Annotated in this window: 56 protein-coding genes (1 of these 56 cut by a window edge); 14 read left to right on the top strand and 42 right to left on the bottom strand. The window is 42.8% G+C overall.

Features of this window, described 5'->3' with window-relative positions; translation table 11 throughout:
* Nucleotides 1-279, bottom strand: partial view of an LPXTG cell wall anchor domain-containing protein gene (locus FFR60_RS03975; RefSeq protein ID WP_171004860.1) — the 5' portion only. Its footprint begins 1,218 nt before the window's first position; only the first 279 of its 1,497 coding nucleotides appear in the window; the start codon lies at nt 277-279; its stop codon lies off the left edge, out of view.
* Nucleotides 280-638: 359 nt separating this feature from the next.
* Nucleotides 639-1,418, bottom strand: a complete 780-nt coding sequence (locus FFR60_RS03970; protein ID WP_137663117.1) for an ABC transporter ATP-binding protein — start codon at nt 1,416-1,418, stop codon at nt 639-641.
* Between the two features lie 106 nt (nt 1,419-1,524).
* Here FFR60_RS03970 and FFR60_RS03965 point away from each other — a divergent pair, with 106 nt between their 5' ends.
* Both FFR60_RS03965 and FFR60_RS03960 read left to right on the top strand, forming a co-directional pair.
* Nucleotides 1,525-2,220: a TIGR00266 family protein gene (locus FFR60_RS03965; protein ID WP_137663116.1), complete on the top strand. Its 696-nt coding sequence runs from the start codon at nt 1,525-1,527 to the stop codon at nt 2,218-2,220.
* A gap of 77 nt (nt 2,221-2,297) precedes the next feature.
* The gene (locus FFR60_RS03960; protein WP_137663115.1) at nt 2,298-4,070 is read left to right on the top strand and encodes a putative polysaccharide biosynthesis protein; all 1,773 of its coding nucleotides are present in this window, start codon (nt 2,298-2,300) and stop codon (nt 4,068-4,070) included.
* Nucleotides 4,071-4,133: 63 nt separating this feature from the next.
* On the opposite strand, the gene FFR60_RS03955 is transcribed toward FFR60_RS03960, so the two are convergent.
* A complete protein-coding gene (locus FFR60_RS03955) occupies nt 4,134-4,640 on the bottom strand; it encodes a prolyl-tRNA synthetase associated domain-containing protein (RefSeq protein ID WP_137663114.1) in 507 nt (168 codons plus the stop codon).
* The gene (locus tag FFR60_RS03950) at nt 4,633-5,103 is read right to left on the bottom strand and encodes a hypothetical protein (protein ID WP_249354945.1); all 471 of its coding nucleotides are present in this window, start codon (nt 5,101-5,103) and stop codon (nt 4,633-4,635) included. The genes FFR60_RS03955 and FFR60_RS03950 overlap by 8 nt, the downstream gene beginning before the upstream one ends.
* Nucleotides 5,104-5,291: 188 nt before the next feature.
* Between FFR60_RS03950 and FFR60_RS03945 the strand changes: the two genes are divergently transcribed.
* The 3 genes from FFR60_RS03945 (at nt 5,292) to FFR60_RS03935 (ending at nt 8,559) form a co-directional block, all read left to right on the top strand.
* The gene (locus tag FFR60_RS03945; protein WP_088935176.1) at nt 5,292-6,038 is read left to right on the top strand and encodes a GntR family transcriptional regulator; all 747 of its coding nucleotides are present in this window, start codon (nt 5,292-5,294) and stop codon (nt 6,036-6,038) included.
* Between the two features lie 171 nt (nt 6,039-6,209).
* Nucleotides 6,210-7,160 carry a nucleoside hydrolase gene (locus FFR60_RS03940; RefSeq protein WP_137663112.1) on the top strand — a complete coding sequence of 317 codons (951 nt, stop codon included), beginning with the start codon at nt 6,210-6,212 and terminating at the stop codon, nt 7,158-7,160.
* Nucleotides 7,161-7,173: 13 nt separating this feature from the next.
* A complete protein-coding gene (locus FFR60_RS03935) occupies nt 7,174-8,559 on the top strand; it encodes an MFS transporter (RefSeq protein WP_249354944.1) in 1,386 nt (461 codons plus the stop codon).
* Between the two features lie 122 nt (nt 8,560-8,681).
* On the opposite strand, the gene FFR60_RS03930 is transcribed toward FFR60_RS03935, so the two are convergent.
* The 13 genes from FFR60_RS03930 to FFR60_RS03870 all read right to left on the bottom strand — a co-directional run bounded on the left by FFR60_RS03930 (nt 8,682) and on the right by FFR60_RS03870 (nt 23,845).
* Entirely contained in the window at nt 8,682-9,836 is a 1,155-nt protein-coding gene (locus tag FFR60_RS03930) for a trans-sulfuration enzyme family protein (protein ID WP_137663111.1), read from the bottom strand.
* Nucleotides 9,837-9,956: 120 nt separating this feature from the next.
* Nucleotides 9,957-11,057, bottom strand: coding sequence for an SLC13 family permease (locus FFR60_RS03925; RefSeq protein WP_137663110.1), 1,101 nt, complete (start codon nt 11,055-11,057; stop codon nt 9,957-9,959).
* A 103-nt stretch (nt 11,058-11,160) separates the two neighbouring features.
* A complete protein-coding gene (locus tag FFR60_RS03920; protein ID WP_137663109.1) occupies nt 11,161-11,673 on the bottom strand; it encodes a hypothetical protein in 513 nt (170 codons plus the stop codon).
* 187 nt (nt 11,674-11,860) lie between these two features.
* Complete coding sequence (locus FFR60_RS03915) at nt 11,861-12,496, bottom strand: hypothetical protein (protein WP_137663108.1); 636 nt, start codon at nt 12,494-12,496, stop codon at nt 11,861-11,863.
* A gap of 279 nt (nt 12,497-12,775) precedes the next feature.
* Entirely contained in the window at nt 12,776-14,002 is a 1,227-nt protein-coding gene (locus tag FFR60_RS03910) for a DUF1015 domain-containing protein (RefSeq protein WP_137663107.1), read from the bottom strand.
* Nucleotides 14,002-15,189, bottom strand: a complete 1,188-nt coding sequence (locus tag FFR60_RS03905; RefSeq protein ID WP_137663106.1) for a 3-phosphoglycerate dehydrogenase family protein — start codon at nt 15,187-15,189, stop codon at nt 14,002-14,004. Before FFR60_RS03905 ends, FFR60_RS03910 begins: the two co-directional genes overlap by 1 nt.
* Nucleotides 15,190-16,272 carry a 3-phosphoserine/phosphohydroxythreonine transaminase gene (serC, locus tag FFR60_RS03900; RefSeq protein WP_137663105.1) on the bottom strand — a complete coding sequence of 361 codons (1,083 nt, stop codon included), beginning with the start codon at nt 16,270-16,272 and terminating at the stop codon, nt 15,190-15,192.
* A gap of 654 nt (nt 16,273-16,926) precedes the next feature.
* On the bottom strand, nt 16,927-17,424 hold the full coding sequence (locus FFR60_RS03895) for an FIVAR domain-containing protein (RefSeq protein ID WP_137663104.1): 498 nt from the start codon (nt 17,422-17,424) through the stop codon (nt 16,927-16,929).
* A gap of 12 nt (nt 17,425-17,436) precedes the next feature.
* Complete coding sequence (locus tag FFR60_RS03890; protein ID WP_137663103.1) at nt 17,437-17,883, bottom strand: hypothetical protein; 447 nt, start codon at nt 17,881-17,883, stop codon at nt 17,437-17,439.
* A gap of 13 nt (nt 17,884-17,896) precedes the next feature.
* Nucleotides 17,897-18,385, bottom strand: coding sequence for a hypothetical protein (locus FFR60_RS03885; RefSeq protein WP_137663102.1), 489 nt, complete (start codon nt 18,383-18,385; stop codon nt 17,897-17,899).
* Nucleotides 18,386-18,400: 15 nt separating this feature from the next.
* The gene (locus FFR60_RS03880) at nt 18,401-18,868 is read right to left on the bottom strand and encodes a tRNA (uracil-5-)-methyltransferase (RefSeq protein ID WP_137663101.1); all 468 of its coding nucleotides are present in this window, start codon (nt 18,866-18,868) and stop codon (nt 18,401-18,403) included.
* Complete coding sequence (locus tag FFR60_RS03875) at nt 18,865-22,998, bottom strand: hypothetical protein (protein WP_137663100.1); 4,134 nt, start codon at nt 22,996-22,998, stop codon at nt 18,865-18,867. The genes FFR60_RS03880 and FFR60_RS03875 overlap by 4 nt, the downstream gene beginning before the upstream one ends.
* A gap of 424 nt (nt 22,999-23,422) precedes the next feature.
* Nucleotides 23,423-23,845: a MarR family winged helix-turn-helix transcriptional regulator gene (locus FFR60_RS03870; protein WP_137663099.1), complete on the bottom strand. Its 423-nt coding sequence runs from the start codon at nt 23,843-23,845 to the stop codon at nt 23,423-23,425.
* Nucleotides 23,846-23,971: 126 nt separating this feature from the next.
* On the opposite strand from FFR60_RS03870, the gene FFR60_RS03865 reads away from it, so the two are divergent.
* The gene (locus tag FFR60_RS03865; protein ID WP_137663098.1) at nt 23,972-24,271 is read left to right on the top strand and encodes a DUF2316 family protein; all 300 of its coding nucleotides are present in this window, start codon (nt 23,972-23,974) and stop codon (nt 24,269-24,271) included.
* A gap of 407 nt (nt 24,272-24,678) precedes the next feature.
* Here the strand turns inward: FFR60_RS03865 and FFR60_RS03860 are convergent, their stop codons facing one another.
* The 3 genes from FFR60_RS03860 to FFR60_RS03850 all read right to left on the bottom strand — a co-directional run bounded on the left by FFR60_RS03860 (nt 24,679) and on the right by FFR60_RS03850 (nt 27,039).
* On the bottom strand, nt 24,679-24,915 hold the full coding sequence (locus tag FFR60_RS03860; RefSeq protein ID WP_137663097.1) for a hypothetical protein: 237 nt from the start codon (nt 24,913-24,915) through the stop codon (nt 24,679-24,681).
* An 83-nt stretch (nt 24,916-24,998) separates the two neighbouring features.
* On the bottom strand, nt 24,999-25,733 hold the full coding sequence (locus tag FFR60_RS03855) for a LytR/AlgR family response regulator transcription factor (protein WP_137663096.1): 735 nt from the start codon (nt 25,731-25,733) through the stop codon (nt 24,999-25,001).
* A complete protein-coding gene (locus FFR60_RS03850) occupies nt 25,711-27,039 on the bottom strand; it encodes a sensor histidine kinase (RefSeq protein ID WP_137663095.1) in 1,329 nt (442 codons plus the stop codon). The genes FFR60_RS03855 and FFR60_RS03850 overlap by 23 nt, the downstream gene beginning before the upstream one ends.
* 183 nt (nt 27,040-27,222) lie before the next feature.
* On the opposite strand from FFR60_RS03850, the gene FFR60_RS22900 reads away from it, so the two are divergent.
* The 3 genes from FFR60_RS22900 to FFR60_RS03835 all read left to right on the top strand — a co-directional run bounded on the left by FFR60_RS22900 (nt 27,223) and on the right by FFR60_RS03835 (nt 29,873).
* Entirely contained in the window at nt 27,223-27,750 is a 528-nt protein-coding gene (locus tag FFR60_RS22900; protein WP_249354943.1) for a hypothetical protein, read from the top strand.
* Nucleotides 27,751-28,212: 462 nt separating this feature from the next.
* Entirely contained in the window at nt 28,213-28,998 is a 786-nt protein-coding gene (locus tag FFR60_RS03840; protein ID WP_137663094.1) for a PrsW family glutamic-type intramembrane protease, read from the top strand.
* A gap of 641 nt (nt 28,999-29,639) precedes the next feature.
* A complete protein-coding gene (locus FFR60_RS03835; protein WP_137663093.1) occupies nt 29,640-29,873 on the top strand; it encodes a hypothetical protein in 234 nt (77 codons plus the stop codon).
* Nucleotides 29,874-30,437: 564 nt separating this feature from the next.
* Here FFR60_RS03835 and FFR60_RS03830 read toward each other — a convergent pair.
* The 3 genes from FFR60_RS03830 to FFR60_RS03820 all read right to left on the bottom strand — a co-directional run bounded on the left by FFR60_RS03830 (nt 30,438) and on the right by FFR60_RS03820 (nt 32,977).
* Complete coding sequence (locus FFR60_RS03830; RefSeq protein WP_137663092.1) at nt 30,438-31,613, bottom strand: hypothetical protein; 1,176 nt, start codon at nt 31,611-31,613, stop codon at nt 30,438-30,440.
* Nucleotides 31,614-31,830: 217 nt separating this feature from the next.
* Entirely contained in the window at nt 31,831-32,403 is a 573-nt protein-coding gene (locus FFR60_RS03825; RefSeq protein ID WP_137663135.1) for a helix-turn-helix domain-containing protein, read from the bottom strand.
* Nucleotides 32,404-32,545: 142 nt separating this feature from the next.
* Nucleotides 32,546-32,977 carry a CPBP family intramembrane glutamic endopeptidase gene (locus FFR60_RS03820; RefSeq protein WP_212741895.1) on the bottom strand — a complete coding sequence of 144 codons (432 nt, stop codon included), beginning with the start codon at nt 32,975-32,977 and terminating at the stop codon, nt 32,546-32,548.
* Nucleotides 32,978-33,038: 61 nt separating this feature from the next.
* Between FFR60_RS03820 and FFR60_RS22805 the strand changes: the two genes are divergently transcribed.
* Nucleotides 33,039-33,203: a hypothetical protein gene (locus FFR60_RS22805; RefSeq protein ID WP_212741894.1), complete on the top strand. Its 165-nt coding sequence runs from the start codon at nt 33,039-33,041 to the stop codon at nt 33,201-33,203.
* Nucleotides 33,204-33,210: 7 nt separating this feature from the next.
* On the opposite strand, the gene FFR60_RS03815 is transcribed toward FFR60_RS22805, so the two are convergent.
* Complete coding sequence (locus FFR60_RS03815; protein WP_137663091.1) at nt 33,211-33,822, bottom strand: TetR/AcrR family transcriptional regulator; 612 nt, start codon at nt 33,820-33,822, stop codon at nt 33,211-33,213.
* 167 nt (nt 33,823-33,989) lie between these two features.
* Between FFR60_RS03815 and FFR60_RS03810 the strand changes: the two genes are divergently transcribed.
* Together FFR60_RS03810 and FFR60_RS03805 are read left to right on the top strand one after the other, a co-directional pair.
* Nucleotides 33,990-34,691 (top strand): ABC transporter ATP-binding protein, encoded by a 702-nt coding sequence (locus tag FFR60_RS03810; RefSeq protein WP_137663090.1) that lies wholly within the window; start codon nt 33,990-33,992, stop codon nt 34,689-34,691.
* A complete protein-coding gene (locus FFR60_RS03805) occupies nt 34,691-36,940 on the top strand; it encodes an ABC transporter permease (protein WP_137663089.1) in 2,250 nt (749 codons plus the stop codon). The genes FFR60_RS03810 and FFR60_RS03805 overlap by 1 nt, the downstream gene beginning before the upstream one ends.
* A 167-nt stretch (nt 36,941-37,107) precedes the next feature.
* Here the strand turns inward: FFR60_RS03805 and FFR60_RS03800 are convergent, their stop codons facing one another.
* From FFR60_RS03800 to FFR60_RS03735, 14 genes are all read right to left on the bottom strand, one after another.
* Nucleotides 37,108-37,449, bottom strand: coding sequence for a type II toxin-antitoxin system PemK/MazF family toxin (locus tag FFR60_RS03800; protein ID WP_137663088.1), 342 nt, complete (start codon nt 37,447-37,449; stop codon nt 37,108-37,110).
* Nucleotides 37,449-37,697, bottom strand: coding sequence for an AbrB/MazE/SpoVT family DNA-binding domain-containing protein (locus FFR60_RS03795; protein ID WP_249354942.1), 249 nt, complete (start codon nt 37,695-37,697; stop codon nt 37,449-37,451). The genes FFR60_RS03800 and FFR60_RS03795 overlap by 1 nt, the downstream gene beginning before the upstream one ends.
* A gap of 125 nt (nt 37,698-37,822) precedes the next feature.
* Nucleotides 37,823-39,310 (bottom strand): glutamate/gamma-aminobutyrate family transporter YjeM, encoded by a 1,488-nt coding sequence (yjeM, locus tag FFR60_RS03790; RefSeq protein WP_137663087.1) that lies wholly within the window; start codon nt 39,308-39,310, stop codon nt 37,823-37,825.
* Between the two features lie 622 nt (nt 39,311-39,932).
* Complete coding sequence (locus FFR60_RS03785) at nt 39,933-41,528, bottom strand: ABC transporter (RefSeq protein WP_137663086.1); 1,596 nt, start codon at nt 41,526-41,528, stop codon at nt 39,933-39,935.
* Nucleotides 41,521-42,279, bottom strand: a complete 759-nt coding sequence (locus tag FFR60_RS03780) for an ABC transporter ATP-binding protein (RefSeq protein ID WP_088935204.1) — start codon at nt 42,277-42,279, stop codon at nt 41,521-41,523. Before FFR60_RS03780 ends, FFR60_RS03785 begins: the two co-directional genes overlap by 8 nt.
* 83 nt (nt 42,280-42,362) lie before the next feature.
* On the bottom strand, nt 42,363-42,836 hold the full coding sequence (locus FFR60_RS03775; protein WP_137663085.1) for a GyrI-like domain-containing protein: 474 nt from the start codon (nt 42,834-42,836) through the stop codon (nt 42,363-42,365).
* A gap of 89 nt (nt 42,837-42,925) precedes the next feature.
* On the bottom strand, nt 42,926-43,135 hold the full coding sequence (locus FFR60_RS03770) for a hypothetical protein (protein ID WP_137663084.1): 210 nt from the start codon (nt 43,133-43,135) through the stop codon (nt 42,926-42,928).
* Nucleotides 43,136-43,246: 111 nt separating this feature from the next.
* Nucleotides 43,247-43,636 carry a prenylated flavin chaperone LpdD gene (gene lpdD, locus FFR60_RS03765; RefSeq protein WP_137663083.1) on the bottom strand — a complete coding sequence of 130 codons (390 nt, stop codon included), beginning with the start codon at nt 43,634-43,636 and terminating at the stop codon, nt 43,247-43,249.
* Entirely contained in the window at nt 43,629-44,198 is a 570-nt protein-coding gene (locus tag FFR60_RS03760; protein ID WP_088935208.1) for a UbiX family flavin prenyltransferase, read from the bottom strand. Before FFR60_RS03760 ends, lpdD begins: the two co-directional genes overlap by 8 nt.
* 9 nt (nt 44,199-44,207) lie before the next feature.
* Complete coding sequence (locus FFR60_RS03755; protein WP_137663082.1) at nt 44,208-45,671, bottom strand: UbiD family decarboxylase; 1,464 nt, start codon at nt 45,669-45,671, stop codon at nt 44,208-44,210.
* Between the two features lie 92 nt (nt 45,672-45,763).
* On the bottom strand, nt 45,764-46,639 hold the full coding sequence (locus tag FFR60_RS03750) for a LysR family transcriptional regulator (protein WP_137663081.1): 876 nt from the start codon (nt 46,637-46,639) through the stop codon (nt 45,764-45,766).
* 67 nt (nt 46,640-46,706) lie between these two features.
* On the bottom strand, nt 46,707-47,279 hold the full coding sequence (locus FFR60_RS03745; protein ID WP_137663080.1) for an NUDIX hydrolase: 573 nt from the start codon (nt 47,277-47,279) through the stop codon (nt 46,707-46,709).
* Between the two features lie 109 nt (nt 47,280-47,388).
* Complete coding sequence (locus FFR60_RS03740; RefSeq protein ID WP_137663079.1) at nt 47,389-48,084, bottom strand: response regulator; 696 nt, start codon at nt 48,082-48,084, stop codon at nt 47,389-47,391.
* 45 nt (nt 48,085-48,129) lie between these two features.
* Nucleotides 48,130-49,578: a sensor histidine kinase gene (locus tag FFR60_RS03735; RefSeq protein ID WP_137663078.1), complete on the bottom strand. Its 1,449-nt coding sequence runs from the start codon at nt 49,576-49,578 to the stop codon at nt 48,130-48,132.
* A gap of 193 nt (nt 49,579-49,771) precedes the next feature.
* Here FFR60_RS03735 and FFR60_RS03730 point away from each other — a divergent pair, with 193 nt between their 5' ends.
* Nucleotides 49,772-52,078, top strand: coding sequence for an HAD-IC family P-type ATPase (locus FFR60_RS03730; protein WP_137663077.1), 2,307 nt, complete (start codon nt 49,772-49,774; stop codon nt 52,076-52,078).
* A 49-nt stretch (nt 52,079-52,127) separates the two neighbouring features.
* Here the strand turns inward: FFR60_RS03730 and FFR60_RS03725 are convergent, their stop codons facing one another.
* The 4 genes from FFR60_RS03725 to FFR60_RS03710 form a co-directional block, all read right to left on the bottom strand.
* The gene (locus FFR60_RS03725; RefSeq protein WP_137663076.1) at nt 52,128-52,979 is read right to left on the bottom strand and encodes an AraC family transcriptional regulator; all 852 of its coding nucleotides are present in this window, start codon (nt 52,977-52,979) and stop codon (nt 52,128-52,130) included.
* Between the two features lie 73 nt (nt 52,980-53,052).
* Nucleotides 53,053-54,204 carry a pyridoxal phosphate-dependent aminotransferase gene (locus FFR60_RS03720; protein WP_137663075.1) on the bottom strand — a complete coding sequence of 384 codons (1,152 nt, stop codon included), beginning with the start codon at nt 54,202-54,204 and terminating at the stop codon, nt 53,053-53,055.
* 20 nt (nt 54,205-54,224) lie between these two features.
* Nucleotides 54,225-54,947 (bottom strand): amino acid ABC transporter ATP-binding protein, encoded by a 723-nt coding sequence (locus tag FFR60_RS03715; RefSeq protein WP_137663074.1) that lies wholly within the window; start codon nt 54,945-54,947, stop codon nt 54,225-54,227.
* Entirely contained in the window at nt 54,940-56,391 is a 1,452-nt protein-coding gene (locus FFR60_RS03710; protein ID WP_137663073.1) for an ABC transporter substrate-binding protein/permease, read from the bottom strand. Before FFR60_RS03710 ends, FFR60_RS03715 begins: the two co-directional genes overlap by 8 nt.
* 152 nt (nt 56,392-56,543) lie before the next feature.
* Between FFR60_RS03710 and FFR60_RS03705 the strand changes: the two genes are divergently transcribed.
* Complete coding sequence (locus tag FFR60_RS03705) at nt 56,544-57,623, top strand: iron-containing alcohol dehydrogenase family protein (RefSeq protein ID WP_137663072.1); 1,080 nt, start codon at nt 56,544-56,546, stop codon at nt 57,621-57,623.
* Nucleotides 57,624-57,671: the final 48 nt, after the last annotated feature.

Raw genomic sequence — 57,671 nt, 5'->3', positions numbered from 1 at the left:
TGTTGCTTCGACAGTCGCTTCAGAGACCGTCTCGGGGATTGCTTCATTACTGGACTCAGTCGGATCGTTATCGTTAGCTGCTTGACTGACTGATTCTTCGGGCAAGTTGACTGGCTGATCCGGTTCGACTCCTTCACTCACCTGATCGGCAGAACCTTCTATAAATTCAGCAGTTACCTCGGGAGCCGCAACATCAACTGCTTCCTTCGCAAAAACCGAACTCGGACAAAGAGAAACACCCAATAGTGCTACTGAAAACAAATAGACACCTTTCTTCACGTTAAAATCCTCCTCCTCTTGCATAGTCACCTTTATTATAACACCTGTTCAAATAGTTTCAGATTCTAAAAGGCAATAAAAATTCGGAAAAATGAACACAAATCGTTCATTTAGCAACACTTAATTTCTGTTTTAGATTCTATAAAAATATAAATATACAGGGTATAAATAACTCGATTACCAAAAAAAGGAAAGGCTGGCAGCTATTTTCGAGTTAAAATCTTGCTAAATATATTCTTGCCATCGCTCTACCAACTTAATTGCTGAACTACAGTAAAGACCACTTATTTCTTTTGCGATATTTTTATCAACCACTTCCAGACAAAAAAAAAGCTCCTCAAATTGAGGAACTTATTCTATTATTTAGGAATGACCATCATTCGATCGTCCTTCATCTCGTGGATCGCGATCGGTCGTTGATAAAAGTCATTCAATACTGTTTCATTGAGTAATTCTGCTCTTTTCCCTTGTTTAAAAATTTTGCCATCGCGGATCATCAGTACGTGATTCAGCAGCGGCAGGATCTCCTCTGTGTGGTGTGTCACGTATAACAAGCTGGGCGCGTCCGCTGCCTGCTTCATCTTTTTGATGCGGGACAATAGGTCTTCTCGCGCAAATAAATCCAATCCGTTACAAGGTTCGTCTAAAATCAAAAGCTCCGGCTTAGCCATCAAAGCCCGCGCGATCAAAACGATCTGCTTCTCCCCTTGAGAAAGTACCTGATAGACTTTTCCAACCAGCTTTTTGGCCCCCAGCGAGATTAAGAGCTGCTTCGCCTCAGCCATGTCGGCTTCCGAATAATTCTGATAAATCCCGATGCTGGCAAATTTCCCTGATAATACGATGTATTCCGCCTGCTCTTCGCGGTGAATCCGCTCCTGCAGCGATTGGCTTACCCAGCCGATTCTTTTAGTCAGATCAGGGATCGACGTTTCGCCGAAAACCTCACCTAAAACGGTTAATTTTCCGCTGGATGGCCATAAATTACCTGAGATCATGTTCAGCATCAGGCTTTTTCCTGCGCCGTTCAGACCTAATACGGCCCAGTCCTCCCCAGCTTCGATCCGCCAATTGATGTCCTGCAATAGCGCGTTCTGTTGGCGAATAAACTGAACCTGCTCAAAAGTTAGAATCTCCATACCTTCTCCTCCATTTTCTTCCCTTTTTACAATCTTATCAAAATCTCACAGAAAAGATACGTAAAATGCTATAATTTTAGCAAATGTCTTTGAAGGGAGTTTTACGATGAATTACGAATTATCAGACAGCACCTTTGCGCCGATCGCGAAGGTGCACTTACAGCAAGGCGAAAAATTACGGATCGAACCAGGCGCGATGGTCTACGAGCTGGGAGATATCGAGCTGGAAGGACAAATGAACACCAATGGCAAGAAAGGACTTGGCGGTGCCTTGAGTGCTTTAGGCCGCTCAGTTACCAGTGGCGAAAGCTTCTTTATCAGTACCGCTACCGCTCATTCCAACGGAGCGATGATCGCAGTGGCACCTGCTGTACCGGGAAAAATCTTTGCTTTAGATGTTGGCGCAGAGCATTGGCGCTTGAATACCGGCGCGTTTCTTGCCAGTGAGGAAAACGTGAACTACCAAATGAAGCGGCAAAAACTTTCGGGTGCTCTGTTAGGCGGCACCGGCGGACTTTTCGTCATGGAAACCACCGGCAGCGGGCAAATTCTCGTTTCGGCCTTTGGTGATATTGAAAAAATTGAGCTGGATGGCCGCGAGCCGGCAATCATCGATAACCAGCACGTGATCGCTTGGACCAGTTCACTGGATTACAACATTCGTGTGGCATCAGGAACCTTTGGCTTTAAGACCGGCGAAGGCGTCGTAAATGAATTTCATGGCCGCGGATCAGTCTATATTCAGACACGTAACCTTGAAAGCTTTGCGAATCATATCAACACCTTTATTCCGAAATCTTAAAGATTACGACACAGGATTGTAACTAGAGGAGAGAACAGGTAAAATATGGAGGACACTGTTGCAGAAAGCTGGTTTATATGACTGATAAAAATAAACACGATAACGAACTGAACCCTTCGCGGTCACGGGTCGCTCGTTATCATAATGACGCGGTTCCGCCGCAAAAAAAAGAACCCGAAGAAAGTGCGCCGCAGACACCTGAAATAGAACCGACAGAAACAGTTGCCGAAAAACCGAAAAAACAAGCCACTGCCCAAGAAAAAATGGTGCAAAGCACGGCTTGGCTGACGGTCGGCAATATCTTCTCACGGTTATTAGGCGCGGTTTACGTGATTCCATGGATCGCTTGGATGCAGCCTCATGGTTTAGAGGCCAATTATTTATATACTAAGGGCTACAATGTTTACGCCCTCTTTTTAATGATCTCGACTGCCGGGATTCCAGCGGCGGTGGCGAAACAGACCGCCCGCTACAATTCAATGAACGAATACGGCTTGAGTAAAAAACTACTATTCTATACGATGCGGCTGATGACCATCGGCGGTGTGATTTGTGCCGCCATCATGTTCTTAGGCGCCCCTTACCTGTCCCAAGGAAACGCCGATTTGGTTCCGGTGATGCGCTCATTGAGTGTCGTGCTGCTGATCTTCCCTGCCATGAGTGTGATTCGCGGCTTTTTCCAAGGGAACAACAACATGAAGCCTTATGCGATCTCTCAGATCGTCGAACAAATCGCTCGGGTCTGCTACATGCTGGCTTCGGCTTTCATTATTATGCAGATCAACAACGGCAGCTACAAAACAGCGGTAGTCCATTCGACCTTCGCTGCCTTTATCGGTGTGGCCTTCGCGATGGGGGTTCTATTGTTCTCGCTGCTCAAGGAACGGACAGCCTTTCGTGAGTTAATCAAAGAAAGCAATAATCAGATTACCTTCTCTGGCCGTCAATTGATTTTACAGATGATCCAGCAGGCGATCCCTTTTATTATCGTCGGCAGTGCCATCAGTATTTTCAAATTAATCGATCAGTATTCCTTTGAAAAAATCATGTCGATCGTGACGGATTATTCTGCCGCGAAAAACGCCGATCTCTTTGCGCTGATCTCTGCCAATCCGGACAAATTGACGATGGTCGTGATCGCTCTTGGGACTGCGATGGCAACGGCTGGTCTGCCGTTAATCACGGAACGCTACACGAAAAAAGACCACGAAGGCTTAGCAAAATTGGTAACGAATAATATTCAATTACTCTTCTTTGTCATGATGCCGGCGACTATCGGGATGTTTGTCTTGGCTTATCCGTTGAATACTTTGTTCTACTGGCCTAATCTGCTTGGTTCCCAATTATTAGCCGCCTCCTGTGTGGTGGGAATCATGATGGGACTGTTCATGGTCTGTTCAACGATGCTGCAAGGCTTGGACGGCAATATGCAGGCAGTCTGGTTTTTATGTATCGGGATTTTTGTCAAAATCGTGACGCAATTCCCATTGACTTATATGTTCGAAGCTTATGGTCCGCTGATTGCGACATTCGTTGGATTCTTAGTTGCAAATATGTTCTTGTTGGACCGAATCCATGTCATCACGCAATTTCCATTTAGAGAAACCATGACAGCTATCGCTAAAGTCACAGTGATGTCGCTGATTATGGGTGTTGTTGCTTTTGTTGTGAAATTTGGTTGCGAAATGATCTTGAGCTCGGATTCGAAGATGCAATCCATGATCATTATTTTAGTCGTCGCAGCCTTTGGCGGATTCACCTATATGATCCTAGCCCTGAAAACACGAATGGCTGATAAATTATTAGGCCCGCGTGTAGATGGGATTCGCCGTCGATTGAAGATGCGGTAAAAAATATTAAAGCCTCGCAGGTTCGCTGCGAGGCTTTTTTGCTGCAAAAAAGCAGCTCGAAGTTTAAACTTCGGGCTGCTTTGCTGGGACAGCTGCATATTGAGGTTCGATCGCCAGCTTTTTTAAGAATCGTTGGAAATCACGAAAGGCGATCACTAAGGTTGCCGTATTGGTGTTGGGATGAAAGCCGATTTTTTCTGTTTGATCGATCGCTTCATCGATAACCAGCGTGATCTGATGTTCTGTATCATGGGGCAAGGCTAACGGTGTCACAGACCCCCGCTCTAAACCAAGCAGCTCAAAAAGCTCTGCTTCTGAAGCGAAGGATAATTGACTTTCCCCTAATACTTTAGCAAGGGCCTTGATGTCCAGTCGTTTTTGCCCCGGACAAATCACGAAGTAATACTTTTTAGTCTTCTTGCTCTTCATCAATAAATTTTTTACATCACTGCCGTCGATTGAAAAATCGATTTCCGCTACTGTATAAACGGCCTTGTGATCGATGCGATCATAAGGAATCTGCCACTCTTTCAGCAGTTGGTAAACTTCGGTATCCGTCGCTTTAGCCATTGCTTTCACCAACTTCTCTCAAATAAGTCCGCCACGTGATGATGGTTTTATTGACATGATTCAACACTTCCAGCTCCAGCTTTTTCTTATCCGTTATCGAGGCTTGCTGGAAATTCGCCAAACCGTGATAATTTTCCTGCAACAGATCAAAAATCTGCTGGTTCGCCTTCGTTTCAATCACCAAACTATCCGCTTCTGCTCTTAGCTGCTGCAAAACAAACGGCGTGGTTTCTTGAAAATAAGGATAGCCGTATTTATTTAGATTGCTCTTATAAGATTGCAATATGCTCAGCGAAGCCGCCATGACCGTCGGGCCATCTTCAGTCCGCTCAGGTTTGCGCAGCGTCTCCGTTTCCGTCTTAACTTGTTGCCGACGCTTCATTATCCGAAATAGAACAAAAAAGACGATCAGAATCGCTAATAAAATTGCGATAATTATTTCAGGACGAAAAAAATTTCCCATCAATGCTCACTTCCTCCAAGAGATGATACCATTATATCGAATTAGTTCATATTAAGGTATTCATTTTTCTGAAAAATAAAAGAGTCTTTTTGATTTCAGTATGCAGCGGATTTCTTATTCAGATAAATCGGACCATCGCTTCTTAATTTGTTGTATAATAACAATAACAAAAGCAAGGAGGTTTAGACATGTATAATGATGAGCGGCTTGAAATTGACCGCAAAAGAAAATTGCGTTACGTAACCGTTTATGAAAACTTGTATGAGTTGATTAAAAATGGGACGTATCCTCTTGATTCACAACTTCCGCCCGAAAATACTTTAGCCAAGCAAATGGGCGTTTCGAGAATGACGCTTAGACAAGCGCTACAGTTTTTACAAGATGATGGCGTTATCAAAATAATCAAAGGAAAAGGAAACTTTGTTATCAGCAACTCTTCTAAATGGACTTCAGGCTTAGAGACTATCGCAAATCCGATCTACACTTGTCTCGATGCAGAGGTAGATGAAGTGGAAATTGACTTTCATATCGAACCTTCTACCGAGTATACAAATGAGATCCTGCAAAGAAAAGTAGCCGTAGTTGTCTTCATTGATCGTTGGTATAAGTCTAAGGGAACACCGGTCGCATTTACTTTTTCGACGATGCCTGTAGAGGTTTTAACCGAAAAAGAGATCGACCTCAAAGATATTGAGTCCTTTAAGGCTTTCCTCAACGAACAAATTTATCGCGATGCTAAGCATACAAAGCTCCAAGTTCAATATTCGACTGTTGGAAATATTTCTGCGATAAGGTATAAAATCTCTGAAAAAGACCAATTCTACTTAGTTCAAGAAGAAATCTATTTAGACGATAAGCTTCCTTCTCTGCATAATAAACACTATCTCCCAATCGATAAAAGTCATATCGAAATCAATGGCGTTAAAAATTCTTAGACAATCTGAAAAAGATTGTCTTTTTTTTATTGACAAACCAGTGTAACCGCTTTACTATACATGTATAGATACTTTATACATGTATATTTTATTTGTGACATATGCTGAAAACTACAAACCGGTTGATAGTCTAAGCAGTATCAAAATTTATTCAATAAAGGAGTATGGAAAATGAAGAAAGTGATTTTGGATATTGACACTGGGATTGATGATGCCATGGCTCTAGCCTACGCTGTTGGATCAGAAGAATTAGAGGTTATTGGTGTCGTTGGGACTTATGGCAATGTTTATACTAAACAAGGTGTAGAAAATGTTCTAAACCTGTTGGAAATACTAAACAGAACAGATATTCCAGTTTTTATGGGCGAAGAACATGCCTTAAACAAGACGAAATTTGATCGTTTAGACATCAGTGCAAAGATTCATGGACAAAACGGTGTGGGAGAAATTGGCCTTCACTCTGCTAAACGTACCTTCGAACCGCAAAGCGGCGTAAATTTCATTATTGACTCAGTGAAGAAGTACAAGAATGAACTATCAATCATCGCAACGGGTCCTATGACCAATCTAGGCAAAGCGCTCAAATTGTACCCAGACTTATCTAAAGAAATTGGAAAAGTAGTTATCATGGGCGGCGCGCTAACAGTTCCAGGAAATGTCAGTCCATTTGCGGAAGCAAATATCTCACAAGATCCTGAAGCGGCAAAACTGCTTTTTGAAAGCGGTACACCGATAATTATGGTCGGATTAGATGTGACAATGCGGTCTGTCCTCCACTATTCTGATACCGAGCGTTGGAGAAAAACGGCTAGTCAAGCAGGAGAAAAATATGCAGATATTGTCGACCACTATATCCATGTCCATGAAGAAATAGCTCCTTATCTAAATGGTTGCTGTCTCCATGATCCGTCGGCCGTGGCAGCAGCGATCCACCCAGAATATTTCACGATGCTGCCCTTATTTATGACAGTCGAAACACAAGGCGCTTCTATTGGAAGAACGATTGGCGTTACTGAAAAATTGCGCGATGATGCCCCAAATGTTCAGGTCTGTATTGATGTCGATTCGACAAAGGTAGTCACAGGTCTCTGTCATACGTTAGAGACGCTGTTTCAGAATTAGCAAAGGAGAGGACATGATGGACGAGAAAATGTTGTCTAACGAACAAACAAATGGTGATGTTAAAAAATTAATGCCCGGCCTGCTGATTTTATTTGTTTTGTCGAATTTGATGGTCCAAGCATTTGTTACTGTCTCACCTTTAATTGCCGCAAATTTCAGTATTTCTGCTAGTACAGCAAGTATTCAAGCAACGATCACGACGATCACACTTGGGGTTTGCAGTGTGATTTATGGCACCCTTTCGGATTATATTCCCGTCAAAAAGCTGCTGATTTTTGGTATTTCGATGTTGAGCTTAGGTTCTGTTTGGGGTTTTGTTTTTCAAGGAAACTACGGCATGATTGTTGTAGCCAGAGCGACTCAAACAATGGGTCAAGCTGCGATCAGTTCGCTTTATTTAGTTATCGCGTCTCGCTATCTTGAGGGAAATACCAAGATTAAATATTTTGCGTATTTCACCGCTTGCTTTCAGGTTGCACAAGCGGCTGGTGTGCTAGTAGGAGGAATCATTACGACCTACGTTCCTTGGCAGGTTCTACTATTGATTCCTTTGTGCTCGATGCTGTTCATACCGCTTGTAATGAAATATGCCCCCGTTGAGCAGCAAGGAAAAAAGAAAAAGGTCGATTTTATTGGTTTGATTCTATTTAGCGGGATGATCGTCTTTCTGACACTGTTTGTAGATGGGTTAAGGCTTCCTTTCTTGTTAGTGATGATTGGTTTAACCTTCATCTTCCTATTTTATATCAGCCGGAATGACCAAGCCTTTATTACTCCTCAATTTTTCAAAGAAAACAAACGCTATATTCGTGCTTTAACAGTAGTAGTCAGTATTTATCTTGTTCAGTTCGCCTTTTCCTTTGTGAGTACTTTTGTTGTAACCGATGGATTGAAGGAGCCACTTTCACTTGTTTCCTATATCCTCCTTCCGGCTTATATTGCCGCGGCGATCGTTGGCGGTGTAGGTGACAAAATCACCAAAAAAATCGGACGTGAGAACACGATTCTTTTAGGGATTCTATTAATTACAGTGGGATTAGTATTAGCGGGATTATTCATTGGTCAGGGCACAATCATTTTAGGTATCAGTGGTATTTTCTTTTTCGTGGGATTTAACACACTATACTCGCCCCTCTTGGATACCGTAACAAGTACTTTGCCGTCAAATGAAATTGGCCGCGGCATCGGATTGAATGATTTATCAATCAATATCAGTGGCTCACTAGGGATTGCAGTCTGCGGAAAATTGATTGCCAGCCGTGCAACAGATAAATTAAACCTATTCTCCACTGCCGCAAATTTGAGCACTTACCAAAATATTTTCTTTCTATTAAGTATTGTTAGTTTATTTGCACTTTTGATCTTCCAAACAAGCAAGAAAAAACTGAATAATGTCTGATGCTAATTACGATTAGCTAATACACAAAAAAAAAGGCGATTTTGTATTCCAAAGAAAATACAAAATCGCCTTTTTGATGAATCAAGACCGATAATTAAATTTTCTAGACCTTTTCTACGTGTCTATTTCACCGTTACTCGAACTTTAGCTAAGGCTTGTTCTAGGTCTGCGATCAAATCTTCTGTGTCTTCGATGCCGACTGACAGTCGCAGCAGCCCTTCTGTTACGCCCTGTTTGTCGCGTTCTTCCTTTGGTACACAGGCATGGCTCATAGTAACCGGATAGGATAGAATCGATTCTACTCCGCCGAGACTTACGGCCGCGATCGGGATCTGCAAAGCATCTGCAAAGGTATATACGGCTTCTTGACTTGCAAGCTCAAAGGATAGGACCGCGCCGCCAGAGGTTGCCTGTTTTTGATGGAGTTCATAACCGGGATGGCTCGGCAAACCTGGGTAATGGACTTTTTTTACGACTGGATGAGCTTCCAGCATTCGGCTGATTTTTTCTGCGCTGCGGGCGCTTTGTTCCATCCGCAAGCCCATCGTTTTCAATCCCCGCATCGTCAACCAGCAATCCTCGACGCCTAAGATGCCGCCTAAAACTTTTTGCTGCATCTTGATCTGATCGTGCCATTCTTCATCATTGGTAACGACTAAGCCCGCCACCACATCGCTGTGTCCGTTGATAAATTTAGTCGCGCTGTGGATCACCACATCGACACCTAACGCTAATGGCTTTTGAAATTGCGGTGTCATAAAGGTATTATCGATCATGGTCACCAAGTGATGTTCTTTAGCGATCGCAACCACTCCCGCGATATCCGTCACCGACAGCAGCGGATTCGACGGTGTTTCTAAATAGAGTCCTCGGGTATTCGGCCGAATCGCATGCTCCCATTCGTCGAGCTTGGTTTCATCAACAAAGGTCACTTCGATACCGAAACGGTTCATGACCTCATTGACCAACTGGAAGGTCCCGCCGTAAATACTCTTGCACATCACTAGATGGTCGCCTTGATTAAAGCTCAGCAGCACGGCCGAGATCGCGCCCATTCCTGAGGCGAAGGCAGTCGCGTATTTGCCATCTTCTAAAGCAGCGACCGCTTCTTCTAAAGCCGTTCTGGTAGGATTGCCAAAACGGGAATACGTATAAGCTTGTCCATCCTTGATGGATGCTTGTTTAAAGGTCGAACATTGATAAATCGGAATCGATGAAGCGCCGGTTTCATCGTCAAAGGCATGGTAGCCATGAATTAATTTTGTCTTATCTTTCATCCCAAATCCCCCTCAATCATTTCTTACAGAATCAGCTTAACATGATTTAAAGCGGTTTCATGGTTTTTGGATGAATTCCCATAAGAAACTTAGCTGATTTTTAGGAATTCTTGGCGCTTTCTAATGGATGAAGAAATAAAAGATCATCCCCAAAAACAGCAGCAGACCAAAATTGACGGCACTAAACAAACCAAAAAATTTTTTGGTTTCAGCAGGATAGTAAGCCCGGAACAAATTGTAGCCGATCAGATTCGCTAGCGATGCCAGCAACGTCCCTAACCCGCCGATATTCACCCCTAAAATGACCGCCTGCTGATTGGTAGTAAACGGTGCGATCAGAAATGCTGCCGGTACATTCGAGATGACTTGGCTCAATCCTAAGCCTGCCAAGTAGATTTGTTTGCCGCTTAAAGCTTGTAAAAAGCTTTTGATAAACTGGGCTTCGCCGATATTTCCCACGATAATAAAGAAACAAACAAAGGTCAGCAGCAAGCCATAGTCCACTGTCTTGAACAATTCACGACGATAAAATACCACGATTAGCGCGACGATGGGAATGACCCATTGATAAGGCAAAACGTCCAGCACCACCAAGATCATCACCAGCATCAAGCCCGCCAGCAAGGCCGTTTCCTTGCGATCAATCCGCCGTTCATCAAGGTCGATCTCCGCTAATGAATCCTTTGCCACTAACAGGGTCAATGCTCCTAATGAAATGACACTGACCAGCAGCACCAAGGACATCCAGCTCAAAAACTGCCCCAACGGCACATGATAATAATCGTACAAATACAGATTTTGCGGATTGCCAAAGGGAAAGACGCTGCTCCCTAGATTCGCCGCCACGATAATCAAGACACTGCCTAACAAGCGTCCTTTGAATTTCGGTAAAACCGACAACAGCTTGAAATAGATCGGCAGCAGCGTCAAGATCGCCACATCATTCGTCAAAAACATCGAACCGACCAACGACAAAAGGAGCATCAGCTGAACCAGTTGCCGGCTATTTTTCGAATAATGCAATAATTTCTGGGCAACGAACCGCAAGAGTCCTACCTGCTCAAAGCCTTGGATCAAAAGCATTAAGCCAAATAAGCTGAAAATCACCTTATAATCAATAAAATCAGCCGAAAAACAACCGACTAAACAGCTGATGATCGCTAACAGTAATGAGATACTGAGTAATTTGTTTTCACTAAAATAATTCGCTGCTTTCTTCATGTGTCACGCCTCCGATATTAGAATACCTCAGAGACGAAAATTTGGACAAAAAAAGGCTCTAGACACAGCCGCTATTGCGAAAAATGCCTAGAGTGTTATCTTTTTACTCATCCTTTGACTCGCTGCTATTTATAACCAGGAACCAGTCAAAATCATAATTATCTCCTTTGAGGGATCTTCCCGATAAGCCATTTTCTGTTACGACGCTAGTAGGAAATCCCTTCATGTCTTGCTTTTCTGTCAAGCTTAGATGATAGCCAATGATTGGGACCGCTAAGTTCTGTGCATTATTGATTATTTTTCGTCTCTGCTTGAATGATCGAAAGACGGCAAAAGGCTCAGTGACGGTTATTTTTACTTTGAGATCTTTTTCAAGGATCATTTCTTCAATAAATTTTAGGTCGCTATTTGGCTTTTTAGCCTTACTAAACGCTAAAACTCGTGCTAATTCGTCATTTATATTCTTTACGTCCTCAGGCACTTCTGTTTTGTCGTCTACCTTTATTTGTGTGCTGGCATCAGTCCCTTTTACTTCCTGACTGCCGCAACCGCTGAGAATAAAAAGGAAAGAAATGGGGATGACTGCGACCAAAAAAGCGCAGCCGTATTTTACCACCGCTGCACTTTTTGATCCTTATTGATTGAGTTTTTAGTTTTCGTGGATAGCTTCTAACTTAATATCGGCTCAATAATATTTTTTCTTCCCTTAACTGATATTCTAATTTATCTGACAAAAAAATAATCTCGCTCACAGATCAATAATACGTCCTTCATGGCCATACAATTTTTGCAAAAGAGTCTCATTATTTAGGCTTTTCTGGCTGATACGTACCAGCCAGTAGATAATATATATTAGCATCCATTGTACTGCCATTGACTTCTGCATTATCGCCCATAAGAAGAAAGACGACATAATCCTCACCTTTAGGAATAACGATAACGCTTGCTCCATCTGGCGTCTTACCACCAAGTTTTGGAAGTTCAGATAGAAAGCTGCTATTGAGTTGAACTTCTAGATCGTTCACTTCAAACTCTTTTCCAAAAGGATAACTTGCCGCATACGAAAAATCGCTATCGTATCCAGTAATGACTTGTTGAGCAAGAGGTCGCACTCTGTCTTTCTGACTTTCTTTAGCTACTTCTTCTTTGGAAACGAATTGAGCGATAAGTTTAAAATGATTTTTTGCACCAACGACGTTTAAAATCGTTCCTTCTTCACCTAACCAAATCCCAAAAATTTGTGCATCTCCGTAATCTTCTTCAGCCATTTTGATTGCAGATACTTTTTCTGAAATTACCTGCTTATTCTCACCAAGCTTGCTCTTTGAAGATTCATCCGCGGTGCTTCCCTTTTCACTACATGCTGTCAGGCTGAACGTTGCCACCAACAGCACAACTATAGTTTTTAAAACATTCCACTTGTTCAATTCTCGTTTCATAATTTCTCCTTTTTTGAATTTGACTTCGATTCAAACATCGCCTGATACTCCGCCAAAAACGTATAATTAAATGTACCTGTTTCAGTTAAGTTACTGTTAGGATAACCCAACTTCGGAACAAGAAACCAAAGTTCGTCGTATACGGTAAAAAGTTGCTTATACGACGAATGAAATGAGTTTAATAGTAAAAAAGATTCTTCTTTTTTTGATTTCGCTTAAATTATGCGTTGAACGCATTAAAAAAGCCCCTCGAAATTTCTTCGAGGGGCTTCCAACGTTCTATTTTGTTTCTAAATCGTGCAGGAATAGTCCGCTTAGTAATTTTGGTTCAAACCAGGTGGACTTGGGCGGCATGATTTTTTTGGCATCGGCTACGTCTAATAAATCGGTCATTTGAGTTGGATACATCGAGAAGGCTAGTTTCCACTCGCCGGAATCGACTAATTTTTCCAGCTCCTCGGTGCCTCGAATCCCGCCGACAAAATCGATCCGTTTATCGGTGCGAATATCGTCGATGCCGAAGATGTCCTCCAGCACGTATTTTTGCAAGAGTGCCACATCTAGTTTTTCTACCGGATCATTCGGTACCTTATCTGGTTTGATGGTCAAGGTATACCAAGCAGTACCGTCGTATAACTGGCAGTCGCCGGCTTTTTCAGGCTTTTTGATGCCGCTTTTTACTACTTGATAGTTCTCGCTTAAACGATCCATGAAATCGGCTGGCGGCGCTGTTTTCAGCACGCGGTTGTATTCCCAGATCGCCAGCTCATCTTCCGGGAAGATGATTGACAGGAATTGTTCTGTTTCCGGATTTTGTTCGCCGGACTCACGTTTTTCCAAGCCGATCTTCACCGCTGATTCGGTCCGATGATGGCCGTCTGCGATATATAAGGCGTCCACTTCGGTAAATAGTGTCGTCAATTTTTCGATCGCTTCTGATTGATCGATCACCCAAACACGATGAGTCACCTCATGATAGCTGGTGAAATCATAAACCGGCGCATGGGTCGTTTGCCAATCCTTAATGATCGTCTGGATCGCGGCTTGTGGTCGGTAGCTCAGAAAGATCGGGCTAGTATTAGCGTCGCAAGTACGGATATGGTTCATCCGATCGATTTCTTTTTCATGACGGGTAAATTCGTGCTTCTTGATTTTTTCATCGATATAATCGCTGATCGCGGTACAAGCCACGATCCCCGTTTGGCTACGGCCGTCCATCACCAATTCGTAGAGATAGAAGTAGGCAGCGTCCTCTTTGAACAGCCAGCCCTTTTCCAAAAACATCGCTAGATTATCCGCCGCTTTTTGGTAGACCTGTTCATCATAGGGTGAAAGGTCCGCTGGCAGATCGATCTCTGCTTTGTCGATATGAAAATAGCTGTAAGGATTATCCGCCGCGAAGTCTTTGGCTTCCTGCGAATTCACAACGTCGTAAGGTAAAGCAGCTACTTTGTCCGCCAATTCTTTAGCTGGGCGAATGCCTTTAAATGGATGAACTTGAACCATTAGAATTCACTCTCCTCATCCCGCTTGATGGCGCGAACACGGACGATGCCGTCATTTTTGCTTAATTGCTCCACGATCGCATCGATCTTAGCTGGATCGGTCTCAGAAACATCCACCAGCGTATAAGCGTGGTCGTCTTTCCCGCGATTGACCATGTTGTCGATATTGACGTCTAAAGAAGCGATCTCTGATGCGATCAATCCCAACATATTCGGCACGTTGCGGTTGATGATGGTGATGCGGTAAGGTGAATCGAAGGCCATTTCCACATTTGGGAAATTAACCGAACGTTTAATGACACCTGTTTCCAAGAAACGTTTCAAGCCGCGAGCCGCCATCTTCGCGCAGTTCACTTCTGCTTCTTCTGTTGAGGCGCCTAAATGCGGCAGCACAGTGATTTTATCGTTATGGAGTAGCTTTTCCTCCGCAAAGTCAGTCGTAAACCCAGCGATTCGCTCTTCGTTTACAGCCTTCACGACCGCATCGGTATCCACGATCTCGCCGCGGGCAAAATTGAATAAATGCGCAGTTTTCTTCATTTGCATCAATTCTTCGGTACCGATCAAATGATGTGTGCTGTCAGTTAACGGTACGTGGATCGTCACGAAATCACAGTTAGTCAAGACTTCCTTCAAGTCCTTCGCCCGTTTCACCCGACGAGAAATGCTCCAAGCCGTATCGACAGAAACGTATGGGTCGTAGCCGGTAACTTCCATTCCTAAACGGTACGCGTCGTTGGCTACCATCGCGCCAATCGAACCTAAGCCGATGACACCCAGCTTTTTGCCTTCTAATTCTGTTCCGGCAAATTGCGCCTTTTGCGCTTCGGCCTGTTCATCGACATTTTCGCCTTCTAAGGTTTGCACCCAGCTGATTCCTTGAACCATCGGGCGAACAGATAGTAGCAGGCTCGCTACCACTAATTCTTTTACCGCGTTGGCATTGGCACCCGGCGTGTTGAAGACGACGATGCCTTTTTCTGTGCATTCTTTGACTGGAATATTGTTAGTCCCAGCACCTGCCCGCGCAACGCCTAAGACGGTTTTAGGAAAATCGTAATCATGCAGCTTTTGGCTGCGCAAAATAATGCCGTCTGGTTCTTCACTTTCATTGATGCGGTAATTTTCTTTATCGAAACGCTCCATCCCTTCAGGGGCGATCGCGTTGAATGTTTTGATCTGAAACATTTAATTACCTCCATTTTCCTTTTCAAACTGCGCCATGAATGCTACCAGCGCTTCGACACCTTCGACGGGAAAAGCATTGTAAAGACTTGCCCGCATTCCGCCAACGGAACGGTGACCCTTCAAATTCTCAAAGCCTTGCGCTAAAGCCGCTTGGTTGAAGGCTTTGTCTAACGCTTCATCGCCTGTGACAAACGGAATATTGGTAATTGAACGACTGCCCTTTTCTACTGGGCTGGTAAATAAGCTAGATTTTTCGATCGCGTCATATAATAGCTGCGCTTTTTGCTGATCCTTTTGCGTAATACCCGCAACGCCGCCTTGAGCCTTCACCCATTCAAAGACTAATTTCGCGATATAGATGCTGTAAGTCGGCGGTGTGTTGTACAGCGAGTTGTTTTTCGCCTGTAACGCATAATCCATCATCGGCGCAAAGATAGCTTCTTGATTGAGCAAATCTTCACGAATGATCACGACAGTCAATCCAGCCGGGCCGATATTTTTCTGTGCCCCAGCATAGATCACGCCAAAGTCTTCTACTTTATAGTCATTGGCTAAAATGTTCGATGACATATCCGCCACAACAGGCACCTTGCCAAAGTTCGGAATCTTGGCAAACGCCGTTCCTTCGATCGTGTTATTCGTTGTAATATGCACGTAGGCTGCGTCTTGATCAACAGCTGACGGCATTTCTGGAATGTAAGTAAAATTCTTATCTTCACTAGAGGCGATCACTTCCACCTCGACATTATCCAGCGCTTTGGCTGCACTGATGGCTTTTTTCGACCAAGAACCCGTGTTGACATACAAGGCTTTTTTGCCCTGCGCCAAGTTCAAAGGCACCATCGTAAATTGCAAGCTCGCACCGCCCTGTAAAAATAAGACCTTGTAATTGTCTGGGATCGCCATCAATTCTCTCAGCAAGCTTTCAGCTGATTGAATGATTTCTTCAAACAAGGAGGAACGATGACTCAGCTCCATCACCGACATGCCGCTATTTTTGTAATCAAGCATCTCGGACTGTGCGATCTCCAACACAGCTTTCGGTAGTACTGCGGGACCTGCAGAAAAATTATAAATCGTCATACTTATTCTCTCCTTTTTCTTTATATAGTAGAAATTTTTCTGTTAGAAAAATTTGAACTCATTTTCAAGCCGTATACCATTCCTCTAGTTTTCTGAACGTTTCTTTCGTTCTACAGATAATTAGCATTTCTCTAAAAGCAAACTGCTAAGAGAGGAACTGGCATCCTTTTTCATATTTATAGAATTAATTTTTCTTAAAAGAAAAATTCAAACCCATTTTCAAGCCGTATACCATTCCTCTAGTTTTCTGAACATTTATTCCGTTCTACAGATAATTAGCGGTTCGTTAAAAGCAAACTGCTAAGAGAGGAACTGGCATCCTTTTTCTTTATATAGTAGAAATTTTCATGTTGAAACCACGTCTCGATATTGCTAAAACGCCTTGCATTAAATCAGCTATCCTGCATCAAGATGTGATGACAATTATAACAGATGTCTTTAAATGATAAAAGGCTAATTCTAAATTAATTTCACTGTAATTTAGAATTTTCTCAGAAATTTTCATTCTCTCTTACATAAAATGGAATTTAGCACCCTCTTTATAAGAAAGAAGTTTTCATTTCCCACCCAAAACTGCTTTTGTGAAAAGCTGAATTTGCAGTTTTCACTATCTTTAGACAAAAAAACTGAAGCATATTAGCGGTTTGCTATGCTTCAGTCTTTGTTTCTTCGATTTATCAGCTGCCAAGTAATGCCGGCTCCGGCCATTAGCAGTAGTCCAAGCATACTCAACCCTTGTCCGGTGATCATACCTGTCGGAGGATACTTTTTAGGCGCTGAATCTTTTTTAGCGGTTGGGCTGTTTCTCGCAGCCAACACAGTGGACGTCCTACCACCCGAAGATTTCCCTTTCAAACCAGTAATAGCCCGTTGCAGCTCAGCCAAGGCTGCATTGACCTTTTCTTCATCATAGGGAGTATTTTTTAAGATCTCCTCTGCATTTTTCAAAGCTGCCGCGTATTTCTTCCAGCTTTCTGGGGAATACTCGCCTTGCTGGCGCCCCTTTTCTTTATTAATCAGCTCCTCCAGCTCGCCAGCTTTCTCGGCATTAACCGTGGTGTGGATCGTGGTCGTCTGCTCACTGGTAGCCAGCGTATGGAGCGGGGCTGCGCCAAGGCAGAAAAGCAGCCCGAAAATCAATAGCTTCCTCATCTTCTCTGCCTCCTATTCAATTGAAGTCGTGAACACGATCTTTCCTTCGTATCTTCCGGGCTTGGCTTGTTCCCAAGCATCTTTATCAATCGCTAAAAATAATGCGACCGCCTTTTCGTCCTCGGCATCCTGAGCGTTCCACGTACCACTGCTCCATGGCATCTCCGTCTTATCCGTCAATGAAAATGACAAACTGGGCGCTTTTGAGTTGTCTTTGTTTTTCATCGCTTCCTTTCGGATCGCAACCTTGACCGTTTGATTCGGTGCCAAGGAACCAGAAACTTTGATAGGCGGAAGCGCGGTTTTCCCTGCATTGACCGCCACATCTTGCTTACTAGGAATCGTCAGCGCATAATCTGCGGGGATCGTCGTCGTGAGTGTGGTCTCCTGCGACTCCGCAAAAACGGGTATTGGCAAGAAAACGAGCACCAGCCATAGCAGCATACTTCTCTTTTTCATGAGCATATCCCTCCTATTCATCTTCAACAGAAGCTGTGAAAGTGATGGCTGCATTATAAGTTCCTGCTGGTTTTTCGCCCTCTATCTCCGCGAACGTCAGCTCTGTCGTAGCACCTGTACCGTTTGCTCCTTTTGCTTCAAAAAATGGAATGCCTTTTTTTAAAGGATTTTGCTGATCCTCCGACACAAACATTTGAGTCGTCAGTTTTTGGGCGGTCGTCTTTTCATTTTGTCTGGTCAAGGTGATGGTTCCGTGATCATCAATCGCCGAATTAGCTGAACCTAGTTGAATTTTCAAAACTTGCTTTGGCTTAATGTTATGAGCAGCCGTACCAATGATTGGCGAGTCAAGATTTTGCAGATCGATCTTCGCAGGAATTTTCAATGTATAGCTGTTCTCCACTTCATAGGTGACATCCGTTTGCTGGTCGTCTGCTTGAACAGTTCCAGCAAACGAAACTGCCAATGCGCCCAGTATGAGCGTTCCAATAAGTTTTTTCATTTTGCTTCACTCCTTCTATTGAACATTTAGGGTTAAGTTTATTTCGGAACCATTTAAGGGTTCTTGCTTGTCTAAGGTAAAACATTCATATTTGAGCATCGCTTGGTCATATTTACCAGCCGCCACCGCTTGATTCAAGGTCAAGTCATAGATAGCTTTGCCGGGCTCTAGTAGTTTGGATTCCCAAAGCTTGGTATCAGGATCGCGCCACAGGGACAGTTTGAAGTAACAGGTATTGCTTTTCGGGTTGTGGAAATTGACCTGTTGCTGGGTGCTGTCCGCCTTCAAGGGAATACTGTCAAAGCCGGGAATCTCAATCGTTGGCGACGGCTCGCGGGAAACCTGCCGCTCCCCAGTCCATTCTTCGGCAGATTCTACATCCGCCAAGAGCTTTTCTTCCTGCTGAAGATACTGAAAAAGGAAATAGCCGCACACTAGAACGATGACGAGTACGATAGCAGAAATTATGGTTTTCTTTTTCATGGATTGCCCTCCTCGGTTGCCAGAGTCGTTTGGAAAGTCAGTTGCCCTTGATAATTCCCCGCTTGAATAGGCGTTTCATCAAGTGCCGCTGGTGGGCTTAGTTTCAAAATACCTGCCTCATTCTCGAAATTATGTGGCAGTACAACTGGCTGGTAAGTAATTACGGACTGCACCTGTTTCTTATTATCCATCTGATTTTTTAAAAACAAAGTTGAGTTGTTTAATAAGCTTGTTGTGACCCGCTTGTTATAGCCGGGTACTCCGTAGAATTCATTGGTTAATTGAACGTCTGCTTTTTTTCCTTCATCCGTCAATTCGACTTTAGCCGGGATCATCAGCGAATACGTCGGCACTGGAGCGAAAGCCTCGTTCTGCCAGCCAATGAAGTTCTCCTGCTCTCCGACGGTTACGACGTGTTTTTCCTTTGGCAAATAAAGATATAAGGAATCATCCTCCGCATGCTTGCCAGCTATCGGCCAATCCGTCGTTCCAACCATCAATGGCTGACCCGTGGAATAACCTGAAGCATTCGCTCGATATAATTCGATCGGAGTATTCCCGTCACTGGTTGGTCTAGGGTTGATGCTGTCAGGAGTTTCGTTGCTGCCTAATGCTTTGACAGAGCCGCCGGTGATGGACACGTATTGCTCGTTGGCAGACGTGCCAGATGATACTCTCCCCTCACCAATCCCATCAGCATTATCTCCTGCAATCGCTGTGATTGTGCCGCCACTAATTGTTACTTTGGGACCGCTCGAATATCCTCCACCTATACCAGCAGCCCCGTTTCCTCCTTTTGCAAAAATCTGGCCGCCATTAATTGTTACCTTGCAGTCTGCTCCAGGTCCACCCTGATATCCGTATCCAGATTGTCCTCCGATACCCGCTCCACCTTCTCCACCTTTCGCAGAAATCTGGCCATCACTAATTATTACCTCACCATCTACTCCACCCATACCTGGGCCGTCTTTTCCTCCTATTGCAGAAATTTGACCGCTATTGATTGTTACTCCGCCGCCACTATATACCACCGTATCAGCAGTACCGATGCCTGATCCTCTCTCTCCTCCTACCGCAATCAATTTACCGGCGTATCCTTGATACTTCCCTTCTTCACTAGTAATAACTAAAGAATCCCCCCTACGATTATCATTCTGCAAACCTGCACATAGCTTCCCACTCTTCAGTTCATTTTCTCCTACCAGATCAATCGTGGCAGAAGCACCATTATCAATTAGTAGTGCTGCTTGCTCTCGCCTTGACGACACATCGATCTTCACATGGCTCAAAATAACTTTGACATTCTTCCCAGTGACTTTTATACGATCTACCTTCGTCTCCGTTATTCCATCACGCATCGTTACCGTATACGTTTGATTATCACCACCTAAAGTTAGTTTATTGTCGGAATACTCGACTCCTGTAAAATTGTTTATATTTAGATCACAAAAAACGAATTTTTTATTGATGTCATCCCAGCGTACAAAGTAAGTTTGCGGTTGTGACTTAGTATTACTGGTTACAGTGACTTTATGAGAGTCCTTCGTCATATACAGATAGTAGTAACCATCATCTTTATGAGGACCGGCAACCTGATAGTCTACATCGTCTACTAAGACTGTGTCATCGTTTTGAACAGGGATCAGATTACAAAGTTCAACTGGCTCTGAACTATTGGTTGGTCTTGGGTCTAGAATATCAGTACTATAATCATTTTTTAACGCTTTGACCGTACCACCGGTGATCGTTACCGATCCGGCATCAGCAACACCTTCTCCATTTCCTATGCCGACACCCCTATATTCGCAATTCGCGGTGACCGTACCGCCACTAATGGTTGCCTGACATATTCCCCCAACATTTCCAGTACTTTTACCTCCACCGCCAATTCCTGCCCCAGACTTCACTGAGTTTGCAGTAATGATTCCTCCACGAATAGTTACCGTACCATTTCCTCCAGTATCCACATCGGAGGTTCCTCCTGCGCCACCACCGATACCGGCTCCGCTAGTTCTTCCATTAGAACCAGCTTTACCCGATTCTGCAATAATCGTTCCTCCATCAATTTCTATCGTGCCATTTCCTCTTAATCCGCCACCGATACCGGCTCCTTCTTCTCCGCCTTTTGCTGCAACCTTACCAGCTTTAATTATTACATTGCCATTTCCCTTATAACCACTACCGATGCCGGCTCCAGACTCTCCTCCAGTAGCGTTAATTGTCCCGGCAGTAATCCAGACAGTTCCATTCCCGTTATCACCACCGCCAATACCAGCACCACTATCTCCTCCTTCGGCTTTAATACTTCCTCCTTTAATGGTTACTGTGCTATTTTTATGGTAACCGCCACCAATACCTGCTCCGTTACCCGCTCCCTTTGCGAACAATTCACCAGCATAACCTTGATAAATTCCTCCGCCACTAGTAATAACTAAGGAATCCTTGGTGTCGTTATCATTCTGCAAACCAGCACAGTAATATCCACTTTTCAATTCATTTTTTCCTACCAAATCAATCGTGGCAGAAGCATTTTTGTCAATCAGTAGAGCTGCTTGCTCTCGCTTTGATGACACATCGATCTTCACATCGTTCAAAATGACTTTGACATTCTTCCCAGTGACTTTTATTCGATCTGCCTCTGTTTTTTCTATACCATCGCGCATCGTTACCGTATAGGTTTGATTATCACCGCTTAAAATCAATTCATTATCGGAATACTCGACTCCTGTAACATTGTCTGTCTCTAAATCACCAAAATTAAATAATACAAATTCTTCACTTTCTTTATCCCAATCGACAAAATAAGTTTTCGTCTTACTATCGTTGGTAACAGTGACTTTATGGGAAGCTTTCGTCATATACAGATAATAATGCTCATCCCCTTCATGAGGACCCGCGACCTGATAATCGACACCATCGACTGAAACCTTGGCATTGTCCTCAGTAGGAATCAGATTACATTGTTCGATTGCTTCTGAACCATTGAGTGGTCTTGGGTTGATGCTGTCAGTGGATTTATTAGGGCCTAACGCTTTGACAGATCCGCCCTTAATTGTTACATGCGTCCCTTCAACGTAATTTCTCTCGTTACCTATCCCTAAATTCCCAGTTGCGTTACTCGCGGTAATCGTTCCGCCGCTGATTGTCACCTTTCCTTTTTCTTGTACTCCACCGCCTATACCACCTGCATTAATTCCTCCTATTGCGGAAATATAACCACCACTGATTGTTACTTCTCCACTTCCAAACATTCCGCCACCAATACCGGCTCCTCCATTAGCTGTTCCCTTTGCAAATATCTGACCACCAGTAATTGTTACCTTTCCATTTCTCTTATCTCCACCACCAATACCGGCTCCTCCAAGAACTCCTCCACCTGCAGTCAACTTACCGGCATAACCACGATAAATTCCTAAACCACTAGTTATAACTAGTGAATCCATCGTATCGTTATCATTCTGTAAACCCGCATATTTATTTCCACTGATTAATTCATTCTCTCCTACCAAATCAATCGTGGCAGAAGCATCTTCTGCAATCAGTAAAGCTGCTTGATTCCCATGGGACGACACATCGATCTTCACATTATTCAACGTCAGTCTCACATCAGCAGCATCAACCTCGATCCGATCCGTAGAAGTCTTACCGGTTACTTGATACTCACCGCTCTTAGTAAACGACAGAACATTGTCTTCATATGTGTAGTTCTCATTTATTGTTCCACCTGTAACAGTGAAATCCCCCATTTCAGCACTCGGTTCGTCGGCTGATATATTATTGCTTACTGCTTGTTTTCTTTCTACGACTTCGCTAGATTGTTCGGTTTCTTCGACTGTTTCGATTTCTTGGGTTTCCGTCGTTGCTTCGGGAGGAACACTCGGTTCGCTGGCTTCTACAACAGGACTTTCCTCTTCGGTCGTTTCCAGCGTTTCCTCCGTATTCACTGTCGCTGACGGTTCAAGTAGCGATTCCTTCAATAATTTGTTTTCAAGCGGATTTTCTAACTGGGTCTCTTCAGTCGCGTTTTCATCCGTTGTTTTGGCAATAACCGCGCTCCCTGTAGAAAAGATGAAATTATTCACCAGTATCAGCATACATATCACAGACAAGCCTTTTCTTCTTTTTATCATTTCAATGTCCCCCTTAATGACAGAATTAAACAGCTGAACCCTCAAATCATGTAACTAAACGCCGCTTTTTAATTGATAGAACTCAATGCAAAAAAAGGCAGTTTCTCCGACACGCCTTAAAAATGTAGGTATTCGTTATTTTTTGTTTTGCTCTTCCCCTTTTTATTCAGTTAGGCGATTTGCTTGCTAAAATCATTTCCTCAGTTCAATTAAATCATATTTACTTGTCATTATTACGTGAGAACCAGCATCACATCACCCAATAATAGAAGGGTACTTTAAAAAAAAGAATGATTATTTATTTTACCGTTTGTAAAATTATTGGGATTTTCCGTTATTGATTGAAAGCTTGTGAAAGTCACTAAAAAATATCTAGATAGTTGGATTAGCTAACCCGAGACACAAAAAAGACGCAGCCTTTTCGCTACGTCAATTGCTCTTCTGCTCTTTTTAAAAACTGCGTAAATTGCTGCTGTTCTTCTGGTGAGAATGCTGATTCAATATGTTTCCCCAGCTCTTGGAAGATCGCCTGGACTTTTTTAACCATCTCCTCACCTTCTGTCGTCAGATAAATATTTTTTTGGCGTTCATTGTTTTTGGGGATCTCGCGGTAGATCAATCCCCGCTCTTCCAAAACCTTCAAAATATTAGTGACTGTAGCCTGTTGCTTGCCTAAATAATTTGCCAAATCCCGCTGCATCGTCCCTGAATGCTCCGCGATGAAGCTCAGACTGCGGGATTGCAACCCATTTAAATGCAAATTTTTCAGCTGTTCTATCACAAAATTTTGCTGCAAAACACTGATCGCATAAATTTTTTCAGCTAAATCATCACGTTGCGAAATCATACGCTCCCTCATTTCTTTATCAACAGTTTAAATCACAACTATTTATTTGACAAGTATTTTAAAAGGGCGTATGCTGTGAATAGTTTTAATTACAACTGTTTATTTTAAAAGAAAGAAGCGAGTACAATGTCATTAACCCCTCAACAAGTCACCAACACGAAAAGAGAGCTCCAAGAAAATTTTAAGCGTACAGGTTTAAGCCTTGAACAAGTCGCACAAGATTTACACACGACAACTGATGTGATCGAGGATACCTTGAATCTATCGGTCCACTATATTGAAGATCCGTGGGTTTTGAAGAACTATTTAGAAGATCAGCTAGATGACCATGGAATAACCCCTTATCCTTTCACCGCATTGGTAGGCGATTATCATCGCCAGTGGTTCTTAAACAGTCACAGGATCGATCAGAAGGAAATTGGTTAACACCAAACAATATATATTTTTGGGAAAGTAAATCTATTAAACTAGTCTTTTTTCTACGCTGATAAAAGTTAAAACCTAATGATTTGGTATTGAATATTCCAGTCAGTTTTGAGCCATCAATTTGGTCTATGTGAGCCACCAATATGATGATATTGAGCCACTGAAGTAGCGTTATTATGTAGTAACGAATTTATTTGACAATGAGCCTCTTGTGTCATGTTCCTCTCTATCAGTCGAGAAGTATGGTGGTGATACTGCCTGTCTGCCAGAGGCTAACAGGACGCAACTCATTGTCAAATAAACTTTTGAATGGCTCACTTTTTATAAATAGGTGGCTCACACCAAAACCAAATGCTTGGCACACCCAAAAAAAGTTCGACCATCTTTTTTAAGATAGTCGAACTTTCTTAATATCTTGAATACACCCCTGTGTATCCCCCTGGAATTTTATAATAATTAATTCTTGGTTTTCCATTATAAAATTTCGGTGGAATACCTTTAAAATTAATTTTGAATGTTGGGCTTCTTGTTTCAATAGAAGTACTCCCCTCAAAATCATTTACACTCTCTACCGCAAATACCGTTGAATTCATCCCGAAAAACAAAAAAACTACCATTGAACCACTTAACAAAACTTTTTTCATTGTACTCCTCCATTCCTTATCGATTAATAGTATATCAAGCGATATCGTATAGAATGATGAAACAATCAAAAAAGTACACATTTTCATCCTAAACGTCTATTCAATAATGAAACTTTTCTAATAGCGATTGGACATATTTCACCATTTTCCATAATGACTTCATATTTTTTTTTATTCACGGTGGCGATACTTTTTATGTTAACAACAAAGGATTTATGGATACGTAGGAAGGAATCTGACAACGACTCTACTTCATTTATCTTACCATAAAAATCTACTGTACTTTGCATCAGATGTAGTGTTAACTTATGTGGGACAAGTGAAGTTTCAATAAACATCACTTCACTAACAGAAAATACTCTCACTTTATTGCCAATTTTTATTTTCAATCTTTCATCATAGGTACTTTGCGCTTCTTCATAATGTTTTTTCGATTGTTTCAAAACGTCAATGATTCGCTGCTGTAGATTTTCACTTTCATCCTTAATAATATAGTCCATGGCTTCTACTTTATATTTGAAAGTAAAATACATCATTTCACTATGTGTCGTGATAAAAATAATTTTCCCACTAATATCTTTATCTCGTATTTTTGCACCCAATTGAATACCATTGATTTCATGATTCAAATCAACGTCTAGAAAATAAATACCATTTAATCGAGGCTCTTTTTCTAAGTAATTCAATAGTTCATTTGGATCGTCGGTACTCATCTCAATTCTCATATCTAATTCTTCTATCATGATATAGTTATTAATATAGCCTTCGATTGTTTTACGTTGAATCTCGTTGTCTTCACAAATAAAGACTGGAATCATTTTCTTTCACCTCATTCAAAATTGTTATTTTTTGAATAAATAAGTCTTCTGAAATACTAGTTTCTAGCCAAATATGAGGTTCTTGTTTCAAAATCTCTTCGACATTAGATAGTCCTATACCACGATCTTTTCCTCGGGTGGAAAAGCCTTCCTTTTTTAAAAGTGGGAGAGGCTCAATTCCTTCTCTTGTGGTATTTTGTATAATAAAAGTTACTTCGTTTAACTCTTTGAAAATAACAACTACCAAACTCCCCTTTTTTAGCAATTCTAATTCTTCTATAGCATTATCTAAAAAAATACCAAAAAGTCGAACAAGGGAAACGTTTCCTACTGTCTTGAAGTCAGGGATAGGCTCTGTAATTTCCACATTCAAAAAAATATTTTTTTCCTGAGCCGACAATAATTTAGTATAAAAAATGCTTCGAATACTTAAAGATTCAATATTTTGTAGAGAATCGAGGATCAAGTTATTTTCTCTCAAAACAGCGGTAGTTTCCATCAAATCTTTGGAAAAAAAAGCTTTTAGTTCTTCAATTTTGTTTTGCTCCAAATAAAAGTTCACAGTAGTTAAAAGGTTTGTATAATCATGTCGAAATTTTCGAATCTCCTGATACTGTCTCTTAACTTCATCAACATAGTTTTTTTGCAAATCTGCAATAATTCGATTATTTTTCGCCTCCGCTTCAAGCAAGACATTTTTGGTAAGATAACGAAGGACAAAAGCAACTAAAGTTCCAATTATTAAGTAAAAAATTGGAAGTAATAAAAATAAATTTTGATTTCCCTCATGATCTTTGCTCATTTCAACAGTTTGATAACTCAAAACAAGCACTAGTAAAATTAATGATACTGTATCAAATTTCTTTATTTTTATTAGATAGGGATAAAGCTTTTCTCTAATAAGAAAAGTGGTAACAATACAAGCACCCCCCAATAATAAAATTGCAATAAATGAATATATATTTTTTTTTATCTCATTTCCGACACTAAAATAGTACGACATGATTTTTCCAAAAATAGGAGTTGTAACTATTTCAATTATAGCTGAACACATGATAGAAAAAATAGGTTGCATTGGATTCTTCTCAGGGAATAATTTGTGAAAAAAAATAAATAGTAGCAGAAATAGAACCAGCAAATCTAATGTAGAGTAGCTTGTACCAATAATTACACTAATTATTACCGGAATAATAAATACCAAAAGCCTGTACCATTTTTGTTTATACAATCTTTCAAAAATGAAAAAACAGAGTGTTACTACTACTATCTGGGAATAAGAAAAATATATTATGAAAAAATGCCTCATTTATCTTCTCCTCTTAGGTATAAAATTGATAACAGTGTCATGCATATAAGAAATTATATCATATTCTGAATATGCTTAACGTTCAAGATATCACAATCGTCTTTTTATTTGTTTCCTATCGACGATAATGATCTGAAACTAGTCTTTTATTACTAGAAGCACATTTCTTTCAAAAATACCTTTATGATTAACTCATCAAATACGAAAGGAATTGTTGAAATTAAAGATCATATTCATTTTTCAAGTCATCTGGCATATTATCGAAATGAAACTGATGAATCCATTGTCATAACAAATAATGGAGAAGAAGTTATCGTTGAAAAAACAACAATTGACGGTAACGGAGAACAACAAACTACCCGAGAAGCTTTTCCAATCATCAAAACAGATATGCACGATAGTTTATCGCAGAATAGAATTATTTACGGTGCTTGGCAATATACAGGGTTTGCAGTTGGAAGACAGTTTTTTGCAGCTCTAGCAGGGTTGGGAATTTCCAAAATTACTGCTGGTATTGCAGCAACGTTTTCTATTTCAAGTGCTGGCGCTTCATTTTTAGTAGGTTATATGGGAATTAAAGCTGGTATGAATGCAGCTAGTTTAGCAAAAGCATTGGATAGCAATGGCAACGGGTATATTGCTTTGTACAAACGGCATCTTAGAAATTATAAAAACGGTCCAAGTATTGGTACTCAACATAGAACTTACTAATCGAGGCGAATAATCCATGAAAAATGAAAAATTTTTTTTAAATGAATCTAAAAATTTCATAGGTGCATTTATCTTACTCTCTCTTTTATGGGGGATTTCAAGCTTTTTTCATTCACATTCGTTGATACTCAATCCAGCTTACGTTGTATTTGGGTTACAGGGGTATTTTGTTTATACAATTTCGCGATATAAAACTAAAGTTTTACAGAGATTAGTCTACTGTTTTATTACCTCGTACTTATGCCTCAAGTTAATTGATTTGCTAAAAATAAGTGAGCTAGCTATAAATAATTATTTTTTTATGGGGTTAATAATTGTTTGTATAATCACTTATTTTTATCTAAAAAAACAAACTTAATATGCCCGTATAGTGTATCTACGCATCTTACGGACATATGAAAAATCACAAAGAAAGCGCCTGTATCATCTGATACAGGCGCTAATCTTGGATAAGGAGCATTTATGCGAAAAACAATTATTTTCATTTTTTGTTTAGTACTATTGTTTTTCAACTTCAACACTGAAATCAAGGGTTTACTTTTACAGTTAAACAGTTTTGATCAAATGAAACGATTATTATTAATCGTTATTACCATTTCTTGTTATACATTGCCAGTAACGCTTCTATTAAATTACAAAATGCAGGTTATTAGTTTTAATGAACTTTTATGGTTCATTTTGAATGGTAGTTTTATTGCAGGGACGTTTTCCTATTATCTAATCTATCAATTAGATAACTTTATTATAAAAAACTCATCTATTTCTTTGCTAGGCGCTGCATTAGAGGAAGTATTAAAAGCTTTAGCGTTTATTTTGGCATTCTTTTTAATTTACAAGAAGAATAAATACAATATTTTGAACATATTCGCCTTTGCGAGCCTTTTAGGATTAGGATTTCAAATGTATGAAGATTATATTTACTTCCTTAACAGTGTGGATCAAGGTTCTATTATATTCCTAAAATCGATGTTCGAAAGATTGTCAAATTCTATTTCTTCACATTGGATGTACACGGGTATTACTTCATTTGGAATAATCACTCTTTTAGAAAAAAATATAACAAAGAGTATTAGTATGCTTTTATTAATATCACCTGCAGTTCTGCATATTATTTGGAATTCTTCATGGAATAATTCTACATTCATTTCTAGTATATTGTCAGCGATTACAGTGTATTTATATTTTTATTCATATAAGACAGCCTATGACTATAGTCAAAACACTAATGGGTTCCATTTTAAAGTTTAACTGAGCCATTTTCATAATTATAAATGCTGTCATATCAATGGTTAAAAGCAGTGAAAAATCGCTACTTCCCCATATTAAAGTACAGAAACCGTGCATAAGTTACACGAAAGAGCTAGCTTCTCTATTTTGCCTTTCCACTAATATCACGCATTTTCATCCGTTTCTCATAATGAAAAGGAGCAAAAATGATTGTTTTACACTATTCTGGGTGTTATTGAAATTCGCTCACATAGTGATAATTCTTTGCGTTTTTTTCGACGTTCAAGATCAAAAGGATAAATCAGCCACTAACAAGCAGTCATCTAATATAATAGGATCATCAAAAAGATTTGTGAAGCTATTTTAATTCTTGACATATTATTTTTGGTACTCGGCTTTTTACTTTCGGTCAACGTCGTACCAATCCAAAACTTGAATCTATTATCGAATGTTGAAAAAAGAAGACTGTTAGAGGAGTATGCGATCAATTATCCTTTAGGCTTATTACTATTAAAGATCGGCATCGTGCTGTTGATCCCGCTTTTACTTTTTTACGTTTACTCGTTTATTAGAAGTAAATGGATCAAACAGAGGAATTACTAGCGTATTATTAGGTCGGAAAATGGGCTTAGTTTATCTGCTTTATTAAGGAGTGAATTTCAATGAAGGACACAAAATTCTTTTTAAAATTTGGCCTTTTAGGCGCTTTACTGAAAGATCTTTTTTCAGTTGGCTCTGCTAAAAGTCAGCTAAAAATGATCATTTCTATCTTGCTTTTTTTACTGCTGGCAATGGGGCTGCTATTTTTGACAACAGGAAAATTAGGCTTAGTTCCCCTGTTTTTGATCGTTATCGTCTCCATATTTTATGGTCGCTTGATCAAAAAGTACCTGTAAACTGAAAACCGATTTAAGGAGCTTTCAATGAGTAAAACGTTGAAAACTAATTTAATATCTAGCGAATAATTCAAATTTGCTGCATAAAAATAGTTTTCGACTTTTAAACAATGAAAACTGCTTTTAAATGTATTCTATGGATAGCGCAGGTTTGAAAATTAAGAAAGGAACGGACTGATGGTGAAACTTCGGGGAAACATCTAAAAACTGCTGGAATAATGGGTTCTCTGTGTAGCATTTCACAGTTGATCACCTATTTAATAAAGGGGGAGCTAAACCAAGACACATTCATTTCGTTCTGCCGACCTTCTTTGTTGTAGATATCGTTTCATTTATCATCGATAAACAGACCAACATCGAAAATCTAAAGCAGCGCAAAACAAACCACCGGCTTAATGATAATCAAGTCGGTGGTTCTATTTATTTATCATTATCACTCCTGGCCACTCCGAAAAAAGCGACGGATATTTGCTTTTTTCGACCATTCCCGAATCAACGGAAAGTTCAGTTTGACCCCACCACAAATAATCCTCACATCAGGTTACAAAAGGACTAAGCCTATTTTTATCGTTTTTTTCTTTTTCGATTCTTGCCGTTTTTTCCCTTATGTTTATTTTTCTTGCTGGTTTTGCCTGTGGTTCCCTCTTGACGACTTCCCCTGCTGTTGATCAGACTCTGGGCAGCCAGTTGGCTTCCGCTGAGGGGGCGATTCTTACGGGTTCGTTCTTTAACGGGCTCTGGTTTAGGCGGCTCAGCGACACCGACTGCTGGCTGTTCTTCGGATTTCTGAACGTGGGACTGCTGCACAAAGTCGGAAATAGTCGGCGGTACAAAGGCTGGTTCCTGTTCTTCTGACGGCTCAGCCGGACGCTCAACAAATACGACCGCCAGCTCCTCCAGTTTTTTCCCTTCTGGCAAATGAGCTTGCACTAAGGCCCATGCTTCGGCATCGCTCAAGGTTCGTGGATCAAAGCCGTGAGGCACCATGATTGTAAGTTCTTCTTTGGTTTCTTCTGTCGATTCCTCGGAAATTTGGGCGGATTCCGGCTGTTTTTGCTGCAGCGCTGCTTTAGGATCGATCATTTCTTCTAGTTCTTCCTTCGGTGCTTCATGATGCATGACCTTGGCATTTTTAAAATAATCAAACTTGACGTATTGCGCGAATTTCCAGCTATCCTCCTGCTTAAAAAGAGGAAGGGTCGTCAACTGTTCCAACAGCTTATAGGTTTGCTCTCCCGCCTCTTCTGTGGTCACCGCAGGGTTGATATCCCGTAATGTCCAGGTATGTCTTTTCCCGTTAGTTGCCTTAAAAACAGCCACCAGATAGTAATTATATTTAGAGATTTCAGTCGGTGCTTGGATAACGGAATGGAGATATTTGCTAGTTAAACGAGCTTCCTCGGAGAATTTAAGATAGGCCTTTTTATTGCTGAAAAGTCGATGAACGACGGTGTCAAACTCGCCGCTTTTGAAGTAAGGTTTGAAATAAGGGAGATTTTTCCGCAGCACATCGCTTGGTTCTGCTGTCAGAAACAGCTCACGGACCAAATCCTTTAAAAAATCAGAATAGTCGCTTAAAACCAGTGCATTTTTAATCATGATCGCCACCGCATACTGGATGACCATAGACACATTTTTAGTATGTTCAAAATAGCTGATAATTTTCTGCTCCAGTGTGCTGCGTTTGGTAACGAACAGCTGCATTTGACTTAATGGTTTGGTTTGTACGTTCTTTTTCATAATAAATCGCTCCCTCACACTTCTCTGTATACGTTTTCATTTTTCCTCAAAAACATCATACCGCAACCTGGCTCAAAAAAAACAAAAAAACGTAAAAAAAATAACCCAGATTTATTATTAATAATAAAGAAATGTGCACCCAAAATTGAAAATTTGACAGCAAAAAAGCGGCTAAAGGATTGATATTACAACCTTTTTAGCCGCTTTTTTTAAATTCTTAAAACATCCCGCTAACCCACAGACTCAATAACACAATCGCCAATGCGACCGCAGCGAAAACGACCACGATCATTGTTTTCGACAGCAGATCTTTTCCGAAGCTCCGCTCTTCGCGGACTTTTTCAACGTCTCCGCCTTCCATATAAGCAATGATTTCCTTGTAAGTCTTAACATTCTTTTCTTTTTTGAACTTTTCAAGTTTCATTGCTGCCCAAAGTGCTGGTAAAAATAGGATAAGGGAAATCCACAATCCATTATCTCCAAATATTTTTATTGCTGGTCCAACCGATATTGCCGTAACAACAGTACCAATTAACATAATATAGGCATACTTATCTGACTCATCTTTTTTAATCACTTTTTTCATCGTTTCCACGTCTCCTTTGACAAGTTCGTCTAAAGTCACGTTAAAAAGAACACTCAGCAATAACAGATTATGAATATCCGGATAACTCCGTTCGTTCTCCCAATTCGAAATCGTCTGTCGGGACACATAGATTTTTTCTGATAATTCCTCTTGGGAAAAACCCGCCTCTTCGCGTAATCGTTTGATCTGTTTGCTTAAATTCATTTCATCCGCTCCTTCATCCTCACCATAAGACAGCCCGCTGATTCTCACCAGCAAAACTCTTTGTCATCGGCCATTTTTGCCTTGTCAAAAGTCTTTATCAAACCCAAAAAGCTTGATCTATCAATGTTTTATAATTTATCACTCAACGACCAAAAATATTCATCGCACCATGCAGCAAAATCGTCGAATAGCAATTTTTCGTTCGTAAGCGCAGTAATCCCAAGACTAAACCGTAGCATAAGCCGATAATTACCGTCCAAATCAGTGCTTCTGGCAAGCCCTCTCCGACGCGGAAGGCCAATGAATCAGAATAGCCCAAATGCCAGATGCCAAATAGAACTGACGACCATAAATAAACTGGTACTGCTCGTTTAAAAATAACACTTATTTGATTCCAGACATACCCTCTGAAAATCAGTTCCTCAAAAATCGGCGTCACGATACTACTATAGATTAAGAGCAGGATCGCTTCAATTCCGCCTGAATAGTTCGCCGGCGTCGTCACCAATAAAAGGCCGACGATGCCTGTCGCAAAAAAGTAGCGCCTACTAAAGCTTGGCGGGAAAATGTTCAATGCAATCTTCCGCCGTTTGCAGATTACCACAATAAGAGCCGTCAACAGCAGGAAGCTGAGCATGGAGGCAAGATGGTCTGAAAAGTTCGTCCGCTTAATGAATAAGAAAAATAGCTGCTTTCATCCTAGCCGTAAAAACTGGAGTATTACCAGCAGTCCTATGATTTTCAACATCGCCTTTTCCTTCATTCGACTCTCCTTCTTGACCGTTCAGCTGTCTAACTAAAAAGTATTTATCTCCGTTCAATCGCCTCAAAAATCTCGATCGGCGGTGTCGTCATACATTTTGAGATGACCCGAGCAATTTCCTCCGGTGATTCCTTGGCGCCGCTTCGAATCCAGCGCTTAACGATCGCGATCGCGCCATGATAAATAAACTCCTGCTGCAATTTTTCCGATTCGCTAAACTCTCGCGGGTTCAGACGAATTTTTTCTTGGACCGCAGAGATATACGCTCGCTCAAGTTTTTCGATAAATTGCGGACGACCGTATTCTCCCAACAGTGTTTGCGCCGTTTCTTTTCGTTCATATAAGTAATTCATAACCACCAAACAGGCTTCCTTGAAAAGTTTTTCTACCTGATTGCGGCCGTATAACTCGATTTTCTCCGTCACTGCCCAGCCAACATGGTCAGTCAGGACCTGTTTGAAAGTGGAATAAATCTCCTCCTCCACCTCTTCTAGGACCGCGTATTTATCTGGAAAGTGGTGATAAAACGTGCCGCGATTGATTTCTGCCCGTTTTGACAAATTCGCTACGGTAATTTTGTCAAAGCCCATTTCATTCATCATCGCAAAAAAGGTCTGGATGATATGTATCTTTGTTCGATCTGTTTTATTCGACATCTTTTCCTCCAACAATTTGACCTGATCTGTTGAATTTTTGAACAATCTCTTGCGAACTGTTTAACTTTTGAACACTCGTTGAAAGATTGTTCGTTGTTCAACCTGTGATTTCAGCTTAGACTAGAAAACATAAAAAATCAACACAGTGTTCAATCAGGAGGGATACCATGGCTTACATTCAAGCGAAGAAGTTAAAAAAGAGTTACCGAACAGCAACAACAGAGATTCCGGCCTTAACAGATATTTCATTTTCCCTTGATAAGGGGGAATTCACAGTGATTTTAGGTCCTAGCGGGTCTGGCAAAACAACGCTGCTGAACCTTTTAGGCGGCATGGATCAGCCGACTGGCGGCGAACTGTTTGTTCAAGAAGAGCCGATCCATCGCTATCAAGAAAAGGAATTGACCGAGTATCGCCGCAAAAATGTCGGCTTCATCTTTCAATTTTACAATTTGATTCCGACTTTGACGGCTTTAGAAAATGTGGCGATTGCGCAAAAAATTGCCGAGAACCCCTTTCAAGCCGCGGACATTCTTGAAAAAGTTCAGCTCTCTCATCGGCTAACCAATTTCCCGCAGGAGCTTTCCGGCGGCGAACAGCAGCGGGTCTCCATCGCTCGTGCCGTCTGCAAAAATCCGCAGCTGATTTTGTGTGATGAGCCGACCGGAGCCTTAGACAGCGAAACTGGAAAACAGGTCCTCCACCTATTAAAGGAAATGGCGGTGATCCATGGACATACGATCATCGTCGTGACTCACAATGCCTCGATCGCGCAAATCGCTGATCGTGTGCTGCATTTAAAAGACGGTGCAATTGTTGAAAACATTCGGCAAAATCAGCCGTTGCAGATCGATGAGGTGAAGTGGTAATGGTACGTAAAACCTTTCGCGATCTCCGCAAAAATTGGATCAGTTTCCTCTCGGTCTTTCTCATGAGCTTCATTTGCCTCTTTATTTTTACGGGTATTTTCCATCTGAGTCAGCAAATGGATGCGACTGGCAAGGAATTTGTAAAGGATAGTCGTTTGGCCGATAATGTCTTATCTGTCGCAAGTTTCAACGCCGAAATGGAGCAGGAAATGAACAAGCTGGAAAACGTCAAGCAGGTCGCCCGACGATCGATCGGTCGTTATCAGACCGACAAATTCTCATTGACACTCCTCACCTTCAATCACTCAGCCATCAGCAGACCACAGGTAATTCGAGGAGCAAAGCTTACGGATCGAGCCGGAATTTGGCTGGATGAGGATTTCTTTCAGGCACGTCACTATCAGCTTGGAGAAGCTTTTTTGATCGAGGACACATCCTATGAAATTTTAGGAACGGTGCGCCAGCCTGAATTTATCTACCATACTGCCAGCGAAGACCAGCCGCTGCCGAACCACAAAAAAAGCGGCTATGCTTACCTTTCCCAGCAGTCTTTTGAGCATTTGCGACTCTATCCTGTTCATCAGCTCTTGGTGAAAACCAAGAAAAACAGCAATCCCCCTTGGCTGGAAAAAGAGCTAGCGGACATTTGGGCAGCAGACTATCTGGAATTGAACCAGCCACAAGATACTTCGGGCCTTTCGATCTTCTTTGATCGCGTCACGCAAATCCAGCGTCTGGCCTTTCTCTTTTCAAGTCTGTTCTTGCTGCTGACTTTGATCACGATGGAAGCCACGATGCGGCGCTTCGTCAAACAGCAGCAGCTGCAAATCGCCGTATTGAAAGCACAAGGCTTCAGCCGCCGCACGGTCCTGCTCCATTATTTATCCTTTGGCATGATCGTGACCCTTTTTGGCGCGAGTCTCGGCTGCATGCTCGGACCCAAACTACTTTCTCCGGCTTTATTAACAGCCATCGGCAATCAGTTTTCGGTCCCGGCTTGGCTGGAAGTCCACACTTCCCTTGGGTACCTTATGGTCGCAGTAGTCACTTTGTTGAACATGCTGATCACCTTGCTTCCGGTACTGCCGCTTATTGGACAGCTGCCGGCAAAAATCATGCAAAAGCAGTCAAATCAACGGTTCAAACGAGTCTGGCTGGAGCATACGAAGCTCTGGTCTCACCTGCCTTTTGCTCTGCAATGGACACTGCGGGACATCCAAAGAAATCGGCGGCGGGCGGTGCTGGGGATTTTCGGTGCGCTGGGCTGCATGCTGCTGTTGATCGCGGCTCTGGGGATCAAGGATTCCATCAATTTTTCCTTAGACTCAATCTTTAATGATACCTACCGCTACGAAGAAAAAGTCACGTTTAAAAAGCCCTTGAATGCTCAGGAAAGAACCGCGACAGCAGAAACGATCACGGATTATCAATGGCTGGAGCAGCAAAATATCAAGCTGCTGAAGGATTCCGAAGAACAAGCGACCAAAGCCACCATCGTGTCAGATGGCAATGAGCTGGCGGTTCCTACATTGGATTTGCAGGACTTAGCCGCCAATCAAGTCGGCCTCTCGGACGCCCTAGCAAAAAAGCTCAAGGTAAAACCAAAGGATACGGTGTATATCAAGCTGCAGCAGCAAATTTTTCCCGTCTATATCAAAACAATCGTTCCTATTTCTTCACCGCAGGGGCTCTTCTTTTCACAGGCAGTTTGGGAGAACCTCCAGCAAACCTTTGAGCCGCAAAGCCTCCTGCTGCCTAAGAAGGATCAGCTGCCGGAGATGCCTTTGATCGCTAGCAGAAACGTCAAGCAGCAGCAATTTGAAGACTCCCAGAAGCTGCTTGAGGGAATCCTCATGATTGTCACGCTATTGATTCTTGCGGCATTGGCTTTAGGGATCACCATTATGCTGAACTGTCATTTACTGATCTTTTCCGAGCGGTTCATCGAATTCGCCACGCTGAAGGTCTTGGGCTTCACGAAGCGGGAAGTCCTCTCTTTATCCTTTTTAGAGACTTCATTATTAACGTTGATTGGTTGGCTGCTAGGATTGCCCGCGGGCTGGCTGTTTCTCAAAGCCTATGTGGCGATGGTCTCTACCGATCAGCAGCAGTATTTGCCGCATATCACTTTTCAAAGCTTGGCACTTGCCAGTCTCGTTTTATTTGGGTGTATGCTACTGGTTCAAGCCTATCTAAATCTCCGCATCAATCGAATAGATTTCGCCACCGCCTTAAAGCCTGCGGAATAACGAAAAAAAATCTCCCAGCGAATATTCGCCGGGAGATTTCGGTCTTTAAATAAACATTTTTAAATAATAAAGTCGAACTTGTTTTATCGTCTTTATCAGCAGTCTCTTTTGCAGTTAAACTTTCTATTCGTCACTATACAATCATCAGCTATTGCATGTGAGCCTTTTTAGTTTTCAATTGATACAAAAGCTTCGATTCTTTCTAAAATTTCTGAAAAACAGCCAACTTCACACATATCTCTTTTTTCTATGTTTCGTTTACTGAAATCTAATGAACGCATCTGATGCACGGATATTTGTCCACTTACTTTCGAATTCATTGTCTTTAAATCAACATACAGCGGCGCTTTTCTTTTTGTTGAAGAAATTGGACAGACATAACAAAATCCGGTCCGTCGATTAAACTCATAGTTAGTTACAACGACAGCCGGTCTTCTCTTCTTAATCTCAGACCCCAATGAAGGATCAAAATTAATAAATACAACATCTCTTTGACGAGGTATATACATTAATCAATTACCTCCGAAGGTAAAGAATTGAATTCATCCCATTCAGTATCTTCTTTTGTCAACTCGTTTCTGACATCACCCCAAAATTCATCACTATAGTAGATATCTTTGATTTTAGGAGTTAACACATAGGTTTTATTGAAGGAACGCAAAGTAAACTTATCGCCTTCATTCATCTGAGATTTTTTGGGGAAAATAATACCGACAGAATTACCAATTTTTTTAACTTCAACATCCATTTCTTCCATATAATCGCCTCCCGTTACAACAAGTATAACTTTTTTCAAGGTGATTGCAATGGAATGAAATTGATTTTAAAAAACTTCTAAAAAAATCTCCCAGCGATCCTCCGCCGGGAGATTTCTATTTTATATTATTCAGCTTTCGAACGGCGTACATAGTTTTGGTAAAGAATGATACCAACTACTGTAAAGCCAACTGGCCCTGCGATCATCCAAAGAGTATCGCGTGCGCCGGCACCTTCGATGATTGGTTGGAAGATCGTGAAGACATTCGCACCCAATACTAATAAGAAGACTACCACACTGATTGCCATGGTCATGCTTTGAGATTTGTACACTTCGAATGGACGTTCCAAGCCTTCTTTTTTCTTGAATTTAGGGAATGCATAAATCAAGAACAAGTAAGGTAGAGTCATAGAAACGTTCGCCATCAAGGTCAAAATGTTATAAAACGCTGATGGATCTGGTGTCGCAAATGAGGCAATCAAGATGATTGCAACAACGAGCGCACATTGTGCCCACATTGCATAGCTTGGCATACCGTTTTCGTTTAATTCAGTAAATTTCTTAGGCCATAATTTCTTCGGTGTACCCATGATCAACGTCTTCAATGGAGAATACGTCAAAGTAAAGAAGGCACCACTATACGCTAAGAACATCCCTAAACCAGTATAACGAGCAAACCAGTTCCCCATACTGATAGCGGCTGCTTGACTAAGGCCGATGCCTTTACCAAATTCAACCCCTAAGTTGTTCATCATTACGTAAGAAATATTACCCAAGTTTGTTGAATTGCCTGATAAAACATCTTGCCAGTTCGTGCTTACGCCCCATAGGAAGATTCCTAATGCGTAACCAATCGAAATGATCAAGGCAGAAAGAACGACCGCTTTAGGGAATGTTTTTTCCGGATTACGGGTTTTATCAACCATCCCACCAACAGCTTCTAAACCGCCGTAAGCGAAGATCGCGAATACCGCAAAACCTAACAAGCCGATCGGACTTTGGTAACTAGGATTTGGAGAATGTAAAATGTGGTCGAATGGTTGAGCTAAATGTCCGCCATTAACAACCAAAATAATACCAGAAATCACGATTAAAACAACGTTTAAACTAGTTACCGCCAAACCGCCAAGACTGGTGATCTTGACAATTCCTTTAACCCCTTTGATCGAGACTAAAGTAACGATGATCATCCACACGCAGGCTAAGATCCCAACTAATTGAGTCGAGTTCAAACCAAACATGCTTAATTTTTGCGTTTGGTCACTTCCGGCAAAGGCCGTTGTAAAAGGAATCCAAACTTTTGATGATGTAGATACCATCCAGACAACGTAAGATGCAAACCACATGAATGTTCCGATAAACGCGAAACGTGGACCTACGCTGACTTCCAACCATTTATACATCCCGCTGTTTTCGCCTTTGATCGTTGAACCGAATTCAGCCATCATTAGGGCAAAAGGAATGAAAAATAGAATCGCAGCAATGACATAAAAGACGATTGAGCCGTACCCCATCAAGTAGAATGCCACTGGACCGTTAGCAAACCCAAAAACTGAGGTAAAGATCATCATGACCAGAGCGCCAAGCGTCATGCCTTTTTCTGCTTTGGACATTGAAACCACTCCTATTCAATTTTGTCTCAGGTACTCCTTCTTCTACCGTATTCATCCCATCAATTAGTTATTAATTGAGCAAGAATCTTTTAGTAACGAGCAGACCCTAAATGTAACTCTACAATGAAAAAACACGAAGCGCAAGAAAGTGCATTGTCGAAATTTTCAGACAATTGCTTTCATAAAAAGAACAATTTAATAAAAAGAAACCTTTACGGGAAATGATAAAATAACTATAATCCAAGACTTCGTGAAAACCAAATCGAACTTGTTTTTTTATCTTTTCTGCGACCTGCGAAAAAAGCGTGTTATATCATGACTTATTTTGACTACGCAAAAAAACGAAAACGCTACCCTTTTATCCAACAACTTTATTTAAAATTAAAAAAGTACAGCGAATTTACTAATAAAAGAAAACTCCCCCTAAGCTTAACCTTCCAAACGCACCGAATTATGAAAAAACCATTTAAATAATTTTATTAAACTGCCATCCTAACTCCATCAATCATCAATCAAAAAACACCGATAATTTAATCTTTTCGAGCATTATTTGCACGGTTTTGGGCTTACTTCTAGCAGAGGATAAAAAAAGAATCTCTTTAAAAGAGACTCTTTCCTTCAATCAACTTCTCAGCTTTTTCCAAAAATTACTATGGTTGATCCACAGCCATGCTCCAGACAGGATCGCCAGCCAGATCATCACTCCGCCATTTAGCACGAGCGGATTAAAGTTCATCAAAACGCCGACCACATACAGCGCGATCAAGATCGCCCCTACAAATATGGTGCCGAACATCCACAGCATCAGCCCATAATTGCCGACACCGCGCGTGAAAAGCTGACTAACATTCGTCCAGGTCAGATTCAACAAGCGATAATCGCGGCTGAAAAAGTGCAGCGACAGTAAATACGTGCCCCATAATATCCCGATCACAAAAGCCAACATGAGTAAAATCGGCAGCTTCAGCACGATTGCCATGATGATACCAACACCGCCTGAGATGCACATTTGAAGCTTGCAGCCGACCCAAAACTTTTGCCGCAAGTATTTATCCAATGACAGCGGCAGTGATTGGATAAAGGAGAAATTCTCCCGATCCAATGAGATTAGATTGCTGACAAATGAGGTTTGATTCAAGGTAATACACGCAAAAACGATCCCGCAGACGAAAAAAACGCCCATGAACTTCAGTCCCAAGGTGCTCAAGCTGACGGGACTGGTGGTAATCATCGTCCCCACCATTACGATCGGCATGATCAACGATGAGGTCAGAACCTGCATAATCAGGTTGGGATTTTTCAGCAGCTGATAATTGTAGCTGGCTAATTGCTTTTTCAAGGATTGATTGCTCTTTCGTTTGCGTTTGGTCGCCACTGTATGAGAGCCCTCATCACTGAATTGCTCATACAGACTAGGAACCACGAAAAAGCGCAGCGCCAGCAGCAGTAGCCCGGTCAAAACCAGCAAACCCGCTAACGGCAGCAGTCCTTTAATAGAAAGCAGCTCATGCATCACATGATAAAACGGCATGAAAATCGCAAATGGATGACGATCAGGAACTCCTGCCGAGTGATCCAACGAGTTTTGGGTAAAGTTGATCGCTAAGATCCCGCCTACTGAAACGAGCATCGAAAAGCCCAGCATCAAGCTGGTAAACAGCTTTTTGTGACGGCGAAACAGCTTGGTTTTAGTCATTCCAAAAACGATCAGACTGCACAGACTAAACAATAAAATAAAGAAGATCAAAAACAGCAGGATCGCTCCGACCACTGCCAACACAATGGAGTAGCCGCTTTTAAAGGCTGTTAGGAAAAATAAAATCAACAGCGGCAGTAAAAATGGCACGATCGTCATCCCCACCGCCAAGAATTTCGCGATAAAGATTTCCCCCTGCTTGATCGGCAGCGGCAGATAATCCTGCAGATCCTTACTTTCAAAGAACACGTTAAAAATCGCAGACAGCGACTGAGAAAAACCGATCAGCGCGAACAGGGCCATATAATAGGTGAAAAAGCCCGGCAGCCGCGCGAAATCGATCAATACCATCGTTGCCCCATAAATCGCTAAAAAGATCACACCCGACAGCAGGTATTGTTGGATGATGCTGCGGATGACTTGTTTTCCTTTGCGGCCTTTTTTGCGGATTTGATTCGTCGATGACGGATTGACATAGAGCATGTTCACCGCGATCAAACGCTTGATGATCCCGCTATTCATGAGCATCCTCCTCAATCTCTGAAATCAGATCACCGTCCGCTTGCCGTCCCGCCATCTTGAGGTAGACGCTTTCCAGCGATTCATTCGGGTAATCTTGCAGCAGATTGTCCACCGAGCCATTGTAGATCAGCTCGCCTTTTTTCAAGATCGCCAGCTCATCGCATAATTGCTGCGCGGTGTCTAAAACGTGGGTAGAAAAAATCACCGTTTTACCCTTTTCCGCATGACGCTTGATCATTTCCTTCAAATCAAATGCGGCCTGCGGGTCCAAGCCCTGCAGCGGTTCATCCAAGATCCAAATATCCGGATCAGGCAGCAGCGCCCCGATGATGATCGTTTTCTGCCGCATCCCATGAGAGAAGCTTTCCAGCGTTTCGTCCTCGTGACCCACGAGATCAAACAATTCGATCAGCTCCTGCCGCCGTTGTTCCTGCCCCTTCAATTCATAGGCCGCTGAGATCAAGTCCCAGTATTCATTGGCCGTCAGCTGCAAAAACATATCTGGCGAATCCGGCACGTAGGCGATCTTCTTTTTGATCCCCAGCCGATCCTCCTTCATGTTCTTGCCATCAAAGAGAATTTCACCATTCGTCGGTTCAATAATGCTGACTAAACTTTTTATCGTCGTCGATTTTCCCGCACCATTGTGCCCTAAAAAACCGAAAATCTCGCCGTCTTTGATCGTTAAGCTCAAATTATCCAGCGCTTTTTTATCTCCATAAACTTTGGTTACACCAATTAATTCAATCATTTACATCACCCCTTCACTAAACTATACGAGAAAAGCCCCTCCGTGACAATAAAGCCCACAAAAAAAACACTCCCTCGAGTGTTCTAAGCCTTAATCGGAACCCAGATCTCAATGATCGAGTCGGCTCGATTCCAATGAAATTGGGCTCCGTATTTCTCAAAGTGCAAAAAATCCCGCTGTGCGAGGGTCAGTCCCAGCTTCGGAATAAGCACTTGATAAATTTCTTCATATGCCGCATAGATTTGGTCCATTGCCCCTTGATGTGCCACCACCAAATATTTCCCCGCAGGTATCTCCTTTACCAGAAAATCCGCCGGCAGACTCGCAGGGCGCGGGATCGCGCAATAGTAATACAGCCGCCCTTCACGTCGCTCCATAAAAGCAAACTTTGTCCAGCTGCCCTTTTGTTGACTCAGGCGATGATTTTTCAGCTGGTGATTGAAGGCTGGCCAAAATGCTATGCAGCGTTCAAGATTCTTGCTTTTTTGCCTCGTCAATTCCTGCTCTATACCGATCACGGAAAAATCCGGCAATTCTTTCAGTTCGTAGTTCATCATCTGCTGATTATCCTTTGTCGTTTTCAACCATTTTAACTGAAAGCTTAAACAAATGACATCCGTCAGATCAAAAATAGATCAAAAATTACTTAACTAGCCCGCTGCCACTTTTTCTCAATGCTGGAATCCGCCGTTTTACGCCGCTCCAGCTTGATGGCAGTCGCTAAGATTTGTTCTTTTCGTTGGGCTTCAAATTCGTTGATGCGTTCCCAGTAGCGTGCTTGAGCTTGGACCTTTTGCTTTCTTCTAACGCTCATAAACATAGCGATCATCAGGATCAATAGAATAAGGATCATCATTTTCAGCACCTCCTATGCCCTTATTCTATTGCCCTTCCGAAAAAACAATTAGGACATATGTCACATTTCTGCAAAAAAACTGCCCAGCATCCGCTAGACAGTTCGTTTTGCTTATTTATAAAGCGGTTCTTTCGCTAATGTGTGCTTTAAAAGCCAAAGCTTGAGTGCTTCCGCAAGTTCTGCGGTCATGGAAAACGCTGCTTCGATCTGTTCTTTGGAGATATGATCCACATGCACACCGGCCGTGATGACACAGTTGCCCGGTAATTCAGCCGCGATCTGTTTTAGCAGCAGTTCCGCCAAGACATCATCTTTATGAAAACGCCCATCATGACTGGGAAAGCGTTGGACGTGCTTTTCCGTCTCACTTGAAAAGGTAGTCACCGTACCAATATGAGGTGTGTCTCCGCCGAAAAGGCACAGGAACAAATCGTTGCCGATCCATTCAGCCCGCAACGTGATCGCATAGTCGGCTTGCTTACTAGTAAAGGTTTTACTCATGCTCTTTCCACCGTCCCGAGACGTGGTTTTCGATCCCTAAAGCATCCATCAATTTCATCGACTGATGGGCTACGATATCGTCGATCGTCTTTGGCTGGCTGTAAAATGCTGGGACCGGCGGAATGATTTGGACGCCCAACCGCGCTAGTTTAGTTAGATTCTCTAAATGAATCGCGTTCAGCGGCGTCTCCCGCGGAACTAAAATCAGTTTTCTTTGTTCCTTCAAGGTCACATCCGCTGCTCGAGAGATCAGGCTGTCGCCAAACCCCATCGAAATACCGGCGACTGTTTTCATGCTTGCCGGTACAATCACCATGCCATCCGTTAAAAACGACCCGCTGGCCACTGCCGCACCTAGATCACGGTTGCTGTAATGATAATCCAGCATTCCCTCCAGCTCCTGCAAGCTCAGATCTGATTCCAGCTTCAAATTTTGTTTCGCCCAATCACTGATGATCCCATGGGTTTCGATCGTGGGATCGTCCTTCAGGCGCTTGATCAGATCGATGGCGTAAATAATCCCCGATGCTCCGCTGATTCCAATAACGATACGCTTTTTCATCTGCTTCACCTACTTCAAATATTTTTCCCAATCCGCCACTTCTTTGAATTCTGCCCGAATAAAATCATCCTTCAAATCAAAAGGAACCGTGCCGTCTAAGATCGTTTTGCTGCTCATGCCGCGGAAGCGAATCGAGGTTGGATTATATTCCGGCCGTTCGGACGGGTCCAATGGATGATTCCGCATGCCCGGCAGCACAATAATGTCCTGATCACCTTGGAAACGGGTATTCAAGGTCCACATCACATCATTCATATCAAAAATATCGACATCATCATCTACTAAGATAACGGTCTTTAATTCCTTAAAGGCTGACAGGGCCAAAATCGCCGCTTGACGCTGAATCCCTTCATCTGCTTCCGTTTCCTTGTGAATCTGTAAAATCGACATTAACTTCCCGCCGCCTGCTGGTGGATTGTAAACGTTGGTGACTTTTCCGGGAATCGCCTTGTCGACTAAATCTAAAATGCTGGCCTCAGTCGGAATCCCCGCCATCGACACATGTTCTTCGGAAGGACCGATCGTTGTCTGCATGATCGGACGGTCTTTGCGATGGGTGATCGCTTTGACCTTCACCACATTGACTGCCGGATTCGCATCGCCGTTGTATCCGGGAAATTCCGGCATCGCTTTACCAGTGTTGGTGTTGATATCCTCTTGGATCGTTTGATGGGGTAAAATCTCGGCTTCAATAATAAATTCCGAGCGGGCGATCCCGACTTCATCGACTGCCACGCCGTCGACTAATTGAACAGGTTCTTGACGCAAAGCACCCGCCACCCATAATTCGTTATAGCCAAGCGGTGTGGTAGGCGGCTCAAAGGTCGTTCCGATGGAAATCGCCGGGTCCAGCCCGATATTGATCGTGATCGGCATTGGCTGATTCAACGCTTCGTATTGTTTTTGGAAATGGCCGATATGGCGACCGCCGGGCATGATATACATGCCGATCGTGTCTTCGTCTTCTAAGACCATCCGGTGAATCGTCACATCACTCATGGTTTTATTAGGATCAGAGCCATAAACTACACCCATCGTGATGTATGGTCCGGCATCATATTCTGTATTCGTTGGTGCCGCTAGAATTTTGCGAATATCAAAGCCTTCATCGCTCGCCAAATGAACGACTTCCTGCGCCGGAGCCTCAGCCTTTGAAACTTTCACCGGCTTGACTGGATTTTGCACTGAATCCTTCAATAATCGGCCTAAATGCTTCGGATCATGGTGCAGGATTTTCCCCACGCGGTCACGACTAGCGATAATTCCGATCAATACGCGTGTATCAGGAAAGCCTTTGACGTTGTTAAACATCATGGCAGGTCCTTCTTTGGTCGGCCGTTGAACCGTTCCGCCTGCTCCGATATAGCGGTAAACACCGGATAATTCCGCATGGGGATCGACTGCCACATCCGTTTCATGGTATTCTCCCGGCATTTCCTTTAATTCAGCTAAAACTTTTCGCAAATCATACATAAAAAAAGCCTCCTTGTATTGTTGTCATGTTCATAAGCTAAGCTTAGGCTCATCCATGACGCAATACAATTCGGCTTTCATACGATACTATTCTAGTTTGGAATATTAGCTTGTAAAAATTTGAAGAATTCCTTCGGCGCAGGCGCATCGGCGGCTTCCGATAGATAAAAATTCAAAAAGCTTTCTTTAGTCGGCTCAATGCCACGAACGACTAATTCCTTAGACAACGAGCTGCCTAACGACTTTTCCATGATCAGCGAGACGCCTAAACCTTCCTCGACCATGCGTAAAATCAAGTCGATCCGCGTTCCCTGATAGTCAATTTTAGGAACAAAGCCGGCTTCGCGGCAAAGCTCCTCCACGGAATAATACGGACTGGAGGGCAAGCCCAATAGCAAAAAGTTTTCCTCCGCCAGTTCTGCAAGCGGGATCGTTGCCTTTGCCGCTAACGGATGACTCTTCGGCACGACCGCTACAAAGCGATCCTTTTCAGTATTAATAGCATTTTTCCCCGCCTGCTCCTTTAATGAGCGGAAGAAATAGACCGTATTCTTTTCAATTTCAAAGTCCCCCAGCGCCATCGCTTCGGATTCCTTTAAATTCAGATGAATCTCGGGATGCTGCTTCAAAAAGATCGTTAATAGATCAAAGCCCAAATAATTCGGCATCGTCGGGATCGTATGAACGGTCAGCACCCGCTCTTTCTTCTCACGATATTCGGTTAAGGTATCCGCCAAGCTCTGATAATCTCGGACAATTCTTCTGATATTCGGCAATAGCAGCTGGCCTTCCTCTGTCAGTCGAATCTGACGATTGCTGCGGTCAAAGAGCGGTACCTGCAGCTCTTTTTCCAGTGCGCTGATTTTCTTCGAAACATTTCCCTGCGTCATATAGTTCCGCTCGGCCGTTTCTGTATAGTTCAAGGTTTCCGTCAAATCAAGAAACAGCTGCAATTTCTGCTGATCCATCGTCTCACTCCCATGCATGCTTTTATATTCCATTTAGGAATAGTATATCGTAAAATGAATGAACCTGCTAAGGCTGCTTTTTCAGCAACAGTGCCTTTTCGATCATTTTATGATAATACGGGCGCATTTCTTCTTCTGCAACGGCCTGGTCAATAGCCGTAACATCGATCCATTTCACATCACTGTTCTCGTCTTCCTTAACCTGCAGCGCCTGATCTTCCGGCGCCATAAAAAGATAGGTCGTATTAATATGATAATGCTCCTTAATAAACTGCCCTTTTTTGTAATGATCATGGACTGGTAAAATATCAAAGGCAAACAAGCCCTCATGCAGTAATCGATATTCCTTGAGTCCTGTCTCCTCTTCCAATTCCTTTTTAACGACCTGTAAAAGATCGCCGCAGCCATCCGCATGACCGCCCGTCCAAGAATAGGATTGATAAATATTATGGTAAACCATCAACACCTTGTCATACGTCGGATTAACGACCCAAGCCGATGAAGAAAAGTGATAGTCTGTGTTTTCTCGCGTCAGTAAATGCTCTTGAAATTGCAGCTTGTCTAAAAACAGCTTTTTATCCGCCGCTTCTTCTTTGGTAAATGGAACGTATGCCTTGATTTCCTCAATGATTTCTTTCATCCTTGTCCCTCCCTCTTGTTTATCGCAACATTGGTAAGCATGTCGATTATAGCAAATTAACGTCGCGACGATAACAAAAAAACTTGGCTCATTGAACCAAGTCGCGTATTTATGGTACGAATCGATACCCGGCGCCCCACACGGTTTGGATATGAGTCGGCTCTGAAGGATTCTCTTCGATTTTTTCTCGCAGACGATTGATGTGGACCGCTACCGTGCGAATCTCTCCGATGGATTCCATTCCCCAGATTGTTTCATAGAGCTCCTCTTTGCTGAAAACATGCTGGATATTCTCCATCAAAAACAGCAGCAGCTCAAATTCCTTATGCTTCATTGCCACTTCTTTTCCTCCCACAAAGACCTTCATTGCTTGCGGCTGGATCACGATGTCGCCTGTGCCGATTGTGTGTTCCTTGGGCGCGGCCGCCTCCTGCTTGTTTAAACGTTCAAACTGCGCAAGGTTGGCCCGGACGCGAGCGACTAATTCTGTCGGCGAAAACGGCTTGCTGATGTAGTCATCCGCGCCAAGTCCCAGACCGCGTAATTTATCGAGCTCCTCATTTTTAGCGGTTACTAAGAGGATCGGCACCAAAAGTTCGCTGCGAATTTTCTTTAGAACCTCGATCCCATCCATTCCCGGCAGCATCACATCCAGCAAAATCAAATCATATTCTTTGGTCAAAGCCGCGGCCAAGCCGGCGGTCCCATCATGAACGATGGTGCTTTCAAAGCCGTTGATCGTTAAAAAGTCCTGCACAATATCCGCAATCGCCTCATCGTCTTCAATGATCAAAATATTCTTCATGGCTGCTATTCCCCTCAAATCCTTTTTTACTATTTATATTCGGACTTATTCTTTTAGTGCAATCGGCAAATGAATCCTTATTTGCAGACCGCCGCTTGATGACGTCCGCGCTTCGATCGTTCCCGCCTGACTTTCAACTACCCGCCGAGCGATCGCCAGACCTAATCCGCTGCCTTTTCCCGGCTGTGTTCGAGCTTGATCTCCCCGATAGAAAACATCAAACAGCTTTTCCTGCTGCGCTTCAGGCACACCCGGACCGTTGTCGCTAAAGGTGATAACCACCTGTTCTGATTGCTCATATTGTTCGATCAACAGCTGATTGTCTGTCGGCGCGCCATATTTTAAGGTGTTTTCAACAATATTGATGATCACATTACGCAGCTGTTCAGGATCGATTTCGACCTGCGTTTGAAACGAATGGACACCCAACAGAATGATCAAGCCGCGTTCCTGATATTCATCCGTAATCCCCGCAATCAATTCAGCCAAGTATTTACCGATATTGACGGTTTGAATCCGTAAAGCGAAATCTCCCAGATCAATCTTGGAAAAAAGAAACAGCTGATCGACTAAATGAGTCAGTTCATCTGTTTTTTTCGTGAGGGTTTGTAAATACTTATTCCGCATCGCAGGCGTCGTTGCGACACCCTTTTCCAGCCCTTCCACATATGCCTTAACAGCAGTCAACGGGGTTCGCAGATCGTGAGAAATGCCCGCGATCAGTTCTTTGCGATTCTCGTCATTCTTTTCTTGTTCGTTCACCAGCGTTTCCAGACGTTCGGCCATCTCATTAAGACTGTTGACGACCGGGCGGAATTCATCTTCGCTTTGATATTCTGTCCGCCAGCCTAGGTTGCCGTCGCGAATCTGCTGGACACCGCTTAATAAGGCATTCAAGCCTTCATTGATCGGGCGAAAAATAAAGCGCGCTAAAATGTAATTCGTCATGATCACAAAAAGAATCACACAAAGAATTGTTATTAATGCGACAAAGAGAATCGTGTGTTTACTATCCAAGATCTTTTCTTCCAGATTCATATGATAATTCTGATTAATCAGTAAAATCCGAAACCGACCAACATTAAAGCGATTCAGCAGCACCTTATTGACCACGAGGGTGTACTGCTCGGGATTTTTCAGCATGCTCCGTACGATTTCATCCTCTTGATAAGTCCCTTCTCGCTGAAGCAGCGTTTGATTTTCGTCATAAAGCAGGGCACTGATATCCTCACTGGGAAAATTTTCGGCTAGCTGACTGATTTTTTTCTCCAACTGAGCTTCCGTGATTTTATCGGCTTCAAACTGCTCCTGCAGCTCTTCGATGTGTTCATATTCCTTGGCGTAAATTTCATTTTCCTGCCATTGATTCAAAAAATCACTGCCAAAGGTCTCGGAAAAAATGAAAAACAGTCCGGCCAAAACGATGCCGGTCAAAACGATCGGCATAACAATCATCAATATATTCGAAAAATAAAGCCGCTGGCGAATCGTCACCTGCTGTCACCTCGTCTGTTCTTTTTACATTGCTATCCTCTTATTTAACACGAAGACTTCCCATTTTCGTAAAAATAAAACAAGTATTAATAAATAGTTTATAAATTGTTTATCCTTTCCGACTAGTTTATTTGCTTTTCTTTTTTATCATAGGACTTATCGATAAACTTAACTGCTTTGGAGGAATTTATTTATGCAATTATTTACCGGCTTAACCGAAAAACAGGTCAAGGAGCGGATCGCCGCTGGACAAACCAATGACTACCGGATGAACCCGGCGAAATCCACCGGCACGATCATTCGTGAAAACACCTTGACGCTGTTCAACCTGCTGAATTTTCTTTTAGCGGCTTGTTTATTCGCAGTGAAAGCCTACAGCAACATGTTTTTTATCTCAATCATCATCCTGAATATCATTATCGGGATCGTTCAAGAGCTTCGCGCCAAGAAAATGGTCGACCGTTTGACCCTCTTGGCTCAAAACGACATCACCGTTATCCGAGACGGAAAGAAACAAGCCATCGCCCCCGATCAACTGGTCTTAGGAGATTATGTCCTGTTAAAGGCTGGCGAACAGATTCCCAGCGATATGCGGGTCCTAGATGGTTTAGCCGAGGTCAATGAATCCCTGCTGACGGGTGAATCCGATACAATCGTCAAAAAAGCGGAGTCCGAAATTCTATCGGGCAGTTATTTAACCAGCGGACAGTTGCTGGCAGAAGTGCAGCACGTCGGAGCAGAGAATTACGCCGCCAAAATCATCAATGAAACCAAAGCGGCCAAACCTATCAAATCAGAGCTGATCCAGTCGATCCAAAAAATCTCGAAATTTACCAGTTTCATTATACTGCCTATCGGAATCTTGCTTTTCATCGAAGCCTTCTTCCTGCGGGACAGCTCGACTTATACGGCGGTCGTGGCTTCTGTCGCGGCTCTTTTAGGTATGCTGCCGAAGGGCTTAGTCTTACTGATCAGCATCGCCTTGACCACCGGCGTCTTAAAGCTGGCCAAAAAGCAAGTGCTCGTACAAAACATGTACGCCATCGAAAATTTGGCTCATATGGACGTTCTTTGTTTGGATAAGACCGGAACATTGACCGAGGGGAACATGCAGGTAGAAAACCTCTATCTTTTAGACGAAACATATCGCAGCACCCTTCCTACTCTGATGACCAGCTATTTAGCGGCCACCGAGGACAGCAATCCCACCGCACAGGCCTTGAATCATTATTTTGGAGAAGGCGCACAGGTTCCGGCAAAACAAGTCCTTCCCTTCTCCTCCGAACGAAAATACGGCGCAGTGACCCTCGAGAGCAACATTACCTTGTACTTAGGCTCACCAGAGAATCTTTTGTCGGCCGAGGAAATTCCCGCGATCATTCAGCACTATCAAGAAGCCGGTCTGCGCATTCTTTTGATCGCTTTATCATCGAGCGGGATCTCAGACCAGCCGACTGGTCTATCGCCGATTGCTTTTCTGACCTTGAGTGATCCGATTCGAGCAAACGCCAAAGACACCTTGAACTTTTTAACCGAACAAGGTGTCGAGTTGAAAATTATTTCAGGGGATAACCCTAAGACTGTATCAGCGATCGCTGAAAAAGCCGGCTTTGTCGATTACCAAAAGGCGATTGATCTTTCAAACTATTCAAATGAAGCAGAGATTCGCGAACTCGCTCACAGCCACTCGATTTTCGGTCGCGTGACTCCCCAGCAGAAAAAATTGCTGATCCACGAATTGAAATCACAGGAGCAGACGGTCGGGATGACAGGCGATGGTGTGAATGATATTCTCGCTTTGCGGGAAGCCGACATTTCCATCGCCATGGCTGAAGGCGACGATGCTACGCGGCAAATTGCCGACGTCGTTTTGCTGGATTCAAATTTCGGCAGTTTGCCGGCGATTATTTTTGAAGGCCGACGAGTGATTAACAATATCACCCGTTCTTCCGGTGTTTTCTTTATCAAAACCATTTATTCGCTGCTGGTCTCGCTGTTCTGTATTTTAACGGTCTCCACTTTTCCATTCATTCCGCTCCAGATCACGTTAATCGATTTGGCGATTGAAGGCTATCCTTCCTTCTTCCTATCCTTTGAAGCGGATAATCGAAAAATCCAAGGGCGCTTTTTACCGACTGCTATCAAACGAGCGCTGCCTAGTGGAATTTTAGTACTGTTCAACGTTGTCTTGGTCTGGTTGTTTGGGCAATTTTTCTTCACTGCGCTAGATTCACGGACACTGATGTATTATCTGCTGCTGGGTATCAGCTGTTTTGCGGTGATGAAATCATGCCAACCCTTTAATTCCTTGCGGCTGTTCTTGGTCAGCACGACCACCATCGGCAGCTTTGCAACGGCGGCATTGTTTCATAACTTGCTTTCCATCGGTACCATGACCTTTCCGATTTTTGGTTGTTTTGTACTTCTGATGATCGTTAATGTTTTAGTGTGGAAGCCGCTAGCCAAGCGAATCGCTAAAATGAACTTCGCTTTTCTTTAGCCTAACGACCACAAAAAAAGAAGCTGTTCGCTCTCGAACAGCTTCTTCTTTATTTCGCCCGAACCGGCAGCCAGACTTGGAACTGAGCATTTTCCGGATTAGCATCCAGATACAATTCAATATCCGGCAGCTCGTCGTATTCAAAGCCAGAGGTCGGCAGCCACTCCTGAAAGACTTGCGTCTGCAGCTCTTGGATCGCTCCCGGCATTGGTCCTGTTCCTGAGAAAATCGCCCACTTCGCAGCAGGTATCTCATATTGCTCAAAGCCTTCTGCCTTTTCTTCGCTGACGACACCGATCACATACTCCCACTTATCTTGGATTTCCGAAGTCATTAAGCTGATACCTAAGACCCCCGGATTGCTTTGATCCATGATCGGCAGCAATTTTTGCAATTCGCCGCTAGCAGCCACTTCGTTCCAAAATTCTGGAATCCGTTTTTGAGCTACCTCCATGTTCTGTTCGATTTTCAATCCAAGTCCCGTTACGTGAAAAGCTTCTTTGTCGATTAATTGATATTCCATCGCGTGTACTCCCCTTACTGTAAGTTTGAAGGTCAGCATGGGATAGCTAGTCAATTTTGCCCCTGCTTGCTTGGCTTCTTTCGGCGTGATTCCGTGGACACCCTTGAACACCCGATTAAAAGACGTGGGAGAATCATACTCATATTTCGCAGCAACATCGATGACTTTCTCGCCCCGCTGCAGATCAACTCCCGCCAGACTCATCCTGCGCCGCCGAATGTACTCACCTAACGTGACTCCCGCGATATAAGAAAACATCCGCTGATAATGATAGCTGGAGCACTGGGCCAATTGCGCCGCCTTGTCCAAATCGATCGCACCCGCTAAATTCTCCTCCACATAAGCAATACTTTTATTGAAATGATCTAACCATTCCATTCATTTTCCTCCTGTCTCTACTATAATAAGACCAGTAAAGAAATACCTCTCAGAACGTGCCGCCTTTTGCGAGCTAAAAGCTCAACTTCGCCAATCGATCAAAGGCCTCTGCTAAAACCTCCAGCGGTTGTGTGGCTGCCAGACGAATATAGTCGTCCCCCACATTTTCCCCGAAGGCTTTTCCCGGAACGAACAGCACGCCGCTTTGTTCCAGAACTTTTTCCACAAATGTCACTGAGTCGAGTCCGCTTTTACTGATATTAATAAAAGCATACATGCTGCCAGCAACTGATGGCAAGGTCAAATATGGAATTTCCGCCACTCTTTTTTCAATATAAGCCAAACGCTCCTTAAAAATCGCTACCGTCGGCGGAACCAGCTCCTCATAATGGTTCAACGCGTAAATCCCGCCGCGCTGTGATGCTGTCGGTGCGGAATAAGTAATGCTTTCGTTGATCATACCTGCGACTTGATTGATGTATGCCGGTGCGACCATGTAGCCTAAGCGCCAGCCAGTCATGGCAAAGCCCTTCGACACACCGCTGATCGTGATCGTATTTTCCGGCGCAAGCCGCGCCATCGGCACAAATTTTTCTTTAAAGGCAAAGTCTTCATAGATTTCATCGGAAATAATGAAAAGCTCATTTTCGATGGCAACTTCCGCGATTTGCTTCAAGGTCGCCTCGGAAAAAACTGCCCCTGTTGGATTATTCGGCGAATTAATGATGATCGCCTTCGTTCGATCCGTGATGGCGGCCTTTAAATCCGCCACATCTAATTGAAAGCCGTTTTCCTCATACGTCGGAACAAAAACCGATGTTCCGCCAGATAGAGTAACCTGTTCGCGATACGGTGAAAAATACGGCTCATGAATAATCACTTCATCGCCGGGATCAAGCAGCACCTGCATCACTAGATACATTCCATGCAAAGCACCAACCGTCGCCCGAACCTGATTGACTTGAAAGTTCAGATCATATTTCTTTTGGTAAAAATCAACGACGGTCTGTAGAAATTCCTTACTGCCGTCAGGTGCCGTGTAATTCGTCGCACCCTTTTTCACATCGGTATAAGCCGCTTCGATGATCGCCGGATTGGTGATCAAATCTGGATCGCCGATCGACAAATCAATAATATCTTCTTTTTCCTTTGCTAAAACAGCGATCTTCATCAGCAAATTCTCTGCCGGCTGCTGAAAGCGTCGCGCGATTTTACTTTTATCCATCCTGATTCCTCCGCCTCTTATTACAATACCTTATTCAAGAAATCCTGAGTCCGACTATTTTGCGGATGATCAAAGATTTCCTCTGGGGTACCTTCTTCTTGAATGACGCCATCCGCCATAAAGATTACACGATCCGCCACCTCTTTGGCAAAGCCCATCTCGTGAGTCACCACTACCATGGTCATGCCTTTTTTAGCCAGATCCTGCATAACGGCCAATACTTCTCCGACCATTTCCGGGTCAAGCGCTGAAGTCGGTTCGTCAAACAGCATCACATCCGGATTCATGGCCAATGCTCGCGCGATCGCCACCCGCTGCTGCTGCCCGCCGGATAAACTCGATGGATAGCTGTCAGCTTTTTCCTTCAAGCCCACCTGATCTAACAACGCCAAGGCTGCTTCTTTGGCTTTGGTTGGATCTTCTTTTTTGATTTTTACTGGTGTGATCGTCAGATTTTCCACCACACTCATATGGGGAAACAGGTTAAAGCTTTGGAACACCATCCCCATTTTTTGGCGAATCTGGTCGATATTGCTGTCAGGAGCGGTAATGTTCTGTCCTTCGAAAAAGATCTCGCCGGAGGTTGGTTCCTCCAATAAGTTCAAGCAGCGTAAAATCGTACTTTTCCCGCTCCCGGAAGGACCGATGATTACCACCACTTCCCCTTCCTTGACCGTTAGATCGATGGATTTTAAGACTTCATTATCGCCAAAACTTTTTGACAGTTGTTTTACATTAATCATTCAGACCCATTCTCCTTTCAACTAACCCTAATAGACGGGAAATACAGAAGGTCAAGACAAAGTAGATCAGCGAAACCAGCACGTATGGTAAGAACGGCTTGAAGCTGGCACCCTGCACCACACCTGTTTGGAAGATCAATTCCGACACCCCGATAACCGAAACGACAGAAGATTCCTTGATAATCGTTACGAACTCATTTCCTAATGCCGGCAAGATATTCTTGATGGCTTGCGGGAAAACGATATAACGCATCGCTTCTTTTTGGTTCATCCCTAAAGAACGAGCGGCTTCCATTTGACCCTTGTTGACGGCGTTGATCCCTGCCCGCACGATTTCTGCGACATAGGCCGCACTATTCAGCGAGACCGCGATACAACCAGCCAGTAATTTCGACAAGTCTAAACCGATCACGCCGGTTCCGAAATACACGATAAAGATTTGAACTAATAGCGGTGTTCCCCGAACATATTCGATGTAGATAACCGCCAGCGCCTTCAAAAGTTTGCTCTTGCTCAGCTTCATCAAGGCTAATAAACTACCAAAAATCAAACCAAATAAAACACCTACAAAGGCCAGCAAGATCGTATACTTCGCACCATTTAAATAGTAAGGACCATATTTTTGTAGAAATGATTGCTCGCCTTGGAACATCAATTCATTGGCTTCTTTTTGATAACCCTTCAGCAGATCCTTGTCATTAATTGTTTTGATCGAAGCGTTGACATGCTCTTTCAATTCCGGCGTGTTTTTCGACATCGCGATCGCCGTTACCTTTTCACCCTGTTCAAACTTGACTGGGGCAATTTCCACATTATCGCTTTGTTGAACATAAGCTTCGGCCACTGGCTGTTCCAATACAACTGCTTCAACTTTTTTATTCAATAGGTTATTAACTAAGTCAGGCACCTTTTGCAATGAAGTTGGTTCTGCCCCAGTCATTTCATTTTTAATCAAATCCTCTTGCGTCGTCTGCTTTTGTGCGCCGACTGCTAATCCTTTAAAATCCTCAGTCGTCTTATATTTATCCTTGTCGCCTTTGCGCACTAAGACATTTTGCTGAACAACGAAATACGGATCAGAGAAATCAACTTCCTTCAACCGTTCCTCTGTGATCGACATGCCGGAAATAACTAAATCGATCTTTCCAGTTTTCAACCCACCTAGCAGCGCATCAAAACCAAGCTCTTCAATTTTCAGCTTAACGCCCATATCTTTTGCGATTTTTTCTGCGATCGACACATCAAAACCGACGATTTTATCTTTTCCATCCACATCTGCATGGAATTCATAGGGTGCATAATCCGCCGATAAGCCGACGACCAGCTCCCCGCTTTGTTGAATCCGTTCGTAGATTGCATCCTTTTCTGCTCCTTGTGCCTTTGCCGGTAAAAAGCTTAACAGCATCAGCAAGACCGTAAGCAATGCGCCAATTTTCTTTTTCATCCATCCCGCTCCCTTTTTCCAAATAATGAATAATAATATACTTATACAAATAATTAAAGAATAAATATTCAAAAAGCAACTTGCATTTATACTACCACAACCCTTATAATAAAAAAAGAGTTATCTAAAAAAATAATGAAAGAAGTTTTCCCATGACAAAACAACTGATCGTCCGCGGCGCGCCGCAAGAATATGAACTTAAAGAACATGCTTGGGACTCTCTAGAATCCCATCTTAATAGAAGAAAAATAGAAAACGTCCTGATTCTTCATGGCGAAAAATCTTGGCAAGCAGTTAAAGCTTATTTTCCTGAGTTATCAATAACAAAAACTTTCCATTATTATGGCGGTCAATGTACTGATTCTGCCGCGGAAAATTTTGCGTCTTTATGCACTAAAGAAAAATTTGACGGCATTATTGCAGTTGGCGGCGGCAAAGTCGCCGATTTAGGCAAACTTGTCGCCTACAAAGTCCAGCTGCCCATCATCATCCTGCCAACCTTGGCAGCCACCTGCGCTGCTTATACACCACTGAGTGTGGTTTATAATGAAGCCGGCGTGATGCTGCGCTATGATATCTTTCCAAAAGCCAGCGATCTGGTTTTGATCGATCCTGAGATTATTTTACACTCGCCGCGGGAATTAATGATCGCCGGTATCGGCGACACCTTGGCAAAATGGTACGAATCCCATGCGATCATCTCCCAACTGGCTGTGAAGCCGGTCGAAGTTCAGGTTGCAGAGTTTGCCGCTCAAAAATGTCGCGAGATTCTCCTGACTCAAAGCGCAGATGCTCTAGCAGCGATGGAACAAAAACAAATTAATCAAGCCTTTATCGATGTGGTGGAAGCCAATATCTTATTAGCCGGCATGGTAGGCGGCTTCGGCGATGAATATGGTCGAACCGCTGGCGCTCATTCACTCCATGATGCCTTGACCGTCTTACCTGACAGTCATCATCAGCTTCACGGCAACAAAGTCGCTTACGGAATTTTAGTTCAATTAATGATTGAAGATAATCTAGCGGAGATCGAGCAGCTGTTGCCCTTCTATCATCAATTAGACTTACCGACCAATTTAGCTGCTATGGATTTGCATCTAACTGAAGAAGAATACCAAGCCGTTGCCGAACGCACCTGCAGCCCCGGCGAAATGATCCATCTAATGAAACAAACCATCACGCCAGAACTTGTGATACAAAAGATGAAGGCGTTAGAAGCGTTGACGCAATAAAAAATTTTTATCAAATACGAAAAAAATCAAGTTTCCAACTCAATGTTT

Source organism: Enterococcus hulanensis (genome assembly GCF_005405485.1).
GTDB classification, from domain to species: domain Bacteria; phylum Bacillota; class Bacilli; order Lactobacillales; family Enterococcaceae; genus Enterococcus_A; species Enterococcus_A hulanensis.
The sequence above is the reverse complement of the archived record's forward strand: the minus strand, read 5'-3'. Positions and strand labels throughout refer to the sequence as shown.

Bases quoted from the DNA above. Each gene is read 5' to 3' on its own strand.
- FFR60_RS03970 (WP_137663117.1), bottom strand. From the start codon at position 1,418: ATGGAGATTCTAACTTTTGAGCAGGTTCAGTTTATTCGCCAACAGAAC.
- FFR60_RS03965 (WP_137663116.1), top strand. From the start codon at position 1,525: ATGAATTACGAATTATCAGACAGCACCTTTGCGCCGATCGCGAAGGTG.
- FFR60_RS03960 (WP_137663115.1), top strand. From the start codon at position 2,298: ATGACTGATAAAAATAAACACGATAACGAACTGAACCCTTCGCGGTCA.
- FFR60_RS03955 (WP_137663114.1), bottom strand. From the start codon at position 4,640: ATGGCTAAAGCGACGGATACCGAAGTTTACCAACTGCTGAAAGAGTGG.
- FFR60_RS03950 (WP_249354945.1), bottom strand. From the start codon at position 5,103: ATGGGAAATTTTTTTCGTCCTGAAATAATTATCGCAATTTTATTAGCG.
- FFR60_RS03945 (WP_088935176.1), top strand. From the start codon at position 5,292: ATGTATAATGATGAGCGGCTTGAAATTGACCGCAAAAGAAAATTGCGT.
- FFR60_RS03940 (WP_137663112.1), top strand. From the start codon at position 6,210: ATGAAGAAAGTGATTTTGGATATTGACACTGGGATTGATGATGCCATG.
- FFR60_RS03935 (WP_249354944.1), top strand. From the start codon at position 7,174: ATGATGGACGAGAAAATGTTGTCTAACGAACAAACAAATGGTGATGTT.
- FFR60_RS03930 (WP_137663111.1), bottom strand. From the start codon at position 9,836: ATGAAAGATAAGACAAAATTAATTCATGGCTACCATGCCTTTGACGAT.
- FFR60_RS03925 (WP_137663110.1), bottom strand. From the start codon at position 11,057: ATGAAGAAAGCAGCGAATTATTTTAGTGAAAACAAATTACTCAGTATC.
- FFR60_RS03915 (WP_137663108.1), bottom strand. From the start codon at position 12,496: ATGAAACGAGAATTGAACAAGTGGAATGTTTTAAAAACTATAGTTGTG.
- FFR60_RS03910 (WP_137663107.1), bottom strand. From the start codon at position 14,002: ATGGTTCAAGTTCATCCATTTAAAGGCATTCGCCCAGCTAAAGAATTG.
- FFR60_RS03905 (WP_137663106.1), bottom strand. From the start codon at position 15,189: ATGTTTCAGATCAAAACATTCAACGCGATCGCCCCTGAAGGGATGGAG.
- serC (WP_137663105.1), bottom strand. From the start codon at position 16,272: ATGACGATTTATAATTTTTCTGCAGGTCCCGCAGTACTACCGAAAGCT.
- FFR60_RS03895 (WP_137663104.1), bottom strand. From the start codon at position 17,424: ATGAGGAAGCTATTGATTTTCGGGCTGCTTTTCTGCCTTGGCGCAGCC.
- FFR60_RS03890 (WP_137663103.1), bottom strand. From the start codon at position 17,883: ATGAAAAAGAGAAGTATGCTGCTATGGCTGGTGCTCGTTTTCTTGCCA.
- FFR60_RS03885 (WP_137663102.1), bottom strand. From the start codon at position 18,385: ATGAAAAAACTTATTGGAACGCTCATACTGGGCGCATTGGCAGTTTCG.
- FFR60_RS03880 (WP_137663101.1), bottom strand. From the start codon at position 18,868: ATGAAAAAGAAAACCATAATTTCTGCTATCGTACTCGTCATCGTTCTA.
- FFR60_RS03875 (WP_137663100.1), bottom strand. From the start codon at position 22,998: ATGATAAAAAGAAGAAAAGGCTTGTCTGTGATATGTATGCTGATACTG.
- FFR60_RS03870 (WP_137663099.1), bottom strand. From the start codon at position 23,845: ATGATTTCGCAACGTGATGATTTAGCTGAAAAAATTTATGCGATCAGT.
- FFR60_RS03865 (WP_137663098.1), top strand. From the start codon at position 23,972: ATGTCATTAACCCCTCAACAAGTCACCAACACGAAAAGAGAGCTCCAA.
- FFR60_RS03860 (WP_137663097.1), bottom strand. From the start codon at position 24,915: ATGAAAAAAGTTTTGTTAAGTGGTTCAATGGTAGTTTTTTTGTTTTTC.
- FFR60_RS03855 (WP_137663096.1), bottom strand. From the start codon at position 25,733: ATGATTCCAGTCTTTATTTGTGAAGACAACGAGATTCAACGTAAAACA.
- FFR60_RS03850 (WP_137663095.1), bottom strand. From the start codon at position 27,039: ATGAGGCATTTTTTCATAATATATTTTTCTTATTCCCAGATAGTAGTA.
- FFR60_RS22900 (WP_249354943.1), top strand. From the start codon at position 27,223: ATGATTAACTCATCAAATACGAAAGGAATTGTTGAAATTAAAGATCAT.
- FFR60_RS03840 (WP_137663094.1), top strand. From the start codon at position 28,213: ATGCGAAAAACAATTATTTTCATTTTTTGTTTAGTACTATTGTTTTTC.
- FFR60_RS03835 (WP_137663093.1), top strand. From the start codon at position 29,640: ATGAAGGACACAAAATTCTTTTTAAAATTTGGCCTTTTAGGCGCTTTA.
- FFR60_RS03830 (WP_137663092.1), bottom strand. From the start codon at position 31,613: ATGAAAAAGAACGTACAAACCAAACCATTAAGTCAAATGCAGCTGTTC.
- FFR60_RS03825 (WP_137663135.1), bottom strand. From the start codon at position 32,403: ATGAATTTAAGCAAACAGATCAAACGATTACGCGAAGAGGCGGGTTTT.
- FFR60_RS22805 (WP_212741894.1), top strand. From the start codon at position 33,039: ATGGAGGCAAGATGGTCTGAAAAGTTCGTCCGCTTAATGAATAAGAAA.
- FFR60_RS03815 (WP_137663091.1), bottom strand. From the start codon at position 33,822: ATGTCGAATAAAACAGATCGAACAAAGATACATATCATCCAGACCTTT.
- FFR60_RS03810 (WP_137663090.1), top strand. From the start codon at position 33,990: ATGGCTTACATTCAAGCGAAGAAGTTAAAAAAGAGTTACCGAACAGCA.
- FFR60_RS03805 (WP_137663089.1), top strand. From the start codon at position 34,691: ATGGTACGTAAAACCTTTCGCGATCTCCGCAAAAATTGGATCAGTTTC.
- FFR60_RS03800 (WP_137663088.1), bottom strand. From the start codon at position 37,449: ATGTATATACCTCGTCAAAGAGATGTTGTATTTATTAATTTTGATCCT.
- FFR60_RS03795 (WP_249354942.1), bottom strand. From the start codon at position 37,697: ATGGAAGAAATGGATGTTGAAGTTAAAAAAATTGGTAATTCTGTCGGT.
- yjeM (WP_137663087.1), bottom strand. From the start codon at position 39,310: ATGTCCAAAGCAGAAAAAGGCATGACGCTTGGCGCTCTGGTCATGATG.
- FFR60_RS03785 (WP_137663086.1), bottom strand. From the start codon at position 41,528: ATGAATAGCGGGATCATCAAGCGTTTGATCGCGGTGAACATGCTCTAT.
- FFR60_RS03780 (WP_088935204.1), bottom strand. From the start codon at position 42,279: ATGATTGAATTAATTGGTGTAACCAAAGTTTATGGAGATAAAAAAGCG.
- FFR60_RS03775 (WP_137663085.1), bottom strand. From the start codon at position 42,836: ATGATGAACTACGAACTGAAAGAATTGCCGGATTTTTCCGTGATCGGT.
- FFR60_RS03770 (WP_137663084.1), bottom strand. From the start codon at position 43,135: ATGATGATCCTTATTCTATTGATCCTGATGATCGCTATGTTTATGAGC.
- lpdD (WP_137663083.1), bottom strand. From the start codon at position 43,636: ATGAGTAAAACCTTTACTAGTAAGCAAGCCGACTATGCGATCACGTTG.
- FFR60_RS03760 (WP_088935208.1), bottom strand. From the start codon at position 44,198: ATGAAAAAGCGTATCGTTATTGGAATCAGCGGAGCATCGGGGATTATT.
- FFR60_RS03755 (WP_137663082.1), bottom strand. From the start codon at position 45,671: ATGTATGATTTGCGAAAAGTTTTAGCTGAATTAAAGGAAATGCCGGGA.
- FFR60_RS03750 (WP_137663081.1), bottom strand. From the start codon at position 46,639: ATGGATCAGCAGAAATTGCAGCTGTTTCTTGATTTGACGGAAACCTTG.
- FFR60_RS03745 (WP_137663080.1), bottom strand. From the start codon at position 47,279: ATGAAAGAAATCATTGAGGAAATCAAGGCATACGTTCCATTTACCAAA.
- FFR60_RS03740 (WP_137663079.1), bottom strand. From the start codon at position 48,084: ATGAAGAATATTTTGATCATTGAAGACGATGAGGCGATTGCGGATATT.
- FFR60_RS03730 (WP_137663077.1), top strand. From the start codon at position 49,772: ATGCAATTATTTACCGGCTTAACCGAAAAACAGGTCAAGGAGCGGATC.
- FFR60_RS03725 (WP_137663076.1), bottom strand. From the start codon at position 52,979: ATGGAATGGTTAGATCATTTCAATAAAAGTATTGCTTATGTGGAGGAG.
- FFR60_RS03720 (WP_137663075.1), bottom strand. From the start codon at position 54,204: ATGGATAAAAGTAAAATCGCGCGACGCTTTCAGCAGCCGGCAGAGAAT.
- FFR60_RS03715 (WP_137663074.1), bottom strand. From the start codon at position 54,947: ATGATTAATGTAAAACAACTGTCAAAAAGTTTTGGCGATAATGAAGTC.
- FFR60_RS03710 (WP_137663073.1), bottom strand. From the start codon at position 56,391: ATGAAAAAGAAAATTGGCGCATTGCTTACGGTCTTGCTGATGCTGTTA.
- FFR60_RS03705 (WP_137663072.1), top strand. From the start codon at position 56,544: ATGACAAAACAACTGATCGTCCGCGGCGCGCCGCAAGAATATGAACTT.